This is a genomic window from Streptomyces macrosporus, from assembly GCF_039533145.1.
Lineage (GTDB): Bacteria > Actinomycetota > Actinomycetes > Streptomycetales > Streptomycetaceae > Streptomyces > Streptomyces macrosporus.
The window spans coordinates 1-56,849 of sequence record NZ_BAAASZ010000032.1; the positions used below are offsets into that span (position 1 = coordinate 1).

57 protein-coding genes are annotated in these 56,849 nt (G+C 72.8%); 49 read left to right on the forward strand and 8 right to left on the reverse strand.

Annotated features, from left to right (window positions below; all coding sequences use genetic code 11):
* Positions 1–242: 242 nt before the first annotated feature.
* The 3 genes from ABD335_RS23440 to ABD335_RS23450 all read left to right on the forward strand — a co-directional run bounded on the left by ABD335_RS23440 (position 243) and on the right by ABD335_RS23450 (position 1,507).
* A complete protein-coding gene (locus ABD335_RS23440; RefSeq protein WP_344326883.1) occupies positions 243–497 on the forward strand; it encodes an SCO5555 family protein in 255 nt (84 codons plus the stop codon).
* A gap of 125 nt (positions 498–622) precedes the next feature.
* A complete protein-coding gene (locus ABD335_RS23445) occupies positions 623–1,213 on the forward strand; it encodes an HU family DNA-binding protein (protein WP_344326885.1) in 591 nt (196 codons plus the stop codon).
* A gap of 90 nt (positions 1,214–1,303) precedes the next feature.
* Positions 1,304–1,507 (forward strand): hypothetical protein, encoded by a 204-nt coding sequence (locus tag ABD335_RS23450; RefSeq protein WP_344326887.1) that lies wholly within the window; start codon positions 1,304–1,306, stop codon positions 1,505–1,507.
* Here the strand turns inward: ABD335_RS23450 and cofC are convergent.
* Positions 1,479–2,138 carry a 2-phospho-L-lactate guanylyltransferase gene (cofC, locus tag ABD335_RS23455; protein WP_344326890.1) on the reverse strand — a complete coding sequence of 220 codons (660 nt, stop codon included), beginning with the start codon at positions 2,136–2,138 and terminating at the stop codon, positions 1,479–1,481. The genes ABD335_RS23450 and cofC overlap by 29 nt on opposite strands.
* 143 nt (positions 2,139–2,281) lie before the next feature.
* On the opposite strand from cofC, the gene ABD335_RS23460 reads away from it, so the two are divergent.
* Genes ABD335_RS23460 through ABD335_RS23470 form a run of 3 tightly spaced genes read left to right on the forward strand, consistent with a single transcriptional unit; the run spans position 2,282 to position 5,358 of the window.
* Positions 2,282–3,163 carry a lysophospholipid acyltransferase family protein gene (locus tag ABD335_RS23460; RefSeq protein ID WP_344326892.1) on the forward strand — a complete coding sequence of 294 codons (882 nt, stop codon included), beginning with the start codon at positions 2,282–2,284 and terminating at the stop codon, positions 3,161–3,163.
* Positions 3,160–4,161, forward strand: a complete 1,002-nt coding sequence (locus ABD335_RS23465) for an NAD(P)H-dependent glycerol-3-phosphate dehydrogenase (protein ID WP_344326894.1) — start codon at positions 3,160–3,162, stop codon at positions 4,159–4,161. The genes ABD335_RS23460 and ABD335_RS23465 overlap by 4 nt, the downstream gene beginning before the upstream one ends.
* A gap of 39 nt (positions 4,162–4,200) precedes the next feature.
* Positions 4,201–5,358, forward strand: a complete 1,158-nt coding sequence (locus ABD335_RS23470; protein WP_344326896.1) for a D-alanine--D-alanine ligase family protein — start codon at positions 4,201–4,203, stop codon at positions 5,356–5,358.
* Positions 5,359–5,424: 66 nt separating this feature from the next.
* On the opposite strand, the gene ABD335_RS23475 is transcribed toward ABD335_RS23470, so the two are convergent.
* Together ABD335_RS23475 and ABD335_RS23480 are read right to left on the reverse strand one after the other, a co-directional pair.
* On the reverse strand, positions 5,425–5,964 hold the full coding sequence (locus ABD335_RS23475; RefSeq protein WP_344326898.1) for a DUF3515 domain-containing protein: 540 nt from the start codon (positions 5,962–5,964) through the stop codon (positions 5,425–5,427).
* 20 nt (positions 5,965–5,984) lie between these two features.
* Positions 5,985–6,218 (reverse strand): Lrp/AsnC family transcriptional regulator, encoded by a 234-nt coding sequence (locus tag ABD335_RS23480; RefSeq protein WP_344326900.1) that lies wholly within the window; start codon positions 6,216–6,218, stop codon positions 5,985–5,987.
* A 248-nt stretch (positions 6,219–6,466) separates the two neighbouring features.
* On the opposite strand from ABD335_RS23480, the gene ABD335_RS23485 reads away from it, so the two are divergent.
* Together ABD335_RS23485 and thiD are read left to right on the forward strand one after the other, a co-directional pair.
* On the forward strand, positions 6,467–7,411 hold the full coding sequence (locus ABD335_RS23485; protein WP_344326903.1) for a thiamine-phosphate kinase: 945 nt from the start codon (positions 6,467–6,469) through the stop codon (positions 7,409–7,411).
* Positions 7,412–7,491: 80 nt separating this feature from the next.
* A complete protein-coding gene (thiD, locus tag ABD335_RS23490; RefSeq protein WP_344326905.1) occupies positions 7,492–8,295 on the forward strand; it encodes a bifunctional hydroxymethylpyrimidine kinase/phosphomethylpyrimidine kinase in 804 nt (267 codons plus the stop codon).
* Between the two features lie 90 nt (positions 8,296–8,385).
* On the opposite strand, the gene rpmB is transcribed toward thiD, so the two are convergent.
* Positions 8,386–8,571 (reverse strand): 50S ribosomal protein L28, encoded by a 186-nt coding sequence (gene rpmB / locus ABD335_RS23495; RefSeq protein ID WP_031508248.1) that lies wholly within the window; start codon positions 8,569–8,571, stop codon positions 8,386–8,388.
* Positions 8,572–8,845: 274 nt separating this feature from the next.
* On the opposite strand from rpmB, the gene ABD335_RS23500 reads away from it, so the two are divergent.
* From ABD335_RS23500 to mutM, 9 genes are all read left to right on the forward strand, one after another.
* Positions 8,846–10,489: a DAK2 domain-containing protein gene (locus tag ABD335_RS23500; RefSeq protein WP_344326908.1), complete on the forward strand. Its 1,644-nt coding sequence runs from the start codon at positions 8,846–8,848 to the stop codon at positions 10,487–10,489.
* A gap of 57 nt (positions 10,490–10,546) precedes the next feature.
* Complete coding sequence (gene recG / locus ABD335_RS23505) at positions 10,547–12,799, forward strand: ATP-dependent DNA helicase RecG (protein WP_344326910.1); 2,253 nt, start codon at positions 10,547–10,549, stop codon at positions 12,797–12,799.
* A 121-nt stretch (positions 12,800–12,920) separates the two neighbouring features.
* Positions 12,921–13,502, forward strand: coding sequence for a 16S rRNA (guanine(966)-N(2))-methyltransferase RsmD (rsmD, locus tag ABD335_RS23510; RefSeq protein WP_344326912.1), 582 nt, complete (start codon positions 12,921–12,923; stop codon positions 13,500–13,502).
* 26 nt (positions 13,503–13,528) lie between these two features.
* On the forward strand, positions 13,529–14,008 hold the full coding sequence (coaD, locus tag ABD335_RS23515) for a pantetheine-phosphate adenylyltransferase (RefSeq protein ID WP_344326915.1): 480 nt from the start codon (positions 13,529–13,531) through the stop codon (positions 14,006–14,008).
* Positions 14,009–14,060: 52 nt separating this feature from the next.
* The gene (locus ABD335_RS23520; protein WP_344326917.1) at positions 14,061–15,185 is read left to right on the forward strand and encodes a F0F1 ATP synthase subunit B; all 1,125 of its coding nucleotides are present in this window, start codon (positions 14,061–14,063) and stop codon (positions 15,183–15,185) included.
* Positions 15,186–15,326: 141 nt separating this feature from the next.
* The gene (locus ABD335_RS23525) at positions 15,327–15,986 is read left to right on the forward strand and encodes a YceD family protein (RefSeq protein WP_344326919.1); all 660 of its coding nucleotides are present in this window, start codon (positions 15,327–15,329) and stop codon (positions 15,984–15,986) included.
* A gap of 2 nt (positions 15,987–15,988) precedes the next feature.
* Positions 15,989–16,162, forward strand: coding sequence for a 50S ribosomal protein L32 (rpmF, locus tag ABD335_RS23530; protein WP_031508259.1), 174 nt, complete (start codon positions 15,989–15,991; stop codon positions 16,160–16,162).
* A gap of 19 nt (positions 16,163–16,181) precedes the next feature.
* On the forward strand, positions 16,182–17,012 hold the full coding sequence (gene rnc / locus ABD335_RS23535) for a ribonuclease III (protein ID WP_344326923.1): 831 nt from the start codon (positions 16,182–16,184) through the stop codon (positions 17,010–17,012).
* Positions 17,013–17,114: 102 nt separating this feature from the next.
* Positions 17,115–17,990, forward strand: a complete 876-nt coding sequence (gene mutM / locus ABD335_RS23540; protein WP_344326925.1) for a bifunctional DNA-formamidopyrimidine glycosylase/DNA-(apurinic or apyrimidinic site) lyase — start codon at positions 17,115–17,117, stop codon at positions 17,988–17,990.
* 136 nt (positions 17,991–18,126) lie between these two features.
* Here mutM and ABD335_RS23545 read toward each other — a convergent pair whose 3' ends face one another.
* Complete coding sequence (locus ABD335_RS23545; protein WP_344326927.1) at positions 18,127–19,038, reverse strand: CAP domain-containing protein; 912 nt, start codon at positions 19,036–19,038, stop codon at positions 18,127–18,129.
* Between the two features lie 173 nt (positions 19,039–19,211).
* Here ABD335_RS23545 and ABD335_RS23550 point away from each other — a divergent pair, with 173 nt between their 5' ends.
* The 5 genes from ABD335_RS23550 to ftsY all read left to right on the forward strand — a co-directional run bounded on the left by ABD335_RS23550 (position 19,212) and on the right by ftsY (position 26,851).
* The gene (locus ABD335_RS23550) at positions 19,212–19,538 is read left to right on the forward strand and encodes an acylphosphatase (RefSeq protein ID WP_344326929.1); all 327 of its coding nucleotides are present in this window, start codon (positions 19,212–19,214) and stop codon (positions 19,536–19,538) included.
* Between the two features lie 281 nt (positions 19,539–19,819).
* Complete coding sequence (locus ABD335_RS23555) at positions 19,820–20,029, forward strand: hypothetical protein (protein WP_344326930.1); 210 nt, start codon at positions 19,820–19,822, stop codon at positions 20,027–20,029.
* A gap of 184 nt (positions 20,030–20,213) precedes the next feature.
* Complete coding sequence (gene smc / locus ABD335_RS23560; RefSeq protein ID WP_344326932.1) at positions 20,214–23,789, forward strand: chromosome segregation protein SMC; 3,576 nt, start codon at positions 20,214–20,216, stop codon at positions 23,787–23,789.
* Positions 23,790–24,022: 233 nt separating this feature from the next.
* Positions 24,023–25,456, forward strand: coding sequence for a sugar porter family MFS transporter (locus tag ABD335_RS23565; RefSeq protein ID WP_344326934.1), 1,434 nt, complete (start codon positions 24,023–24,025; stop codon positions 25,454–25,456).
* 165 nt (positions 25,457–25,621) lie between these two features.
* On the forward strand, positions 25,622–26,851 hold the full coding sequence (gene ftsY / locus ABD335_RS23570; RefSeq protein ID WP_344326936.1) for a signal recognition particle-docking protein FtsY: 1,230 nt from the start codon (positions 25,622–25,624) through the stop codon (positions 26,849–26,851).
* A 90-nt stretch (positions 26,852–26,941) separates the two neighbouring features.
* Here ftsY and ABD335_RS23575 read toward each other — a convergent pair whose 3' ends face one another.
* Positions 26,942–27,622, reverse strand: a complete 681-nt coding sequence (locus tag ABD335_RS23575; RefSeq protein WP_344326937.1) for a bifunctional DNA primase/polymerase — start codon at positions 27,620–27,622, stop codon at positions 26,942–26,944.
* 370 nt (positions 27,623–27,992) lie between these two features.
* On the opposite strand from ABD335_RS23575, the gene nsdA reads away from it, so the two are divergent.
* The 5 genes from nsdA (at position 27,993) to ffh (ending at position 35,560) form a co-directional block, all read left to right on the forward strand.
* On the forward strand, positions 27,993–29,498 hold the full coding sequence (nsdA, locus tag ABD335_RS23580) for a transcriptional repressor NsdA (RefSeq protein ID WP_344326939.1): 1,506 nt from the start codon (positions 27,993–27,995) through the stop codon (positions 29,496–29,498).
* A gap of 307 nt (positions 29,499–29,805) precedes the next feature.
* Positions 29,806–31,098, forward strand: a complete 1,293-nt coding sequence (locus ABD335_RS23585; protein ID WP_344326941.1) for an ammonium transporter — start codon at positions 29,806–29,808, stop codon at positions 31,096–31,098.
* Positions 31,095–31,433 carry a P-II family nitrogen regulator gene (locus ABD335_RS23590; protein ID WP_344326943.1) on the forward strand — a complete coding sequence of 113 codons (339 nt, stop codon included), beginning with the start codon at positions 31,095–31,097 and terminating at the stop codon, positions 31,431–31,433. Before ABD335_RS23585 ends, ABD335_RS23590 begins: the two co-directional genes overlap by 4 nt.
* A 22-nt stretch (positions 31,434–31,455) precedes the next feature.
* Entirely contained in the window at positions 31,456–33,936 is a 2,481-nt protein-coding gene (locus ABD335_RS23595) for a [protein-PII] uridylyltransferase (protein ID WP_344326946.1), read from the forward strand.
* A gap of 73 nt (positions 33,937–34,009) precedes the next feature.
* A complete protein-coding gene (gene ffh / locus ABD335_RS23600; protein WP_344326948.1) occupies positions 34,010–35,560 on the forward strand; it encodes a signal recognition particle protein in 1,551 nt (516 codons plus the stop codon).
* A gap of 145 nt (positions 35,561–35,705) precedes the next feature.
* Here ffh and ABD335_RS23605 read toward each other — a convergent pair whose 3' ends face one another.
* The gene (locus tag ABD335_RS23605; RefSeq protein WP_344326950.1) at positions 35,706–36,515 is read right to left on the reverse strand and encodes a methyltransferase domain-containing protein; all 810 of its coding nucleotides are present in this window, start codon (positions 36,513–36,515) and stop codon (positions 35,706–35,708) included.
* A 217-nt stretch (positions 36,516–36,732) separates the two neighbouring features.
* On the opposite strand from ABD335_RS23605, the gene proS reads away from it, so the two are divergent.
* The 17 genes from proS to ABD335_RS23690 all read left to right on the forward strand — a co-directional run bounded on the left by proS (position 36,733) and on the right by ABD335_RS23690 (position 50,537).
* A complete protein-coding gene (proS, locus tag ABD335_RS23610) occupies positions 36,733–38,148 on the forward strand; it encodes a proline--tRNA ligase (RefSeq protein WP_344326952.1) in 1,416 nt (471 codons plus the stop codon).
* Between the two features lie 115 nt (positions 38,149–38,263).
* Positions 38,264–38,902, forward strand: coding sequence for a hypothetical protein (locus ABD335_RS23615; RefSeq protein ID WP_344326954.1), 639 nt, complete (start codon positions 38,264–38,266; stop codon positions 38,900–38,902).
* A 207-nt stretch (positions 38,903–39,109) separates the two neighbouring features.
* On the forward strand, positions 39,110–39,547 hold the full coding sequence (gene rpsP, locus ABD335_RS23620) for a 30S ribosomal protein S16 (RefSeq protein WP_344326956.1): 438 nt from the start codon (positions 39,110–39,112) through the stop codon (positions 39,545–39,547).
* Positions 39,548–39,549: 2 nt separating this feature from the next.
* On the forward strand, positions 39,550–39,789 hold the full coding sequence (locus ABD335_RS23625; protein WP_344326959.1) for an RNA-binding protein: 240 nt from the start codon (positions 39,550–39,552) through the stop codon (positions 39,787–39,789).
* Between the two features lie 103 nt (positions 39,790–39,892).
* Positions 39,893–40,468 (forward strand): ribosome maturation factor RimM, encoded by a 576-nt coding sequence (gene rimM, locus ABD335_RS23630; protein ID WP_344326961.1) that lies wholly within the window; start codon positions 39,893–39,895, stop codon positions 40,466–40,468.
* Positions 40,468–41,277 carry a tRNA (guanosine(37)-N1)-methyltransferase TrmD gene (trmD, locus tag ABD335_RS23635; protein WP_344326963.1) on the forward strand — a complete coding sequence of 270 codons (810 nt, stop codon included), beginning with the start codon at positions 40,468–40,470 and terminating at the stop codon, positions 41,275–41,277. Before rimM ends, trmD begins: the two co-directional genes overlap by 1 nt.
* Positions 41,278–41,410: 133 nt before the next feature.
* Complete coding sequence (gene rplS, locus ABD335_RS23640) at positions 41,411–41,758, forward strand: 50S ribosomal protein L19 (RefSeq protein WP_344326965.1); 348 nt, start codon at positions 41,411–41,413, stop codon at positions 41,756–41,758.
* A 100-nt stretch (positions 41,759–41,858) separates the two neighbouring features.
* Complete coding sequence (gene lepB / locus ABD335_RS23645; RefSeq protein WP_344326967.1) at positions 41,859–42,500, forward strand: signal peptidase I; 642 nt, start codon at positions 41,859–41,861, stop codon at positions 42,498–42,500.
* The gene (lepB, locus tag ABD335_RS23650) at positions 42,493–43,551 is read left to right on the forward strand and encodes a signal peptidase I (RefSeq protein ID WP_344326969.1); all 1,059 of its coding nucleotides are present in this window, start codon (positions 42,493–42,495) and stop codon (positions 43,549–43,551) included. The genes lepB (ABD335_RS23645) and lepB (ABD335_RS23650) overlap by 8 nt, the downstream gene beginning before the upstream one ends.
* Entirely contained in the window at positions 43,478–44,398 is a 921-nt protein-coding gene (gene lepB, locus ABD335_RS23655; RefSeq protein WP_344326971.1) for a signal peptidase I, read from the forward strand. The genes lepB (ABD335_RS23650) and lepB (ABD335_RS23655) overlap by 74 nt, the downstream gene beginning before the upstream one ends.
* A 73-nt stretch (positions 44,399–44,471) precedes the next feature.
* Positions 44,472–45,221: a signal peptidase I gene (gene lepB / locus ABD335_RS23660; protein ID WP_344326973.1), complete on the forward strand. Its 750-nt coding sequence runs from the start codon at positions 44,472–44,474 to the stop codon at positions 45,219–45,221.
* A 13-nt stretch (positions 45,222–45,234) separates the two neighbouring features.
* Complete coding sequence (locus ABD335_RS23665; RefSeq protein ID WP_344326975.1) at positions 45,235–45,558, forward strand: DUF2469 domain-containing protein; 324 nt, start codon at positions 45,235–45,237, stop codon at positions 45,556–45,558.
* 140 nt (positions 45,559–45,698) lie between these two features.
* Entirely contained in the window at positions 45,699–46,073 is a 375-nt protein-coding gene (locus ABD335_RS23670) for a YraN family protein (protein WP_344326977.1), read from the forward strand.
* 1 nt (position 46,074) lies between these two features.
* Positions 46,075–47,682 carry a YifB family Mg chelatase-like AAA ATPase gene (locus ABD335_RS23675; protein WP_344326979.1) on the forward strand — a complete coding sequence of 536 codons (1,608 nt, stop codon included), beginning with the start codon at positions 46,075–46,077 and terminating at the stop codon, positions 47,680–47,682.
* Positions 47,682–48,809 carry a DNA-processing protein DprA gene (gene dprA / locus ABD335_RS23680; protein ID WP_344327147.1) on the forward strand — a complete coding sequence of 376 codons (1,128 nt, stop codon included), beginning with the start codon at positions 47,682–47,684 and terminating at the stop codon, positions 48,807–48,809. The genes ABD335_RS23675 and dprA overlap by 1 nt, the downstream gene beginning before the upstream one ends.
* Before the next feature lie 273 nt (positions 48,810–49,082).
* Complete coding sequence (whiG, locus tag ABD335_RS23685; protein WP_344326981.1) at positions 49,083–49,925, forward strand: RNA polymerase sigma factor WhiG; 843 nt, start codon at positions 49,083–49,085, stop codon at positions 49,923–49,925.
* A 54-nt stretch (positions 49,926–49,979) separates the two neighbouring features.
* The gene (locus ABD335_RS23690; RefSeq protein WP_344327149.1) at positions 49,980–50,537 is read left to right on the forward strand and encodes a TetR/AcrR family transcriptional regulator; all 558 of its coding nucleotides are present in this window, start codon (positions 49,980–49,982) and stop codon (positions 50,535–50,537) included.
* Positions 50,538–50,721: 184 nt separating this feature from the next.
* Here the strand turns inward: ABD335_RS23690 and ABD335_RS23695 are convergent, their stop codons facing one another.
* Positions 50,722–51,291 carry a murein hydrolase activator EnvC family protein gene (locus ABD335_RS23695; RefSeq protein ID WP_425583720.1) on the reverse strand — a complete coding sequence of 190 codons (570 nt, stop codon included), beginning with the start codon at positions 51,289–51,291 and terminating at the stop codon, positions 50,722–50,724.
* Positions 51,292–51,772: 481 nt separating this feature from the next.
* Here ABD335_RS23695 and rpsB point away from each other — a divergent pair, with 481 nt between their 5' ends.
* From rpsB to ABD335_RS23720, 5 genes are all read left to right on the forward strand, one after another.
* On the forward strand, positions 51,773–52,648 hold the full coding sequence (gene rpsB / locus ABD335_RS23700) for a 30S ribosomal protein S2 (RefSeq protein WP_344326983.1): 876 nt from the start codon (positions 51,773–51,775) through the stop codon (positions 52,646–52,648).
* Positions 52,649–52,761: 113 nt separating this feature from the next.
* Positions 52,762–53,598 (forward strand): translation elongation factor Ts, encoded by an 837-nt coding sequence (tsf, locus tag ABD335_RS23705; protein WP_344326985.1) that lies wholly within the window; start codon positions 52,762–52,764, stop codon positions 53,596–53,598.
* 181 nt (positions 53,599–53,779) lie between these two features.
* On the forward strand, positions 53,780–54,550 hold the full coding sequence (pyrH, locus tag ABD335_RS23710; protein WP_344326987.1) for a UMP kinase: 771 nt from the start codon (positions 53,780–53,782) through the stop codon (positions 54,548–54,550).
* Between the two features lie 171 nt (positions 54,551–54,721).
* Complete coding sequence (gene frr / locus ABD335_RS23715) at positions 54,722–55,279, forward strand: ribosome recycling factor (protein WP_324920576.1); 558 nt, start codon at positions 54,722–54,724, stop codon at positions 55,277–55,279.
* A 13-nt stretch (positions 55,280–55,292) separates the two neighbouring features.
* Positions 55,293–56,426 carry a phosphatidate cytidylyltransferase gene (locus ABD335_RS23720; RefSeq protein ID WP_344326990.1) on the forward strand — a complete coding sequence of 378 codons (1,134 nt, stop codon included), beginning with the start codon at positions 55,293–55,295 and terminating at the stop codon, positions 56,424–56,426.
* Positions 56,427–56,849 lie beyond the last annotated feature (423 nt).

Here is a 56,849-nt window from a genome sequence, read left to right on the forward strand (position 1 = left end):
AGCGCCCCCGGCCCGAGCCGGGGGCGCTCGGGCTTTTGCGGACGCCGATACGGGGAAGCCGAGCCGAGAGGCGAGAAGAACGCGGAGCAGGACGCGGAGCAGGACAGCGCGAAGGACGGGGAAGCGGAAGGAGGGCGAAGTCGCCGGTCGCGGCGCGGAGTTGCGTCACCCGCACGCCTCACCTCTCCGGCGTGTTGGGGGCCTTTGAGGAGACAACTCGTCTCCAATGACACAATCTGTGCATGGAACGCGACGGTCAACTCCCGCTCTACGACCTCGTCGCCGCCCGCCTGAAGGACGCGCACACCGCGGTGCGCAGGCTGCAAGTGCCCCAGGACGTACGGGCGACGCTCGCCCGGAGGCTCCTTGCCATCACGGCCGCTTCGAAACACGATCTGGCCGGCGCGGCGCGGCGGCTGGAGCGTCTGATGGAGGACATCGGCAGGGGTGGGTTCCCCGCGGAACAGGAAGACCGGCGCGCGGAGGGAAGCGCGTGACGGTCGATCTTGTTGCGACACAAGGGTGATTCGCCCGTTTCGCGTTTGATTTGCGGTAAATATCCGCCTAACGTGCGAAAAAGCTGGGACAGCTTCGTTCTGGCAATGCCTCCGAAGGGGAAGACGTGAACAAGGCGCAGCTCGTTGAAGCAATTGCCGACAAGCTCGGTGGCCGCCAGCAGGCCGCCGACGCGGTCGACGTGGTGCTGGACGCGATCGTCCGCGCGGTCGTCGCCGGCGACCGGGTCTCGGTCACCGGTTTCGGCTCGTTCGAGAAGGTCGAACGTCCGGCCCGTTACGCTCGCAACCCCCAGACCGGCGAGCGTGTCAGGGTCAAGAAGACCTCCGTTCCGCGCTTCCGCGCCGGCCAGGGCTTCAAGGACCTGGTCAGCGGCGCGAAGAAGCTTCCCAAGAACGACGTGGCCGTGAAGAAGGCGCCCAAGGGCAGCCTCTCCGGCGGCACCGCCACCCGCAAGGCGGCGGCGAAGAAGGCCGCGGCGAAGAAGGCCGCTCCGACGAAGAAGGCGGCGGCGAAGAAGGCCGCCCCGACGAAGAAGGCCGCGGCCAAGAAGACCACCGCCGCGAAGAAGGCCACGGCGAAGAAGACCACCGCCAAGAAGGCCCCGGCCAAGAGGTCCGCGGCCCAGAAGGCCCCCGCCCGCAAGAGCCCGGCCCGCAAGACCACCGCCAAGAAGGCCACCACCCGCCGGAAGTGAGGCCGCCATGCACGACCGCGCCGGGCCGGACTCCCCTGGAGCCCGGCCCGCGGCCCGTTCCGGCCTCCTTGCTCGTCTAGGCTCGTGGCCATGCAGGCCACCGCGTACACCTACGACCCCGCGACCCGCAGCGGCAGCGTGCTCCTCGACGACGGCACGCCCCTCCCCTTCGACGCCGCGGCCTTCGACGCGGGCGGTCTGCGGCTGCTGCGCCCGGGCCAGCGGGTGCGGATCGAGACCGAGGGTCGGGGCGAGCGACGCCGGATCACGCTGGTGACGCTGCAGACGTTCTGAACCCGCGGGTGTGCGGGCCCACCCCCAGGGCCAGCGCTGCGGCCAGGTCCTCGCCGGTGTCCACGTCCCGCCGCACGCTCTCCACGTCGGACAGGGTGATCTCCACCGCCCCGGAACGCAGATGACGCGCGCGCGAGGCGCCGCCGAAGGCCGGGGCCAGAGCGGTGCCGGGGGCCGCGGTCAGCAGCGTGGTCCCGACCCCGGCGGCGTCGGCCAGGAAGGCCCGCGGATGCGCCCGCGCGGCGTCGAGCACCCGCGCCAGTTCGGCCGGACGCAGCGCGGGCAGATCCGCGTTGAGCGCGGCCACCGCGGCGTCGGGACGCCGCCGCCGTACGTCCGCCTCGCCGTGCTCCAACGCGGCGTTCAGCCCGGCGGCCGGAGCGTCCGGGAGGACCCGCGCCCCCGCGGCGGCCAGTTCCGCCCCCGCCCGCGGATCGTCCGTGACGATCACCACATCTCCCACCGCCGGGCAGGCCAGTGCCGCGGCCACGGTGTCCCGGGCGAAGGCCAGCGCCAGCTCGGGCCGCAGCCGCTCCCCGACCGCCGCGGCGAGCCTGCTCTTCGCCCGCTCCAAGGGCTTGAGGGGCACGATGAGCGTCCAGGCGGTCCCGGTTCCGTCGTCACGATGCATCGGCCCCATTCTCGCCACCGCCGGAGTCGTCCACCGCCCCCGGGGTTACCGTGTGCTCGACAGGGTGACGACCCGGGGCGACACTTGTGCGGTTGTTCCCGGTGGTGCGAGTGCCGCAGCAGGCAAGAGGAGATGGTGTCCGGGTGTCCCGCCACAGAATCGGCTTCTGGTACCGCTTTGCCGCGGTTTTGGCGAAACCGCCCCTACTGCTGCTGTTCAAGCGGGACTGGCGGGGAATGGAGCATATTCCGGCCGAAGGCGGATTCATCACCGTGGTGAATCACAACTCCTATCTCGACCCGCTCTCCTACGCCCACTTCCAGTACAACACCGGACGAGTTCCCCGTTTTCTCGCCAAGGACTCCCTGTTCAAGGGCGGATTCGTCGGCGCGGTGATGCGCGGCACCGGGCAGATCCCCGTCTACCGCGAGAGCGTCGACGCGGCCAACGCCTTCCGCGCCGCCGTCGAGGCGATCAACAAGGGCGAGTGCGTGGCCTTCTACCCCGAGGGCACCCTCACCCGCGACCCCGACCTGTGGCCGATGGAGGGCAAGACCGGCGCCGCGCGGGTCGCCCTGCTCACCAAGGCCCCCGTCATCCCCGTCGCCCAGTGGGGAGCCCACGAGGCCGTACCGCCGTACGCGAAGGAGAAGCGGATCCGGCTCTTCCCGCGCAAGACGCTCAAGGTGCTGGTGGGACCGCCGCTGGACCTGTCGCGGTTCTACGACCGGGAACCCACCGCGGAACTGCTCCGCGAGGTCACCGACGTCATCATGGACGCGATCACCGAGCTGCTGGTCGAGTTGCGCGGCGAACCGGCGCCCGCCCGGCGTTACGACCGCCGCAGGGTGCTCGCCGCGGCCCGGCGGAAGGCGGAGAGCGCCGCGGGGCCCGCCGGAGACGACGCCTCCGGGAACGCCCCCGGGACCGCCGCCGGAAACGTTCCCGGCGACGCCGCGGGGAGCAGCACCGCCAGGAACGACACGGTCGCCGGCAGCACGGCGGCCGAAGGGGAGAACGCGTGACGCGAGTCGCCGTGTACGGCACCGGATCATGGGGCACCGCCTTCGCGATGGTGCTCGCCGACGCGGGCTGCGAGGTGACCCTGTGGGGACGCCGCGCGGAGCTGGCCGAGGCGGTCAACACCACCCGCACCAACCCCGACTACCTGCCGGGCGTCACCCTCCCCGAGACCGTCCGCGCCACCACCGACCCCGCCGAGGCCGCCGCCGGCGCGGAGTTCACGGTGCTGGCCGTGCCCTCCCAGACCCTGCGCGGCAACCTCTCCGCGTGGACGCCGCTGCTGCCGCCGGACACCGTGCTCGTCTCCCTGATGAAGGGCGTCGAACTCGGGACCGCCAAGCGGATGAGCGAGGTCATCGAGGAGATCACCGGAGCCGGCCCGGACCGGATAGCCGTGCTCAGCGGCCCCAACCTCGCCCGGGAGATCGCCGAGCGGCAGCCGGCCGCCTCCGTCGTCGCCTGCCGCGACGAGGACGTGGCCCGGCGCCTCCAGGCCGCCTGCCACACCCCGTACTTCCGCCCGTACACCAACACCGACGTCGTCGGCTGCGAGCTCGGCGGGGCCGTGAAGAACGTCATCGCCCTGGCCGTCGGCATCGCCGACGGCATGGGCCTGGGCGACAACGCCAAGGCGTCGCTGATCACCCGGGGACTGGCCGAGACCACCCGGCTCGGGCTGGCGATGGGAGCCGACGCGCACACCTTCGCCGGTCTGGCCGGCATGGGCGACCTGGTCGCCACCTGCTCCTCGCCGCTGTCCCGCAACCACACCTTCGGCACCAACCTCGGCCGGGGGATGACCCTGCAGGAGACCATCGCGGTCACCCGGCAGACCGCCGAGGGCGTCAAGTCCTGTGAGTCCGTGCTGGAACTGGCGCGGCGGCACGGAGTCGAGATGCCCATCACCGAGACCGTCGTCGGCATCGTCCACGAGGGCAAGCCGCCGTTGGTCGCTCTGAAGGAATTGATGTCGCGCAGCGCCAAGGCCGAGCGCCGCTGACTGCCCGAACGTCGCTACGTTAGGTAATCTCGACCGGATATGAGCAGCCAGTCCTCTTCCCAGAATCCCCAGGCGGCCGGCCGCAAGCCGCGCGTCGCCGTCGTCTTCGGCGGTCGCAGTTCCGAGCACGGGATCTCCGTGCTCACCGCGGGCGCCGTGCTGCGCGCCATCGACCGCACGGCCTACGACGTCCTGCCGATCGGCATCACCGCCGACGGCCGCTGGGCGCTGACCGCCGACGACCCCGAGCGGATGGCGATCACCGACCGTGTCCTGCCCAGCGTGGAGGAGCTCGCCGAGTCCGACACGGGCTCCGTCGTGCTGCCCTTCGAACCGGCCGACCGCGAGGTGGTCTACACCGAGCCCGGCTCGGTGCCCAAGGCGCTCGGCGAGGTCGACGTCGTCTTCCCCGTCCTGCACGGCCCCTACGGCGAGGACGGCACGCTCCAGGGCCTGCTGGAACTCGCCGGCGTGCCCTACGTCGGCGCCGGCGTGCTCGCCTCGGCGGTCGGCATGGACAAGGAGTACATGAAGCGGATCTTCACCTCCTTCGGGCTGCCCGTCGGCCCGTACACGGTGGTCCGGCCGCGCGAGTGGGAGCGGGACGAGGCCGCCGCCCGCAAGAAGATCGTGGACTTCGCGGGCGACCACGGCTGGCCCGTCTTCGTCAAGCCCGCCCGCGCCGGATCGTCGTTCGGCATCACCAAGGTCGACGACCTCGCCGGCCTGGACGAGGCGATCGCCGAGGCGCGCCGCCACGACCCGAAGATCATCGTGGAGTCGCTGCTGCGCGGCCGCGAGATCGAGTGCGGCGTCCTGGAGTTCGAGGACGGTCCGCGCGCCAGCGTCCCGGCCGAGATCCCGCCGGTCACCAGCCACGACTTCTACGACTTCGAGGCCAAGTACATCGACTCGGCCGAGGGCGTGGTGCCGGCCCCGCTGACCGAGGAGCAGACCCGCGAGGTCCAGGAGCTGGCGGTGCGCGCCTTCGAGGCGGCCTCCTGCGAGGGCCTGGTCCGCGCGGACTTCTTCCTGCTGGAGACCGGCGAGTTCGTCATCAACGAGATCAACACGCTGCCCGGCTTCACGCCCATCTCCATGTATCCGCGCATGTGGGAGGCGAGCGGCGTCTCCTACCCCGAACTGGTCGACCGCCTCATCCGGGCCGCGCTGCGCCGCCCGACCGGGCTGCGCTGACCGGGACGGCGGGAAGGGGACGGACGGGCCGCCGCCGGAACCGGGAGGGTCGGAGGCGGCCGGGCGTCACCGCGGCTGCTCGGGGATCGTCTCGCGCACCGCGTCCGCGAGGTCGACCAGGGCGTTGATCTCCGGCGTGTACGTGTCGGGGACCGTCACGCGCACGAAGACCGTGCGCTCGACGGTGGTGAACCGGTAGCCGTCCTTCCGTTCCTCCAGCAGCCAGGAGACCCCGTTGACCTCCGCCAGGTCGGGGGTGGGGTTGTAGTGTTCACTGCCGGGCGTGAGCACCTCGGGCCGCGGCACCCCGCAGCCCAGTTCGATCGCGGGATCCCCCCACACGGCGGCGTACCGCGTCTCGGACTCCAACTCGACCCGAGGCTGCCCGTCGACCCGCTCCGGCAACGCGTCGTACAGCGCGCGGCAGGCCGCGGCGGCCGAGCCCGTGGGGCTCGGAACGTGCGGGCGGGGGCCGTCGTCGCCGGACGTACAACCGGCGGCCGTGACGAACACGGCGACGGCGGCGCTCAGTGATACGACGGGCGAGACGGCCGGAGACGTCGAGGACACGGTCGGCGGGAGGCACCGGCGGGGCGAGAAGCTCACCGGGCGAGCATACGGGGGAGCTACAGATGCACGACCGGGCAGGTCAGGGTCCGGGTGATGCCCTCCACGCGCTGGATCCTGGCCACCACCAGGCGGCCCAGGTCGTCCACCGTGTCGGCCTGCGCGCGCACGATCACGTCGTAGGGACCGGTCACGTCCTCGGCCTGGATCACCCCCGGGAGCTCGCCGATCACCTCGGCGACGGTCGACGCCTTGCCGACTTCGGTCTGAATCAGGATGTACGCCTGTACCACGGAACCTCCAGGGCGGCTACGAGGATCATGTGGAAAGAAGGGACGCCACGGTACCGCGTGGCCGACATCACAGGGGAGACCCGCACCACGGACGGGCACGGCAGGTCGACGGGGCGGCGGAGGGACCGGTCGGCCGCGGCGATACCGTTCGAGCGCACTGACGAAGGGGCACAACGATGCTGAGTTCTCCCGGGGGGCAGTCTCCCCCTCGTTTCCCTGGGGACACCCCCAGGACCCCCGGCCGGACCGTGGGGGAGCTCGGGGAGTTCGGACTGATCCGCGAGCTGACCTCACGGATCACCCCCACCCCGGCCGTACGGATCGGCCCCGGCGACGACGCCGCCGTGGTCGCCGCGCCCGACCGGCGCGTGGTGGCCAGCACGGACCTGCTGCTGGAGGGACGGCACTTCCGGCGCGACTGGTCCACCGCGTACGACGTCGGACGCAAGGCCGCCGCGCAGAACCTGGCCGACATCGCCGCCATGGGCGCCGAACCCACCGCGCTCCTGCTCGGCCTCGTCGTCCCGGCCGAGCTGCCGGCCACCTGGCCCACCGAGCTGATGGACGGCCTCCACGACGAGTGCCAGGTCGCGGGCGCGGCCGTGGTCGGCGGGGACGTGGTGCGCGGCGACACCATCACCGTGGCGATCACCGCCCTGGGCGACCTGCGCAACCGCGAACCGGTCACCCGGTCCGGCGCGCGGCCCGGCGACGTCGTCGCGGTGACCGGATGGCTGGGCTGGTCGGCCGCCGGGCACGCCGTGCTCGCCCGCGGCTTCCGCTCCCCGCGCGCCTTCGTCGAGGCCCACCGCCGCCCCGAGCCGCCGTACCACGCGGGCCCCGCGGCCGCCGAGCTGGGCGCGACCGCGATGACCGACGTCAGCGACGGGCTCGTCGCCGACCTCGGACACATCGCCGAGGCCAGCAAGGTCCGCATCGACGTGCGCTCGGCCGCGCTGGACATCCCCGCCCAGATGTCCGACATCGGCCAGGCGGTGGGCGTCGACCCGCTGCAGTGGGTGCTCACCGGGGGAGAGGACCACGCGATCGTCGCCACCTTCCCCCCGGGGACCAAGCTCCCGGCCCGCTGGCGCCGCATCGGCGAGGTGCTCCACCCCTCCGCGGCGTCCCGGGTGACAGTGGACGGCGCGCCCTGGACCAGGACCGGCGGCTGGGACCACTTCGGCGGCTGAGGGACCGGCGGGACCGGCCGCCCGGGCCCGCCCCGCGACCGGGCGGCGGACGCCGCGCGCCCCGGCCGTAGGCTGCGGCCATGCGTACACCACCGAGAGTGCTCACCGTCGCCGGATCCGACTCGGGCGGCGGGGCGGGCATCCAGGCCGATCTGAAGACCATGCTGGCGCTGGGCACCCACGGGATGAGCGTGCTCACCGCCGTCACCGCGCAGAACTCCCTGGGCGTGCAGGGCGCCTGGGAGCTGCCCGCCGAGGCGGTGCGGCGGCAGTTCCGCAGCGTCGTGGACGACATCGGGGTGCAGGCGGTCAAGACCGGCATGTTGGCGACGGCCGAGCTGGTGGAGACGGTCGCCGACCTGCTCGACGGCCTCACGGTGCCGGTGGTCGTCGATCCGGTCGGGGTCTCCAAGCACGGCGACCCGCTGCTGGCCCCCGAGGCGCTGGAGGTGGTGCGCACCGCGCTGCTGCCGAAGGCCACCGTCGCCACCCCCAACCTGGACGAGGTGGCCCAGCTCACCGGCGTACGGGTCGAGACGGAGGCCGACCTGCCGCGCGCCGCGGAGGCGGTGCTGGCCCACGGGCCGCGGTGGGTGCTCGTCAAGGGCGGCCACCTGAAGGACGGGGACACCGCGGTGGACCTGCTCACCGACGGCACCGCCCGGCACCTGCTGCGCGCGCCGCGCCACGACAACCGCCACACCCACGGCACGGGCTGCACCCTGGCCAGCGCGATCGCCGCCGGACTGGCGAAGGGCCGCTCGGTCCCGGAGGCGGTCGCGGAGGCCAAGGACTACGTGACGGGCGCCATCGCCGCGGGCTTCGCCCTGGGCGGCGGCATCGGGCCGGTGGACCACGGCTGGCGCCTGTCCGGGGACGCCTGAGCCGGCGCCCCCGGACACGCCGAAAAGCCGGTCCACACGGTGTGGACCGGCTTGGCGGTGACCGGCGAGGCGGCCGCGCTGGGCGTTACGTCAGCGCGAGACCTTGCCGGCCTTGATGCACGAGGTGCACACGTTGAGCCGCTTCGGCGTCCGACCGACCATCGCACGCACCCGCTGGATGTTGGGGTTCCAACGGCGGGGGGTACGGCGGTGCGAGTGCGAGATGTTGTTGCCGAAGCCCGGCCCCTTGCCGCAGACGTCGCAGTTGGCAGCCACGGGTCACTCCAAAGACTTCAGATGCACGTACAGTGAAAACCCGGCGTTGGCAGGATCAGGGATGACCGGCACTGCCAGGGAATTGGTAGAGCCCGACTCGGGTCAGGCAACCGGAGCAGCATACCTCGGCCGTCTCCGGACCACGAAATTACCATGCCTCCTCGTCGTCCCTCCGGCCCCGGACCAGGCGGGCGTCCCCCGCGGCACTAGCCTTCGGCCGTCGCCGCTGTCCGCCCGGCCGCCGCCCGGCCGCCGCACGCAAGGAGGCCCTCCCGTGCCGCACCCGCTCGACGCCGCCGCGGTACGGAACTGGTGCGTCCAGGCGCTCGACGACCTCGGCCGGGCCCGCGAGACGATCGACGCGATCAACGTCTACCCGGTGGCGGACGCGGACACCGGCACCAACCTGTACCTGACCGTGGAGTCGGCCGCCCGGGCGGTGGAGGCGGCCTGCGCGGGGGAGCCCACACCGGCCCAGGCCGTGCGCGCCATGGCGCACGGCGCGCTGATCGGCGCGCGCGGCAACTCCGGGACGATCCTGGCGCAGCTCCTGCGCGGCATGGCCGAGGAGATCGGCGCGGACGAGGACGCCGAGGGCACCGGGGACGCCGAGGGGGACGCCGAGCTGCTGCGCCGCGCGCTGCGCCGGGCGGCCGTCGCGGCCCGGGCGGCGGTGGCGCACCCGGTGGAGGGCACCGTGCTCACCGTGGCCGAGGCCGCCGCCGAGGCCGCCCGGAGCGCCCCCGGCGACTGCGCCGCGGTGGCCCGCGCCGCCTGGACGGCGGCCCGCACGGCCCTGGAGGCCACCCCGGACCAGCTCCCGGCGCTCTCCCGCGCGGGCGTGGTGGACGCGGGCGGCTACGGCCTGGTCACGGTCCTGGGCGCGCTGGTCGGGGCGCTCTCCGGGGAGCGGCCCGGGGGACCGGTCGCCGAACGGGCCGCCCGCGGCCGGGCGCGGACGCCGCGGGCGGTGGCGGACCCCGGGCACGACTGCGCCGCGGACGGCCCGGCCTACGAGGTCGTCTACCTGCTGGAGGCCGACGACGACGCCGTCGCCGCCCTGCGCGCCCGGCTCGACGCCCTGGGCGACTCCCTGGTGGTCGTCGGCGGCGACGGACTGTGGAACGTCCACGTCCACGTGGACGACGCGGGCGCCGCCGTGGAGGCCGGCATCGAGGCGGGCCGCCCCTTCCGCGTCCGGATCACCCACTTCGGCGACCGGGCGGACCGGCACGCCGACCGCGCCGCGGACCACACCGCGCCCCGCGCCGTGGTCGCGGTGGTGCCCGGCGACGGACTGGCCGAGCTGTACGCCGCCGCGGGCGCCACGGTCGTCACCGTACGCCCCGGGGAGCCGCCCGCCGGCGGCGAACTGGCGCAGGCCCTGCGGCGGGCGAACGCCCCCGAGATCGTGCTGCTGCCCAACGACCCCGAGCTGCGGCACACCGCCGCCGCGGCCGCCGAACAGGCCCGCTCCGAGGGCCTGCGGGTCGCCATCATCCCCACCCGCTCCCCGGTGCAGGGCATCGCGGCGCTCGCCGTCCACGAGCCCGACCGCCGCTTCGACGAGGACGTCGTCGCGATGACCTCGGCCGCCGGGGCCACCCGGTACGGCGAGCTGTCCGTCGCCGAGCGGCAGGCGTGGACCACCGCCGGGATCTGCCAGGCCGGGGACGTGCTCGGGCTGATCGAGGGGGACGTGGCGCTGATCGGGACGGCACCGGACGAGGTCGCCGTCGCCGTGCTGGACCGAATGCTCGCGGCCGGGGGCGAACTGGTGACGCTGGTGGTCGGCGCGGACGCCCCCGAGGGCCTGGCCGAACACCTGGAGGACCACGTGCGGCGGACCCATCTGGCCGTGGACACGCTCGTCTACCAGGGGCGGCAGAGCGGACCTTTGCTGATCGGCGTGGAGTGAGGGTCCCGGCGCCCGCGGCCGGGTCGCGCACCGGCGCTGTCGGTGGCGTGGTGTGCAATGGGGGACGTGCCCGCGCTGGAAGAGACAGAGACGGAAACGCCGAAGGACCCCCTGACGGAACCGCTGAGGAAGGTGCTCGGCGGCACCACCGCGAAGGTGATGGCCGAACACCTCGACCTGCACACCGTCGGCGACCTGCTGCACCACTACCCGCGGCGGTACGCCGAACGCGGTGAGCTGACCCGGCTCGCCGACCTGCCCCTGGACGAGCACGTCACCGTCGTCGCCCAGGTCGCCGACGCCCGGGTGCACACGTTCAACCAGGGGCGCGGCAAGCGGCTGGAGGTCACGCTCACCGACGGCAGCGGGCGCCTCCAGATCGTCTTCTTCGGCCGTTCGGTCCACCACCACCACAGGGAACTGCTGCCCGGCCGCCGCGGGATGTTCGCGGGCAAGGTCGGGGTCTTCAACCGGAAGCTCCAGCTCTCCCACCCCGCCTACGAACTGCTGGGGGCGGACAGCGGCAGGGAGGCGGTGGACGCGTTCGCGGGGAAGCTGATCCCGCTCTACCCGGCCTGCAAGCAGCTGGAGTCCTGGAAGATCGCCAAGGCCGTCGCCACCGTCCTGGAGTCCCTGAAGGCCACCGGATGGGCGGGGATCGCCGACCCGCTGCCCGCCGCCCTGCGCGAGGAGTACGGGCTGCCGACGCTGCCGGAGGCGCTGGAGAAGGTCCACCGGCCGCGCTCGAAGGCCGACGTCGAGCGGGCGCGCTCCCGGCTCAAGTGGGACGAGGCGTTCGTCCTCCAGGTCGCCCTGGCCCGCCGCCGCCTCGCCGAGAGCCAGTTGCCGGCCGTGCCGCGCAGGCCGCGCGAGGGCGGCCTGCTGGACGCCTTCGACGCCCGGCTGCCGTTCACGCTCACCGAGGGACAGCGGACGGTCAGCCGGGAGATCTTCGACGACCTGGCCTCCGAACACCCCATGCACCGGCTGCTGCAGGGCGAGGTCGGCTCCGGCAAGACGCTGGTGGCGCTGCGTGCCATGCTCGCCGTGGTGGACGCGGGCGGACAGGCCGCGATGTTGGCCCCGACCGAGGTCCTGGCCCAGCAGCACCACCGCTCGATCACCGAGATGATGGGCGAACTGGCCGAGGGCGGAATGCTCGGCGGCGCCGAACACGCCACCCGCGTGGTGCTGCTCACCGGCTCGATGGGCGCCGCCGCCCGCCGCCGCGCCCTGCTGGACCTGGCCACCGGCGAGGCCGGGATCGTCATCGGCACCCACGCCCTGATCGAGGACAAGGTGCAGTTCCACGACCTGGGCCTGGTCGTGGTGGACGAGCAGCACCGCTTCGGCGTCGAACAGCGCGACGCCCTGCGCTCCAAGGGCAGGCGGCCCCCGCACCTGCTGGTGATGACCGCGACGCCGATCCCGCGCACGGTCGCGATGACGGTCTTCGGGGACCTGGAGACCTCCGTGCTCGACCAGCTCCCGGCCGGCCGCTCGCCCATCGCCAGCCACGTGGTGCCCGCCCGGGAGAAGCCCCACTTCCTGACCCGCGCCTGGGAGAGGGTCCGCGAGGAGGTGGCGGCCGGACACCAGGCGTACGTGGTCTGCCCGCGCATCGGGGACGAGGAGGAGCCGGCCGGGGCCTCCGGCAAGGGCGGCGGGGACGGCGAGGGCGCGGACGGCGAGCGCCGTCCGCCGCTGGCCGTCCTGGACGTGGCCGACCAGCTCGCCGACGGGCCGCTGAAGGGCCTGCGCGTGGCGGTGCTCCACGGCCGCATGCAGCCGGACGCCAAGGACGACGTGATGCGCCGCTTCGCCGCGGGCGAGGTGGACGTCCTGGTCGCCACGACCGTCGTCGAGGTCGGGGTGAACGTGCCCAACGCCACCGTGATGGTGATCATGGACGCCGACCGCTTCGGCGTCTCCCAGCTCCACCAGCTGCGCGGCCGGGTCGGACGCGGCAGCGCGCCCGGGCTCTGCCTGCTGGTCAGCGAGGCCCCGGAGGGCAGCCCCGCCCGTGCCCGGCTCGCGGCGGTCGCCGGGACGCTGGACGGCTTCGAGCTGTCCCGGATCGACCTGGAACAGCGCCGCGAGGGCGACGTGCTGGGCCAGGCGCAGTCCGGGACCAGGTCCTCCCTGCGGATGCTCGCCGTCATCGACGACGAGGAGGTCATCGTGGCCGCGCGGACGCGGGCGACCGAGATCGTCGCCGCCGACCCCGAACTGGAGCGGCTGCCCGAACTGCGCGCCGCCCTGGACGCCCTGCTCGACGAGGAGCGCGAGGAGTACCTGGAGAAGGGCTGACCGCCGGCCGCCCCGCCCGGCCGGAGCCGGGGAGGACCGGACGGCGGTCCGGCGCCTATCGTGGGGGCGGCGGCCGTGTGCCGCCCCCACCGCCCGATGACCTGTGAGGACGACCGAGACGATGACCCGCGTGATCGCCGGAGCGGCCGGCGGACGACGGCTGGCGGTGCCACCCGGCCAGGGCACCCGCCCGACCTCCGACCGGGCGCGCGAGGGTCTGTTCTCCACCTGGGAGTCGCTGCTCGGCTCGCTGGAGGGGCTGCGCGTGCTCGACCTGTACGGAGGCTCGGGCGCGGTCGGCCTGGAGGCGCTCTCGCGCGGCGCGGACCACGTCCTGCTGGTCGAGTCCGACGCCCGGGCCGTCCGCACCATCCGCCGGAACGTCCGCGACCTCGGCCTCCCCGGAGCCGAGGTCAGGGCGGGCCGGGCGGAACAGGTGGTGCACGGCCCGGCTCCCGAGGAGCCGTACGACCTGGTGTTCCTCGACCCGCCGTACGCCGTCGCCGACGACGATCTTCGGGAGATCCTTCTCACACTCCGCGCCCAGGGGTGGCTCGCGGACGACGCGCTCGCCACCGTGGAACGCAGCACCAGAGGCGGCGCGTTCCGCTGGCCCGCCGGCTTCGAGGGGCTGCGGTCCCGCCGCTATGGCGAGGGCACGCTTTGGTACGGTCGCGCCGCCGACAAGAGCGACGTGTCATGACCCGTCCGGAGAGCGAGGAAACACCAGTGCGCCGCGCCGTCTGTCCGGGGTCCTTCGACCCCATCACCAACGGACACCTCGACATCATCGCCCGCGCCTCCAAGCTCTACGACGAGGTCTACGTCGCGGTGATGATCAACAAGTCGAAGAAGGGCCTGTTCACGGTCGAGGAGCGCATCGACCTGATCCGCCGGGTCACCGGCGAGTACGGCAACGTGAAGGTCGAGTCCTTCCACGGGCTCCTGGTGGACTTCTGCAAGCAGCGCGACATCCCCGCCATCGTCAAGGGCCTGCGGGCGGTCAGCGACTTCGACTACGAACTGCAGATGGCCCAGATGAACAACGGGCTCTCCGGCGTGGAGACGCTGTTCGTGCCCACCAACCCGACCTACAGCTTCCTCTCCTCCAGCCTGGTCAAGGAGGTCGCCGCCTGGGGCGGCGACGTCTCCCACCTGGTGCCGCCCTGCGTCCTGGACGCCCTGCGCGCCCGCCTGGCCCGGCCCTGAGCTTTCCGGCATCCGGTGTCGCGCCGGCGATCGCCGGCCTACAGTCACCCTCGTGGACGTACAGCAGAAACTCGACGACATCGTCGCGGCGGTCCAGGGCGCCCGCTCCATGCCCATGTCGGCCTCCTGCGTGGTCAACCGCGCGGAGTTGCTGGCGAAGCTGGAGGAGGTGCGGCAGGCACTGCCCGGCTCGCTCGCCCAGGCACAGGAGCTGCTCGGCGACCGGGAGCAGATGATCGCCGAGGCCCGGCAGGAGGCCCAGCGGATCATCGAGTCCGCCCAGGCCGAGCGCAGCGCGCTGATCTCCGGCACCGAGATCGCCCGCCACGCGCAGGAGGAGGCCGACCGCATCCTGACCCAGGCCCGTCGGGAGGCCGAGGAGATCCGCGCCGAGGCCGACGACTACGTCGACAGCAAGCTCGCCAACTTCGAGGTCGTGCTGAGCAAGACCATCGGCTCGGTCGACCGGGGCCGCGAGAAGCTCCTCGGCCGCGGCCCGGGCGCCGACCCCTACGGCGAGGGGGACGGCGAGGACATCCCGGAGCGCTCCACCGACCCCGTCGAGCTGCGGCAGCGCGCCGACGCCTACGTGGAGGCCCAGTTCCGGGCGTTCGAGGCGGTGCTCACCAAGACGCTGGAGGCGGTCGGCCGCGGACGGCAGAAGCTCACCGGCCACCGGCCCATCGACGAACTGGGCGCCCACCTCGCCGCCCAGGACGAGCAGGGGCGGCGGCAGACCGACGACTCCGACTACCTCGCGGACCTCGCCGCCGCCGCGCAGGCCCCCGCCGCCCAGGCCCCCGCCCAGGCGCCCGCCGCGGACCGGCAGCCCGCCTACGAGCCGCAGCAGGCCGTCGACCCGTACGGGTACCAGCAGCAGCCGCAGCAGGACGCCTACGGCTACCCCCAGGAGACCTACCCCCAGCAGCCGGACCCCTACTACGCCCAGCAGCCGCAGCAGCCCGCCTACGAGCCGCAGCAGGCCGTCGACCCGTACGGGTACCAGCAGCAGCCGCAGCAGGACGCCTACGGCTACCCCCAGGGCTACCAGCAGGGCCAGGTCCCCCCGCCGCCGCCGTACCAGCCGCAGCAGCCCGCCGCGCTCGACGAGACCAGCTTCTTCGACACCAGCATGATCGACATGGAGCAGCTGAGGCAGTACGAGCAGGGCCGCTGAACGCGCGGGCCGCCCCGGACCGGCCCTCCCGGGTCGCGCCCGTCCGGTCGGATTGGGACCGCGGCGGCCCGTCCAGTATCCTGGCTCCTCGGTCGTGGTACGCCCGCGGCCTTCGGCTGCCCGGAACGAGCGGCGCAGCCGGTGTCAGACCGTAGAAAGCAGGAAGCCCTGAACGCCCCCCTCGACCCCCGATCCCCCCTCGTGCTGGACACGCGCGAACTGGGGCGTCGTCCCGGTGCGCTCAAACGGCTCTCCCGTACGGTCCCGGCCCCCAAGGACATGGGAACCGAGGTCATCGGGGTGCCGGAGCACGCGCCCATGCAGCTCGACCTCCGTCTGGAGTCGGTCATGGAAGGGGTGCTCGTCACGGGCACCGTCCGTGTACCGCTGACGGGGGAGTGCGTAAGGTGTCTGGAGCCGCTCGAGCAGGAGAGCGAAGCGGACTTCCAGGAGATGTTCTCCTACCCCGACGCCGACGACCGGAGCCGCTTCGCGGAGGCCGGCGACGACGCCGAGGACGAGGAGACGTTCCGGCTCGAGGGCGACCTGCTCGACCTCGAGCCCGTGCTGCGCGACGCGGTGGTGCTCTCGCTGCCGCTGCAGCCGGTGTGCCGGGAGGACTGCCCCGGGTTGTGCCCCCGCTGCGGGGCGCGGCTCGCGGACGACCCCGAGCACGACCACAACGAGGCCGTCGACATCCGGTGGGCGGCCCTCGAAGGACTCGCCGACTCCATGAAGGACGGCGAGAAGGCCGAAGACAACGACCCCCGCAGCGACGGGGACGATCCACAGGAGAAATAGCCGTGGCTGTTCCGAAGCGGAAGATGTCGCGCAGCAACACGCGCCACCGCCGGTCGCAGTGGAAGGCTGCGGTCCCCACCCTGGTGAAGTGCGAGCGCTGCCAGGAGCCCCGTCAGCAGCACATCGCCTGCCCGAACTGCGGCACCTACAACCGCCGCCAGGTCCTCGAGGTCTGATCGGCGGGTGACGGGCTCCATGTCAGACGCCACCACGCCTGAGAACCCGTCCCGCCGCGGAGCGGACGGACCGGAGGCGCAGGAGGCGGGTCTGGTGGACGCGGCCTCGTCCCACACGCTGCTGGAAGGGCGGCTCGGGTACCGGCTCGAGTCCGCCCTTCTGACGCGTGCGCTGACGCACCGCAGCTACGCGTACGAGAACGGCGGTCTGCCCACCAACGAGCGTCTGGAGTTCCTGGGGGACTCCGTCCTCGGCCTGGTGGTCACCGACACGCTCTACCGCACCCACCCCGACCTGCCCGAAGGCCAACTCGCCAAGCTGCGTGCCGCGGTGGTCAACTCGCGCGCGCTCGCCGGGGTCGCCCGCAGCCTCGACCTGGGTTCCTTCGTCCGGCTCGGCCGGGGCGAGGAGGGCACGGGCGGACGGGACAAGGCGTCGATCCTCGCCGACACCCTGGAGGCCGTGATCGGCGCGGTCTACCTCGACCAGGGACTGGAGGCGGCCGGCGAACTGGTCCACCGACTCTTCGACCCGCTGATCGAGGAGTCCTCCAACCTCGGCGCCGGGCTGGACTGGAAGACCAGCCTCCAGGAACTGACCGCGGCCGAAGGGCTCGGTGTTCCGGAGTACCTGGTCACCGAGACCGGCCCCGACCACGAGAAGACCTTCACGGCTGCCGCCCGCGTCGGTGGTGTCGCGTACGGCACCGGCACCGGCCGCAGCAAGAAGGAAGCAGAACAGCAGGCGGCGGAGGCCGCCTGGCGCGCGATCCGGGCCGCCGCCGACACGGACACCGACACCGACGAGGGGGCCGGCCAGAGCGGCCAGGCCACCCAGAAGGTGTCCTGACCGGCAGACGGCCCCGCGCCCACACGACCGTCGCCCACTCGCCCGGCTGCCGGGCGGGTGGGCGCGTCGATCGCACGATCCCCCGCGACCAAGGAGCCGTCGTTGCCCGAACTGCCCGAGGTGGAGGTCGTCCGGCGCGGACTGGAACGCTGGGTCGGCGGCCGTACGGTCGCCGAGGTGGAGGTTCTGCACCCGCGTGCGGTCCGCCGTCACCTCGCCGGGGCGGCCGACTTCGCCGACCGGCTGCGCGGCGCGCGCGTCGGCACCCCCCTGCGCCGCGGCAAGTACCTGTGGCTGCCGCTCACCGGCACCGCCGGCGGCCTCTGCGTCCTGGCCCATCTGGGCATGAGCGGACAGCTGCTCGTCCAGCCGCACGACGCCCCCGACGAGAAGCACCTGCGCGTCCGCATCCGCTTCGCCGACACGGCCGGCACCGAGCTGCGCTTCGTCGACCAGCGCACCTTCGGCGGGCTGTCGCTCCACGAGCTCACCCCCGACGGCCTGCCCGACGTCATAGCCCACATCGCCCGCGACCCGCTGGACCCGGCCTTCGACGACGCGGCCTTCCACGCCGCCCTGCGCCGCCGCCGCAGCACCCTCAAGCGCGCCCTGCTCGACCAGTCGCTCATCAGCGGGGTCGGCAACATCTACGCCGACGAGGCGCTGTGGCGCTCCCGCCTCCACTACGACCGTCCCACCGCCACCCTGACCCGTCCGCGCACCGACGAACTGCTCGGCCACGTGCGGGACGTGATGAACGCCGCCCTCGCCGTCGGCGGGACCAGCTTCGACAGCCTCTACGTCAACGTCAACGGCGAGTCGGGCTACTTCGACCGCTCGCTGGACGCCTACGGCCGTGAGGGCCTGCCCTGCCGTCGCTGCGCCACCCCGCTGCGCCGGCGCCCCTGGATGAACCGCTCCAGTTACTTCTGCCCCCGCTGCCAGCGTCCGCCCCGCCCGGTCCGTCCCGGGGCCTGACCCGCCGGCTCCTCGAGGACCGGGAGCGACGGGGCTCCTTCCGGCACCTTCCGGCACCGCGATCGGGGAGTGCGGCGGCCCGGTGGGCTCCGGTGACGGCCCAGGGGCCGGATCAGGGCTTTGACCTGCGGGTTCCTCAGAAGCCGAAGTTCTGCGTCCACCACGGGCCGCCCTCGGCGAAGTGCACTCCCACGCCCAGGGTCCGGTAGTCGCAGTTGAGGATGTTGGCGCGGTGGCCGGGGCTGTCCATCCAGGCCTCCATCGCCGACTCGGCGTCGGCCTGGCCGCGGGCTATGTTCTCGCCGCCGAGGTTGTCGATGCCGGCCGCCTCGGCGCGGTCCCAGGGGGTGTCGCCGTTGGGGCTGGTGTGGGAGAAGAAGCCCTGGTCGGCCATGGCCTCGCTGAACTCGCCGGCCAGCTCGGCCAGGTCGGGATCGGCGGTGAGCGGGCGGCAGCCGGCCTCGGCCCGTTCCAGGTTGACCAGTCTCAGCACCTCGGCCTCGGCGGCCGTCTCCGCGTCCGGCGAGGGGGAGTTCGGGGCGGTGGGCTTCCGGGAGGGGGTCTCCCGCGGCGACTCGGAGGGCTTCTCGGAGGTGTCGGTCCCGCCGGCCGGAGGCGTGCTGCTGCGCGACGGGCTCGGCTCCTCCGGCTTCTTCGACGGGGTCTTCTCCGGCTTGGCGGAGCCGCGGGAGGGCTCGACGTCGGGAGGGGAGGTGCGGTCCTCGCCGCGGTCGGCGGCGGAGTCCTCACGGCCGACGGGCGGTGTCGCGGCACCCTGGGTCTGCAGGTCGGGGATCCCGGTCGCCTGCACGTCGGAGGAGTTGGCGGGTCCGCCGATGGTGTAGGTGCCGTTCGGGCCGGGGATCAGGCCCGAGGCCACCGCCACGGCCCCCATCGCCATCGCCGCCGAGGCGCCCAGGAGCCCGGTGCGGACGGGGACCGCGCTCCGCTTGCGGTGTGGGCTGCGATGGCGTCCACCCGTCGTGCCACGTGCCGGGGTGACGCGGGCCGGTGCGGGGGCTGGTTTGGCGCGGCTGTGGCGTCCCATCTGCTGCAGTCCTCACGTGATCGGCGTCACTTGTGTCACCCGAAAGGGTGAGACCGTTGCCGCGTGACTGTACGGCATCCGGACGGTACGGAGGTGCCAACGGAGGAAAAGTGAGCAACGAGGGGCGCGCGGGACGGGGCCGGGAGGATCCGTGTCCGGATAGCGTGCGACGCATGGGTACGAGGGCAGAGGACACGGACGAGACGGGGAGCGGATCGGCCGGGGAGACCGTGCGGTTGACGGCCTGGGTGCGCGGACGGGTGCAGGGGGTCGGGTTCCGCTGGTACACGCGGGCCAACGCGCTGCGGATCGGCGGTCTGGACGGCTTCGCGGTCAACCTCGACGACGGTCGCGTCCAGGTGGTCGCCGAGGGGACGCGGGAGCGGTGCGAGCAGTTGCTGGAGTGGCTCCGTACGGGTGACACGCCGGGGCGAGTGGACGGGGTGACGGAGGTGTGGGGCACACCACGCGGCGGGTACGAGGGTTTCGCCATTCGATGATCCGAACTGGTTGCCTTTCGCGCCGTGACGTGCAAGGCTGCCGCCAGATGACCTCCGGGACCCCTGCGAGCCCTCCGGCAGTTCGAGTGCCGTCGAGCCATGGCCGCCGGGGCGCGCGGCGTGATCGTGTTGACCGTCAAACCTTTTGGTGAGACGCTGGAAGCCCCGCGCACCGCAACTGTTTTGCCTTGAGAATGAAGGCACAACAGGGATCGCGGGTGCGAATCCCTCACGACCCACCACCGTATCGGTCGGTCACTCAGTGTGGAGGACCATCCATCATGGCAAAGGCGCTTCTCGGTTACGTCGGCGGTTCCGACCCCCGAGTCCTCGCCGAGATGCGACGGCTGCAGCAGCGTGTCCAGGACCTGGAATCCGAACTTCTGCGGATCCAGGCCGAGAACGACGCGCTGTCGGCCGCCGCGGCACGGCACGGCGACTCGCTGCTGGACAGCATGGACGTATCCAAGGCGGAGCCTGCGCTCACCTGACCGACCCGCCGGTACAGGAGGATCGCAGCGCCAAACCGCTGAAGGAAACTGCAAGGGACGCTTCGGCGTCCCTTCGTCGTTTCGGCCCGCAAGTGTGGCGCTTACCGTGTGATGTGCCCCACCCGTTCAGCGGCGAAACTCGCTTTGGTCGTGAAACCGACACCGGGGGGTAGAGTCCGGCAACGTGCACCTCAAGAGCCTGACCCTGCGCGGGTTCAAGTCCTTCGCCTCGGCCACGACACTGCGGTTCGAACCCGGCATCACCTGCGTGGTGGGCCCCAACGGCTCCGGCAAGTCCAACGTGGTGGACGCGCTGTCGTGGGTGATGGGCGAGCAGGGTGCCAAGTCGTTGCGCGGCGGCAAGATGGAGGACGTCATCTTCGCCGGGACGGCGGGCCCCTCCGGCCGCCCCCCGCTGGGCCGGGCCGAGGTCTCCCTCACCATCGACAACTCCGACGGCGCGCTGCCCATCGAGTACTCCGAGGTCACCATCACGCGGATCATGTTCCGCAACGGCGGCAGCGAGTACCAGATCAACGGCGACACCTGCCGTCTGCTGGACATCCAGGAGCTGCTCTCCGACTCCGGCATCGGCCGCGAGATGCACGTCATCGTCGGGCAGGGCCGGCTCGACTCCGTCCTGCACGCCGACCCCGCGGGCCGTCGCGCCTTCATCGAGGAGGCGGCCGGCGTCCTCAAGCACCGCAAGCGCAAGGAGAAGGCGCTGCGGAAGCTGGACGCGATGCAGGCCAACCTCGCCCGGGTCCAGGACCTGACCGACGAACTGCGCCGACAGCTCAAGCCGCTGGGTCGGCAGGCGGCCGTCGCCCGCAGGGCCGCGGTGATCCAGGCCGACCTGCGCGACGCCAGACTGCGGCTGCTCGCCGACGACCTGGTCACCCTGCGCGCGGCGCTGGAGGCCGAACTCGCCGACGAGGCCGCGCTCAAGGAGCGCAAGGAGGCGGTGGAGGGCGAGCTGAGGGAGACGCTGCGCCGCGAGGCCGAGCTCGAACAGCGCCTGAAGGACCTCGCTCCGCGGGTGGAGCGGGCACAGCAGACCTGGTACGAGCTGTCGCAACTGGCCGAGCGGGTCCGCGGCACCGTGAGCCTGGCCGAGGCCCGGGTCCGGAGCGCCGCCGCCGAGCCCGTCGAGGAACGCCGGGGACGCGATCCGGAGGACATGGAGCGCGAGGCCGCCCGGATCCGGGAGCAGGAGGCGGAGCTGACCGCCGCGCTGGAGGCGGCGAGCCGGGCGCTGGAGGACACCGTCGCGCACCGCGCCGAACTGGAACGGCGGCTGGCCGAGGAGGAGCGCAGGCTCAAGGACGTCGCCCGCGCCATCGCCGACCGCCGTGAGGGGCTCGCCCGACTGCACGGACAGGTGACCGCCGCCCGCGGCCGGGCCGCCTCCGCCCAGGCCGAGATCGACCGTCTGGCCGCCGCGCGGGACGAGGCGCGCGAGCGCGCCGCGGCGGCCCAGGAGGAGTACGAGGCGCTGCGGGCCGAGGTGGACGGCCTCGACGCAGACGACGCCGAGCTGGCCGAGGAGCACGAGGCGGCCAAACGGGAGCTGGCCGAGGCCGAGGCGGCGCTGAGCGCGGCCCGCGAGGCGCTGACCGCCGCCGAGCGCGAGCGCGCCGCGGTCTCCGCCCGCCGGGACGCCCTGGCCCTGGGGCTGCGCCGCAAGGACGGCACCGGCGTCCTGCTCGACGCCGGGGACCGGCTCACCGGCCTGCTCGGGCCGGCCGCCGAACTCCTCACCGTCGCCCCCGGCTTCGAGGTCCCCGTGGCCGCCGCCCTGGGCGCCGCCGCGGATGCCGTCGCCGTGGACGGCCCCGCTACGGCGGCCGACGCCCTGCGCCTGCTGCGCAAGCACGACGCGGGCCGTGCGGCCCTGGTCCTGGGCGGCGCCCCGCACCCGGAGGAGGACGGTCCCCGGGAGACGCCGGAGGTGCCCGGGGCGAGACGGGCCGCGGATCTGGTCTCGGGCCCGGACGCCCTGCTGCCCGCGCTGCGGCGGCTGCTGCGCGACACGGTGGTGGTCGACGCGCTCCAGGACGCGGTGGACGTGGTGACGGCGCATCCGGACCTGATCGCCGTCACCGCCGACGGCGATCTGCTCGGCGCCCACTTCGCCCAGGGCGGCTCCGCGGGAGCGCCCTCGCTGCTGGAGGTGCAGGCCTCGGTGGACGAGGCCGACGCCGAGCTGGCGGAGCTGGAGGGCCGGTGCGAGGAACTGGCCGCGGAGCGGGAGCGGGCCCGCGAACGGCGCAGGGAGTGCGCCGCCCGGGTCGAGGAGCTGGGCGCGCGGCGCAGCGCCGCCGAGCGGGAGAAGTCGCAGATCGCCGGGCGGCTCGGACGGCTGGGCGGCCAGGCACGGGCCGCGGCCGGCGAGGCCGAGCGCGCCGAGGCGGCCGTCGCCCGTGCCGAGGAGGCGCTGGCGCGGGCGACGGAGGAGGCCGAGGTGCTGGCCGAGCGGCTGGCGGCGGCCGAGGAGCAGCCGGGCGAGGAGGAGCCGGACACCTCCGTACGGGACCGGCTCGCGGCCGACGGCGCCAACGCGCGGCAGACGGAGATGGAGGCCCGTCTCCAGGTCCGCACCCACGAGGAGCGCGTCAAGGGGCTGGCCGGTCGGGCGGACGCCCTGGACCGGGCGGCGCGCGCCGAGAGGGAGGCGCGGGCGCGGGCGGAGCGCCGACGGGCCCGGCTGCGGCACGAGGCGCGGGTCGCCTCGGCCGTCGCCTCCGGCGCCCGGCAACTGCTGGCGCACGTGGAGGTGTCCCTGGCACGGGCCCAGGAGGAGCGGGAGGCCGCCGAGCGCGCCCGGGCCGAGCGCGAGCGGGAGCTGGCCGCGGAGCGCAAGCGGGGTCGGGAGCTGAAGGAGGAGCTGGACAAGCTCACCGACTCCGTGCACCGCGGCGAGGTGCTGGGGGCCGAGAAGCGGCTGCGGATCGAGCAGCTGGAGACCAGGTCCCTGGAGGAGCTGGGCGTGGAGCCGGAGGTGCTGGTCCGCGAGTACGGCCCCGACCAGCTCGTGCCGCCCTCCCCGCCCGCCGAGGGCGAGGTGCTGCCGGACGACCCCGACCATCCGCGCAACCGGCCGGTCCCGTTCGTCCGCGCCGAGCAGGAGAAGCGGCTGCGGGCGGCCGAGCGCGCCTACCAGCAGTTGGGCAAGGTCAACCCGCTGGCCCTGGAGGAGTTCGCGGCGCTGGAGGAGCGGCACCGGTTCCTCAGCGAGCAGCTGGAGGACCTGAAGAAGACCCGTGCCGACCTCCTCCAGGTCGTCAAGGAGGTGGACCGGCGGGTCGAGCAGGTCTTCACGGAGGCGTACCACGACACGGCCCGCGAGTTCGAGGGCGTCTTCTCGCGGCTCTTCCCTGGGGGCGAGGGGCGGCTGATCCTCACCGATCCGGACGACATGCTCACCACGGGCGTGGAGGTCGAGGCCCGGCCGCCGGGCAAGAAGGTCAAGCGGCTGTCGCTGCTGTCGGGCGGGGAGCGCTCGCTGACGGCCGTGGCGCTGCTGGTGTCGATCTTCAAGGCGCGGCCCAGCCCGTTCTACGTCATGGACGAGGTCGAGGCGGCCCTGGACGACACCAACCTCCAGAGGCTGATCGGGATCATGAAGGAGTTGCAGGAGACCTCCCAGCTCATCGTGATCACGCACCAGAAGCGGACCATGGAGGTCGCCGACGCGCTGTACGGCGTCTCGATGCAGGGCGACGGGGTCTCGAAGGTCGTCAGCCAGCGGCTGCGCTGACCCGCGCGGTGGGGCCGCGATTCACACTCACTTCACATCCCGAACGATAACGGTCACGTATTGGGTTCATTCTCACCCCGCTCTCCCTATTGACTAAAAGAATTGAAGGCATAGTCTCTGCGAAGTTGCTTTTGTCTTCACAGGGTGGCGTTCGGTTCGCTCCGCCCCACGGAGACGGCACCACTCGGCATCCCCACCCGGCACCGTCGCCGGGCACCGCAGGAGTACTAACCGTGACCAGCACCGCGCAGGTGAGACCGGATGCGCCGGACGCCCCGGCCGTACGGCACCACCACCTCAGGCACGTCGTCTTCATCGCCGCCGCCGCGGCGATGGGGGGCTTCCTCTTCGGCTACGACAGCTCCGTGATCAACGGCGCCGTCGAGGGCATCCGCGGCAGATTCGCCGTGGGCTCGGGAACCCTCGCCCAGGTCATCGCCGCCGCCCTGATCGGCGCCGCGATCGGCGCCGCCACCGCGGGCCGGCTCGCCGACCGGCTTGGCCGCATCCGGGTGATGCAGATCGCCGCGGTGCTCTTCGTCGCCAGCAGCATCGGCTCGATGCTGCCCTTCGCCCTGTGGGACCTGGCCTGCTGGCGCGTCCTGGGCGGCGTCGCCATCGGCATGGCCTCGGTGATCGCCCCCGCCTACATCGCCGAGGTCGCCCCGGCCGAGTACCGCGGCCGGCTCGCCTCCTTCCAGCAGGCCGCGATCGTGCTGGGCATCGCCGTCTCCCAGCTCGTCAACTGGGGCCTGCTGAACCTCGCCGACGGCGAGCAGCGCGGAAAGCTGCTGGGCGTCGAGGCGTGGCAGCTCATGCTGGGCGTCGCGGCCGTCCCGGCCGTCCTCTACGGCCTGCTGACCCTGTGCATCCCCGAGTCCCCGCGCCACCTCATCGCCCAGGGGCGGACGGACGAGGCCAGGAAGGTGCTCGCCGCCGTCGAGCCCGCGGGCGTCGACCTGGACGCCAGGATCGACGAGATCCAGGCGAGGATGCGCGGCGAGCACAAGCCGAACCTGCGCGACCTGCTGGGCGGCCGCTTCGGCCTGCTGCCGATCGTCTGGGTGGGCATCGGCCTGTCGCTGTTCCAGCAGCTGGTCGGCATCAACGTGATCTTCTACTACAGCGCCTCGCTGTGGCAGTCGGTCGGCATCGACCCCAGCAGCTCGTTCCTCTACTCCTTCACCACCTCGATCATCAACATCGTCGGCACCGTGATCGCGATGCTCCTGGTGGACCGGATCGGCCGCAAGCCGCTCGCCCTGATCGGCTCCACCGGCATGGCGCTCTCGCTCGGCGCCGCCGCCTGGGCCTTCTCCTACAAGAGCGGTACCGGCGAGAACATCACGCTGCCCGACACCCAGGGCACCGTCGCCCTGATCGCCGCGCACTGCTTCGTCCTGTTCTTCGCCCTCTCCTGGGGCGTGGTGGTCTGGGTGATGCTCGGCGAGATGTTCCCCAACCGCGTCCGCGCCGCCGCCCTCGGTGTCGCCGCGGCCGCGCAGTGGGTGGCGAACTGGCTGATCACCGTCACCTTCCCGAGCCTGTCGGAGTGGAACCTGTCGGGCGCGTACGTCATCTACACGGTCTTCGCCGCGCTCTCGATCCCGTTCGTCCTCAAGTGGGTGCCGGAGACCCGCGGCAGGACGCTGGAGGACATGGGGTAATCCCGCCGCGCGCCTCCGTCGCACGCACCGCCCCGGACGCCGGCCACGGCGCCGGGGCGGTGTCCGTCCGCGCGCGGCGCGGGCCCGCCCGGCGCGGTGCGCGACGCCACCGGGGACGGGACGGACCCCTGCCGCGGCCGGGTCGTGGCCGATACTGGGGGCGTTATGGACATCGTCATCCTTGCCGTAGTCATCGCCGTGGTCGCCGTGGCCGCCATCGGCGGGCTCGTGGTCACCACCACCCGCCGGAAGAAGACACCGCCGCTCGACCGCTCCGCCCCACCGACCATCACCGCGCCGCCCCCGACCGAGCCGCAGGTCGGCGAGGAGGCCGAGACCCCCAGCGACGAGCAGCGGCGCACCATCGAAGAGGTCGACCTGCCGCCGTCGGGGGCCACGGACGCCACCGTGGCCGAGGCGCCCGAGGCGCCCGAGGCCCCCGAGATCGAGACCCCGGCCCCCGTCGCCGGACGGCTGGTGCGGCTGCGCGAGCGTCTGGCGCGCTCCCAGAACACCCTGGGCCGCGGCCTGCTCACCCTGCTCTCCCGCGACCGCCTCGACGAGGACACCTGGGAGGAGATCGAGGACACCCTGCTCACCGCCGACGTCGGCGTCGCCCCCACCCAGGAACTGGTCGAGCGGCTGCGCGAGCGGGTGCGGGTGCTGGGCACCCGTACGCCCGAGGAGCTGCGCACGCTGCTGCGCGAGGAGCTGCTGGCCCTGGTGGGCACCGACATGGACCGCACGGTCCACACCGAGGGCGGCGTCTCGTCCGAGGGCGTGGTCCGGCCGGGCGTGGTGCTGGTCGTCGGCGTCAACGGCACCGGGAAGACCACCACCACCGGCAAGCTCGCCCGCGTCCTGGTCGCCGACGGCAGGTCGGTCGTGCTCGGCGCCGCCGACACCTTCCGCGCCGCCGCCGCCGACCAGCTCCAGACCTGGGGCGAGCGCGTGGGCGCCCGCACCGTCCGGGGCCCCGAGGGCGGCGACCCGGCGTCGGTCGCCTTCGACGCGGTCAAGGAGGGGATCGCCGAGAGCGCGGACGTCGTCCTGATCGACACCGCGGGGCGCCTGCACACCAAGACCGGCCTGATGGACGAGCTGGGCAAGGTCAAGCGGGTGGTGGAGAAGCACGGCCCGGTGGACGAGGTCCTGCTCGTCCTGGACGCCACCACCGGTCAGAACGGCCTGATCCAGGCCCGTGTCTTCGCCGAGGTGGTGGACATCACCGGCATCGTGCTCACCAAGCTCGACGGCACGGCCAAGGGCGGCATCGTCATCGCGGTCCAGCGCGAGCTGAACGTCCCGGTCAAGCTGGTGGGCCTGGGCGAGGGCGCGGACGACCTGGCGCCGTTCGAGCCGGAGGCGTTCGTCGACGCGCTGATCGGCGACTGACCGCCCCGGACGGAACGGACGACGGACGGCAGGCACCCCGCCGCGTGCGGCACGGGCGCGGCGGGGCCGGGGCGGGACGCGGCGGGGGCCTCAGGCGTGGGGCGGCTCGCGGTGGCAGACGTACGCCAGGGTGCCCAGCAGGAGCCGAGCCTGCGGGGGGCGGCCCGCCGCCTCCAGGGTGGGAGGCCGCAGCCACCGGACCGGGCCGAGACCGCCCAGGTCGGAGGGGGGCGCGGTGATGTGGTCGCCGGGACCGAGACCGCGCAGGTCCGGCACGGCGTCGTCCCACCCCATCCGGTACAGCAGACGGGGCAGCTCGGCGGCGGCGCCGGGGGCCACGAGGAACCAGGCGCGGCCGTGCGGGGCGACGGCGACCGGCCCGAGCGGCACCCCCATCCGCTCCAGCCGGGCCAGCGCGCGGCGCCCGGCCGCCGCGGACACCTCGATGACGTCGAAGGCGCGGCCCACCGGCAGCAGCAGCGCCGCCCCGGGCACCCGCTCCCACGCCCGGGTCGCCTCGTCCAGGGTCGCGCCGGCGGGCACCGTGAGCGACGCGTCGAGGGGATGGGCGCCGGGGGAGGGGCAGTCGAGGGCCCCGCAGGAGCACTCCGTACGGCCGCCGCCGCGCGTGGCCCGGGCGCCGGGGACGACGTCCCAGCCCCACAGGCCCGTGTACTCGGCCACGGCCGTGCACACCGAGGCGCGGTTGCGGCGCCGGGCGCCGGACCGCAGCTCCCGGATCTCGCGGATGCTGCCGATTGTGAAGCCCATGCCCCCTCCAACGGGTTCCGTGCGCTCTTGGTTACGTAGCGGTCCGGCGTCGCCACGCTCGGCGACGCGTTCCGTCGCGGGAGTGCGGAGAGCGGCGCGCGCCCCCGGTGCGCATCGCTCCAACCGTTCGCGGCCACTTGTGTCAAGTGAACCGTGTGGAGCGCCACTTGAGTTCATTCGAAGGGGTGGCGAATGGTGGCGGTTTTGCAATTTCACTCGCCACACCAGTGATCGTAGGATTACTTTCGGTTCACACAGTGACGGAGAACACGCGGAAGACGTCCGGCGTGTGCCCATATCCCCGGTATGTCGCCGAAGGCGCGCGGCCGGAGGGCGGACGACACGCACGGACCGGGATGGGGGCGTTCCAGTGGGCGGCAACGAGAACAGCGGCGGCACCGGTACCGCTGGAAAGCGCCCGAACGAACGGCTCGCCTCCTGGTTCGTGCGCAGCGGCTGGTCCAAGGGCGAGCTGGCCCGACAGGTGAACCGCCGCGCGCGGCAGATGGGCGCGCACCACGTCAGCACCGACACCTCCCGGGTGCGCCGCTGGCTGGACGGCGAACAGCCCCGCGAGCCGATCCCGCGCATCCTCTCCGAGCTGTTCTCCGAGCGCTTCGGCTGCGTGGTCGCCGTGGAGGACCTGGGGCTGCGCACCGGCCGCCCGACGACCTCCGCCGGCGGCGTCGACCTGCCCTGGACGGGGCCGCAGACCGCGGCGATGATCGGCGAGTTCTCGCGCAGCGACCTGATGCTGGCCCGCCGCGGCTTCCTCGGCACCTCCCTGGCGATGGCCGCCGGACCCGCCCTGATCGAGCCGATGCAGCGCTGGCTGGTGCCCACCCCCACGGGCCCGTCCGTCCCCGCGGCGTCCGACGGGGAGCGCGGCGCGCGGCGCGGGACCGGGCTGTCCGGCCCGGAGCTGGACCTGCTGGAGCAGACGGTGGTGATGTTCCGCAAGTGGGACGCCCAGTGCGGCGGCGGACTGCGGCGCAAGGCCGTCGTGGGACAGCTCCACGAGATCACCGACCTGCTCCAGGACTCCCACCCCGAGCCGGTGCGGCGGCGACTGTTCAAGGTCACCGCCGAGCTGGCGGAACTGGCCGGGTGGATGAGCTACGACATCGGACTCCAGCCCACCGCCCAGAAGTACTTCGTCCTCGCCCTGCACGCGGCCAAGGAGGCCGGCGACCGCCCGCTGGGCGCGTACGTGCTGTCCGACATGGGCCGCCAGATGATCCACCTGGGCCGCCCCGAGGACGCGCTGGAGCTGATCCACCTCGCGCAGTACGGCAGCAGGGAAGGGGCCACCCCCCGCACCCAGGCCATGCTGTATGCGATGGAGGCGCGCGCGTACGCCAACATGGGCCGGCCCGACAAGTGCCACCGGGCGGTGCGGATGGCCGAGGAGACCTTCGCCGAGATCACCCCCGGCGACGCCGACCCGGACTGGATCGCGTTCTTCTCCGAGGCCGAGCTCAACGCCGAGAACGCCCACTCCTACCGCGACCTCGCCTATGTGGCGGGCCGCAGCCCCACCTACGCCTCGCTCGCCCAGCCGGCGATGGAGAAGGCGGTGGAGCTGTTCGCCCGCGAGTGCGGCGAGGACGGCAGCGGCCACCAGCGCTCGTACGCGCTCAACCTCGCCGGGATGGCCACCGTCCACCTGCTGCAGCGGGAGCCCGAGCAGTGCGCCGACCTGGCCGGCCGGGCCCTGGACGTGGCCAAACGTCTCCGCTCCGAGCGCGTCAACACCCGCATCCGCAAGACCGTGGCCACCGCGGCACGCGAGTTCGGGGGCGTCGCCGAGGTCGTCGCCCTGGGCGAGCGGCTCGCCGGCGAACTGCCGGAGGGCGGGGTCGCCCTCGCGGGCTGATCCCGACCCGTCCCGGCCCCACTCGGGCCGCCGTCCGGCCGTGACGGCCGTCCCGTCGCCCTCCGAGGGACCGGGACGGCCGTCACGGCCGGTCCGCGTGGCGCGACGCACGGTGGAGGACGACGGGGCGGCGGGACCGGTCGGTTCCCGCGGGGGCGCGGGTTCATCCCGACGTAACACGGCGCGAGCCTTCGTCACGGTCGCGAAACACCGCGTGGCGCCGGGTGAAACGGGGCTTGGGAAATCTGTGGCCCATCCTGACCCCCAGATCCGCCCCCACGGGTCGCGACGCGAGGAGACGCCCACATTGAACGGCGCGGATACCGCTTTCGTACTGATCAGCGCGGCGCTGGTCATGTTGATGACGCCCGGCCTGGCCCTGTTCTACGGCGGCATGGTCCGGGTCAAGAGCGCCCTCAACATGCTCATGATGTCCTTCGTCTCCCTGGGGATCGTGAGCGTTCTCTGGGTGCTCTACGGCTACTCGCTCGCCTTCGGCACCGACACCGCAGGTCTGATCGGCGGCTTCGAGTTCGTCGGCCTGAGCGGCATCGACCCGCAGGCGCTCACCGGAGGCGACGAGGGCATCCCGGTCTTCGCCTTCGTCCTCTTCCAGATGATGTTCGCCATCCTCACGCCCGCCCTGATGAGCGGTGCGCTGGCGGACCGGGTGAAGTTCAGCGCCTGGGCGGTGTTCATCGCCCTGTGGGCCACCGTCGTGTACTTCCCCGTCGCCCACTGGGTCTGGTCCGCGGGCGGCTGGCTGTTCGAGATGGAGGTCATCGACTTCGCCGGCGGCACCGCCGTCCACATCAACGCCGGTGTCGGCGCGCTGGCCGCGGTCCTGGTGGTCGGCAAGCGGATCGGCTTCAAGAAGGAGCCGATGCGTCCGCACAGCCTCCCCCTGGTCGTCCTGGGCGCCGCCCTGCTGTGGTTCGGCTGGTTCGGCTTCAACGCCGGCTCCGCGCTGGCCGCCAACGGCACCGCCGCCACCATGGCCCTGAACACGCAGGTCGCCACCGCCGCGGCCGTCCTGGGCTGGCTGGTCTACGAGCGCATCCGCCACGGCGCCTTCACCACCCTGGGCGCGGCCTCAGGAGCCGTCGCCGGCCTGGTCGCCATCACCCCGTCCGGCGCGCACGTGAACGCCGTCGGCGCGCTCGTCATCGGCCTGGTCGCCGGTGTGGTCTGCTCCTGGGCCGTCAGCCTGAAGTACAAGCTCGGCTACGACGACTCCCTGGACGTCGTCGGCGTCCACCTCGTCGGCGGTGTCGTCGGCACCCTGCTGGTCGGCTTCCTGGCCGTCGACGGCGTGGGCGGCGTCGAGCAGTTCACCAAGCAGGCGATCGGCGCCTTCTCCGTGATGGCCTTCTCCTTCGCGGTCTCCTGGGTCCTGGCCAAGCTGATCGACGTCACCATCGGCTTCCGCGCCGACGAGGACGACGAGACCGCCGGTCTGGACCAGGCGTACCACGCCGAGACCGCGTACGACTTCAGCGCGGTGGGCGGCTCGCCCGCGTCCCGCGGCACGGCCGGGACGACCGGCACCCACGACACCGGCGCGACGGCCCCGTCGCTCGACAAGAAGGTGGACGCGTGAAGCTCATCACCGCAGTCATCAAGCCGCACCGGGTCGACGAGGTGAAGGAGGCGCTCCGGGCGTTCGGCGTCCAGGGCCTCACCGTCACCGAGGCCAGCGGCTACGGACGGCAGCGCGGGCACACCGAGGTGTACCGCGGCGCGGAGTACACCGTCGACCTGGTGCCCAAGGTCCGCGTCGAGGTCCTGGTCGAGGACGAGGACGCCGAGCAGCTCGTCGACGTGATCGTCAAGGCCGCCCGCACGGGGAAGATCGGCGACGGCAAGGTCTGGAGCGTCCCCGTCGAGACCGTCGTACGGGTCCGGACCGGCGAGCGCGGCCCGGACGCCCTGTGAGCCTGCGGGAACGGACGACCGCGTGACCACGGCATCCCTCCCGGGACCCGCGGACCCCACCGGGGAGTCCGGGGCGGAACCCGGCGGCTACGCGGCGGCCCGGCTGCGTCTCCTCGCCGAGGAGGCGCGGTCCGGGCCGCCGCGCCGTGCCGCCCTGGCCGAACTGACCGACGCCTGGCTCGCCGGCCTGCTCGGCGAGGCCGGCGAGGGCATCGCGCTGGTCGCCGTCGGCGGCTACGGCCGCGGGGAGCTCTCCCCGCGCAGCGACCTCGACCTGCTGCTCCTGCACACCGGGCGCGCCCCCGAGGAGGTCGCCGCCGTCGCCGACCGGATCTGGTACCCCGTGTGGGACCTCGGGATCGCCCTGGACCACTCGGTGCGCACCCCCGACGAGGCCCGACGGGCCGCGGCCGAGGACCTCAGGGTCCAGCTCGGCCTGCTGGACGCCCGGCACGTCGCCGGCGACGCGGCGCTCACCGCCTCCCTGCGCACCGACCTGCTCGCCCGGTGGCGCGCCGACGCCCCCCGGCGGCTGGCCGAACTGCGCGAGACGTGCGAGGAACGCGCCCGCCGCCACGGCGAACTGCGCTTCCTCCTCGAACCCGACCTCAAGGAGGCCCGCGGCGGACTGCGCGACGCCGGCGTCCTGCGCGCCATCGCCGCCTCCTGGCTGGCCGACGCGCCCCGCGAGGGGCTGGACGAGGCCCGCCGCACCCTGCTCGACGTCCGCGACGCCCTCCACCTGACCACCGGACGCGCCGGCGACCGGCTCGCCCTGCAGGACCAGGACCGGGTCGCCGAGGCCCTCGCGCTGCCGGACGCGGACGCCCTGCTGCGCCGGGTGTACGAGGCGGCGCGGGTGATCTCCTACGCCGGCGACGTCACCTGGCGCGAGGTCGCCCGGGTGTCGGGCTCGCGCACCCGGCGTCCCGGACCGCGCACGCCGCTGGCGGAGAACGTCGTCGTGCAGGAGGGCGAGGTGGTGCTCGCCCGCACCGCCCGCCCCGAACGCGACCCCGTCCTGCCGCTGCGCGCCGCCGCCGCGGCCGCCCAGGCCGGCCTGCCGCTCGCGCGGGCGGCGGTACGGCGGCTGGCCGCCACCGCGCCGCCGCTGCCGGTGCCCTGGCCCGCCGAGGCCCGGGAGCAGTTCGTCACCCTGCTCGGCGCGGGCGAGGCCACCGTCGGGGTGTGGGAGGCGCTGGAGGCCGAGGGGCTGATCACCGCCCTGCTGCCGGACTGGGAGCGGGTGCGCTGCCGCCCGCAGCGCAACGCCGTGCACCGGTGGACCGTGGACCGCCACCTGATCGAGACCGCCGTACGGGCCCGGGCCCGCGTCCGCCGCGTCGGCCGCCCCGACCTGCTGCTGGTCGCCGCGCTGCTGCACGACATCGGCAAGGGCCTGCCGGGCGACCACAGCGTCACGGGCGAGGCCGTCGTCCGCGGCCTGGCCGCCCGGATGGGCTTCGACGCCGCCGACACCGCGACGCTGGCCGGCCTGGTCCGCCACCACCTGCTGCTGGTGGAGACCGCCACCCGGCGCGACCTGGACGATCCGGCCACGGTCCGGACGGTGGCCGACGCGGTCGGCGACGTCGGGACCCTGGAGCTGCTGCACGCGCTGACCGAGGCGGACGCCCTGGCCACCGGCCCCGCCGCCTGGTCGGCGTGGCGTGCCGGGCTCGTGGCCGACCTGGTGAGGCGGGTCGGCGCGGTCCTGGCGGGCGGGAGCGCCGACTCCGGGCGCCCCGCCGCCTTCCGGCCCACCGCCGAGGCCCGACGGCTCGCCGTCGAGGCGTGGCGCACCGGCGGGCCGGTGCTGACCCTGCGCACCCGGACCGAGGCCCCCGCCGACCCCGATACCGGCACCGGCACCGACCGCGACCCCACCCCCGACACCGCCCCCGACCCCGTCCCGACCGCCCCGGAGCCGGTGGGCGCCGAACTGCTCATCGCGCTGCGGGACCGGCCCGGCGTCCTGCCCGCCGTGGCCGGCGTCCTGGCCCTCCACCGGCTGACCGTCCGCGCGGCCGACCTGCGCGCCGTCGACCCCCTCGGCGAGGGCCCCGTCCTGCTGCTGAGCTGGCGGGTCGCCGCCGAGTACGGCTCGCTGCCGCAGGCCGCCCGGCTCCGCGCCGACCTGGCGCGCGCCCTGGAGGGCTCCCTGGACGTCCCCGCCCGGCTCGCCGAGCGCGAGGCCGCCCGGCGCGGCGTCCGCGCCCGCCGTCGCGGCGCCGGGGCCCCGCCGCCGCGGGTGACGGTCGCACCGGCCGGATCGCGGGTGGCGACGGTGATCGAGGTGCGCGCCCAGGACGCCCCCGGCCTGCTGTACCGCATCGGACGGGCGCTGGAGGACGCCGGCGTCACCGTGCGCAGCGCGCACGCCGGCACGCTCGGCGCCGACGCGGTGGACGCCTTCTACGTCACCGGCCCCACCGGCGCCCCGCTGCCGCCGGACGAGGCCGCCGCGCTCGCCGGCGAGCTGGAACGGGCCCTGGGCGGCTGACCCCATCGGCGGCGGCCCGATACCCTTGGAGGTCGACCGCCGTCACCGCCAACGCGAAGGATCCGCGACCGACGTGTTCGACACTCTCTCCGATCGCCTCACGGCGACCTTCAAGAACCTCAGGGGCAAGGGCCGTCTGAGCGAGGCGGACATCGACGCCACGGCGCGCGAGATCCGCATCGCCCTGCTGGAGGCGGACGTCGCCCTGCCCGTGGTGCGGGCCTTCATCAAGCAGGTCAAGGAGCGCGCCCTGGGCGCGGAGGTCTCCAAGGCGCTGAATCCCGCACAGCAGGTCATCAAGATCGTCAACGAGGAGCTGATCGGCATCCTCGGCGGCGAGACCCGTCGTCTGCGGTTCGCCAAGAACCCGCCGACGGTGATCATGCTCGCCGGTCTCCAGGGTGCGGGCAAGACCACCCTGGCGGGCAAGCTGGGCCGCTGGCTGAAGGAGCAGGGGCACACCCCGCTGCTGGTCGCCTGCGACCTCCAGCGCCCCAACGCCGTCAACCAGCTCACCGTCGTCGCCGAACGCGCGGGCGTGGGCATCTACGCGCCCGAGCCCGGCAACGGCGTCGGCGACCCGGTCAAGGTCGCCCAGGACTCGATCGAGTACGCCCGGACCAAGCAGTACGACGTGGTCGTCGTCGACACCGCCGGACGCCTGGGCATCGACCAGGAGATGATGCGGCAGGCCGCCGACATCCGCGACGCGATCTCCCCCGACGAGGTCCTCTTCGTCGTGGACGCCATGATCGGCCAGGACGCGGTCAACACCGCCGAGGCGTTCCGCGACGGCGTCGGCTTCGACGGCGTGGTGCTCTCCAAGCTCGACGGCGACGCCCGCGGTGGCGCGGCCCTGTCGATCGCGCACGTCACCGGCCGCCAGATCATGTTCGCCTCCAACGGCGAGAAGCTGGACGACTTCGACGCGTTCCACCCGGACCGCATGGCGTCCCGCATCCTGGGCATGGGCGACATCCTCAGCCTCATCGAGAAGGCCGAGCAGACCTTCAGCCGGCAAGAGGCCGAGAAGATGGCCGCCAAGCTGGCCAAGGGGCCCAAGGAGTTCACCCTCGACGACTTCCTGTCCCAGATGGAGCAGGTCCGCAAGATGGGCTCCCTCTCCAAGCTGCTGGGGATGATGCCCGGCATGGGGCAGATCCGCGACCAGATCAACAACATCGACGAGCGCGACGTGGACCGCACCGCCGCGATCATCAAGTCGATGACCCCGGCCGAGCGCACCGACCCCACGATCATCAACGGCTCGCGGCGGGCCCGCATCGCCCGCGGTTCCGGTGTGGACGTCAGCGCGGTGAAGAACCTCGTGGAGCGCTTCTTCGAGGCCCGCAAGATGATGTCGAAGATGGCCCAGGGCGGTATGCCGGGGATGCCCGGGATGCCGGGCGTCCCGGGGATGGGCGGCCAGCGGCGGAAGGGCAAGCAGCAGAAGAAGGCCAAGGGCAAGCAGCGCTCGGGCAACCCGATGAAGCGCAAGGCCGAGGAGCAGGCCGTGGCCGAGCGCCGCGCCGCTCAGGGAGGCGCCTTCGGACTGCCCGGCGGTCAGGGCCCGGAGGACTTCGAACTGCCCCAGGAGTTCAAGGACCTGCTCCCGCCGAAGTGACGGCCCGCCCGCCGGCGCGTTCCGGCGCGGGACGTCCCTCCCGCGGACGTCCCTCCCGCGGTGGAGGCGACGTGCCCTCGTGGCGAGGGGCGGACACCGGGGCCGTCGGACCCGTACCCGCCCCTCTCGCCGCGCCGCCGCGCCGTCACGTCATGGCGACCACGTAGCGGAAGAGGTTCTGCATCCACACCGTGCCGTCGGGCCGCACGTGGGGGCGCAGGGCCTCCGCCAGCTCCTTGGTGACCTGGCCCTCGTCCGTCGCCCGGACGGCCGCGTCGTACAGCCCGGTCGACAGCAGGCCCCGCACCGCGCTCTCCAGGTCGGCGTAGCCGAAGGGGCACGCCACCCGCCCCGAGCCGTCCGGACGGAGCCCGGCCCGCCGCGCCAGGTCCTCCAGGTCGTCCCGCCCGCCCGGCCGCCAGCACCGCCCCGCCGCGCGGCGGGGCTCGGCCAGCCGCTCGGCCACCCGCAGCGCGGGGGCCGCGGCGCAGCGCTCCGCCGGCCCCCAGCCCGCCAGCACCACCGGCGTGTCCCGCCCGGCCACCTCGGCCACCCGGGCGAGCACGGCGGGCTCGGGCAGGGCGTCGAAGGCGGTCACCAGGGTCGGCGGTGGACCCTCGCGCAGTGCCGCGCCGTCCGGCCCGCCGTCCGGCTCGCACGGCAGCACCCGCGCGGACCAGTGCCGCGCGCCCCACTGCGGCTCCGGCAGCAGCCGCTGCCGGGCCAGTTCCAGACGTGCCTCGTCGGTGTCCGTCCCCGTGACGGTGGCGCCGCGGGCGGCGGCCATCACCAGCGCCAGCCCGGAACCGCAGCCCAGACCCAGGACGTGTGTGTGCCGTCCGACCTCGAACCGCTCGTAGACCGCCTCGTAGAGCGGAACCAGCATCCGTTCCTGAATCTCCGCCCAGTCCCGGGCGGGCCGCGGGAGGTGCCGCTGTGCGAGCGTGGGTGCCATCGCAACATCCCCATTCCGATGGAAGGATCGCCGGATAACCGGCCGCCGTCTCGTCCCCCGAGAGGTCCCTGTGCCCGAATGCCAGGGAACTGCGCATCTGTCCCCGAGTCCAGAGGGTGCGTCGGGGTGTTTCGCCCGCGCTGCCCGCGCGCACTCCTTACGTTGCCCCGACAACCTGATTCACGCATCCGCAGCAGACCGCCGTAACATGCCCGTCATGGCAAAGGCTCCCGTGCTCACCCCCCGGGCGGACGACTTCCCCCGCTGGTACCAGGACGTGATCAACAAGGCCGAACTGGCCGACAACGGGCCGGTGCGCGGCACCATGGTCATCCGACCGTACGGGTACGGGCTCTGGGAGCGGATGCAGCGGGACATGGACGCCCGGATCAAGGCCCAGGGCGTCGAGAACGCCTACTTTCCCCTGTTCATCCCGCAGTCCTACCTGACCAGGGAGGCCGAGCACGTCGAGGGCTTCGCCCCCGAGCTGGCGGTGGTCACGCACGGCGGCGGCAAGGAACTGGAGGAGCCGGTCGTCGTCCGGCCGACCTCCGAGACGATCATCAACGACTACTTCTCCAAGTGGGTGCAGAGCTACCGCGACCTGCCCCTGCTGATCAACCAGTGGGCCAACGTGGTGCGCTGGGAAATGCGTCCGCGCCTCTTCCTGCGGACGAGTGAGTTCCTGTGGCAGGAGGGGCACACCGCCCACGCCACCTACGAGGACGCGCGGGACTTCGCGGCCCGCATCCACCGGCACGTCTACGCCGACTTCATGGAGAACGTCCTGGCCATGGACGTCGTGCTGGGCCGCAAGACCCCCAAGGAGCGCTTCGCGGGCGCCATCAACACCCTCACCCTGGAGGGCATGATGGGCGACGGCAAGGCGCTCCAGATGGGCACCAGCCACGAGCTGGGCCAGAACTTCGCCAAGGCGTTCGACACCCGGTACCTCTCCAAGGACGGCGAGCGGGAGTACGTCTGGCAGACCTCCTGGGGCTCGACCACCCGGATGATCGGCGCCCTGGTGATGATGCACGGCGACGACAACGGACTGCGCGTCCCGCCGCGCCTGGCCCCGACCCAGGTCGTCGTCCTGGCGATCAAGGACGACGAGGCGGTGCTGGCGAAGGTCCGCGAGGTCGGCGACCGGCTCGCCGCGGCCGGTGTCCGGGTGAAGGTGGACGACCGCACCGACACCCCCTTCGGCCGCCGCGCGGTGGACTGGGAGCTCAAGGGCGTCCCGCTGCGCGTCGAGATCGGTCCCCGCGACCTGGAGAACGGCACCGCGATGCTGGTCCGCCGCATCGCCGGGGGCAAGGAGCCGGTGGCGATCGACGCCCTCGCCGAACTGTGCCCCAGGTTCCTGGAGGAGGACCAGGCGCTGCTGCTGACCCAGTCGCGCGAGCGCCGCGAGTCCCGCACCACGGACGTGCGGACCGTGGAGGAGGCCGCCGAGGCCGCCGCCGCGGGCGGCTGGGCCCGCATCCCGTGGGCCGACCTCGGCCCCGAGGGCGAGGACAGGCTCGCCGAGCAGGCCGTCACGGTCCGGTGCCTGGTGGGCGAGGACGGGTCGGTGCCGGAGTCCGACGACGCACCGGGTACGTTGGCCGTGGTCGCCCGCGCCTACTGACGGGTCGGTCCATCCCGGCTTGGGGCGGGTGGGGACGAGTCCTCCCCGGATCGACGCACCCGCCCCCTCGGGACGCATCGCCCCCGAACTGACTGGTACGTGCAAATTATTTGGGATGCCCCGTAATCGGAACACCGGGACACTCCGGCTCGTTGTTCACGACGTGAGCACGACACCACCTGTACTCGCCGCCGAGCTGGCACTCGCATGGGCCGACATTCAACGGCACCACCCCGAGCTGCCCGATCTGGCCGCGCCCGAATCGCTGATCGGAGAGTCGTCGTCCGCCTGTGGCGCCGAGCTCTCCTTCGAAAGGCTGCTGCACGAGGCCGTCCACGGGATCGCCGCCGCGCGCGGAGTCCGGGACACCTCGCGTGCCGGCCGCTACCACAACCGCCGCTTCCTGGCGATCGCCGAGGAGTTGGGGCTGGAGCACTCCGACGAGCCGCATCCGAGCAGCGGCTTCTCGCTGGTCGTCATGAAGCCCGAGACCAAGAAGCGCTACCGACCCACCATCGAGCGACTGCAGCGCGCCCTGCGCGCCCACAGCGCCGCCACGGCCACCGACACCTCCCGCACCTTCCGCGGGCCCGCCGCGCGGCACGGCTCGTCGGGCGGCGGCGTACGGGTCAAGGCGGTCTGCGACTGCGGGCGCAACGTCCGGGTCGTCCCGTCCGTGCTGGCCCAGGCGCCGATCATGTGCGGGGCCTGCGGACAGCCGTTCCGCATTCCGGAGACCGTCGGGGTGGGCTGAGGCGCGCCGACGGCCGAGGAGCGGGGAGGCCGGGGGGAGAGACCGGCCGCCTCGGCGAGGTGTGGCACAATGGGCGGCTGTACTCGACAGCCGCACAGGACCCCTCTCTCCTCCGGCTGACGCGTCCACTCGGACACTCGGGTACCACCACCCCACGTGGCATCCCGCCGTGTCCAACCACGCCAAAGACCAGGAGACACCACAGCCGTGGCAGTCAAGATCAAGCTGAAGCGACTGGGCAAGATCCGTTCGCCTCACTACCGCATCATCGTCGCCGACTCCCGTACGCGTCGCGACGGCCGGGCCATCGAGGAGATCGGTCTGTACCACCCGGTGCAGAACCCCTCGCGCATCGAGGTCGACTCGGAGCGCGTCCAGTACTGGCTGGGTGTCGGCGCGCAGCCGACCGAGCCGGTCCTGGCCATCCTGAAGGTCACCGGCGACTGGCAGAAGTTCAAGGGTCTGCCCGCCCCGGAGCCGATGAAGCTTCCCGAGCCCAAGGCCGACAAGCGCGCCATCTTCGAGGCCGCCGCCAAGGAGTCGGCGGACGAGCCGCAGGGTGAGGCCATCACCCCGAAGGGCAAGAAGGCCGACAAGAAGGCGGACGAGGCCGAGGCCGGGGCCGCCGAGTCGACCGAGGCGTGACCATGCTGGAAGAGGCCCTCGACCATCTGGTGAGGGGCATCGTCGACCACCCCGACGAGGTGCAGGTCGCCACCCGCAACCTGCGTCGCGGGCGCGTGCTGGAGGTCCGGGTGCACCCCGACGACCTCGGCAAGGTGATCGGCCGCAACGGCCGGACCGCACGCGCGCTGCGCACCGTCGTGGCAGCCCTCGGTGGCCGTGGCGTCCGCGTCGACCTCGTCGACGTCGACCAGGTCCGCTGAGGGTCACGGCAGACACACACAGCACAAGGCACCGGCACGGGCCGGGAGCGGCACCGCCGCTCCCGGCCCGTGCCGATGCACGGACACACGGAGTTGACGAGCAGTGCAGCTGGTAGTCGCACGCATCGGCCGCGCCCACGGCATCAAGGGCGAGGTCACGGTGGAGGTGCGCACGGACGACCCCGAGATGCGGCTGGCCCCCGGCGCGGTCCTGGCCACCGACCCCGCCTCCGTCGGCCCGCTGACCATCGAGAGCGGACGCGTCCACAGCGGACGGCTGCTGCTGCGCTTCGAAGGGGTGAGGGACCGCACCGCCGCCGAGGCGCTGCGGAACACCCTGCTGATCGCCGAGGTGGACCCCGAGGAGCGGCCCGAGGACCCCGACGAGTACTACGACCACCAACTGATCGACCTCGACGTCGTCACCCGCGACGGAACACCCGTCGGACGGATCGAGGAGATCGCCCACCTGCCCTACCAGGACCTCCTCGTGGTGCGGAAGACGGACGGCGGCGAGGTGCTCGTCCCCTTCGTCGCCGAGATCGTGCCCGAGATCGACCTCGACGAGCAGCGCGCGGTGATCGACCCGCCGCCGGGGCTCCTCGACGACCGGGCCGAGATCGCCGGCTCCCGCTCCGAGGGCGACCGCGGCGCCGGCCGGGACGGAGACGGGTCCTGATGCGGCTCGACATCGTCACGATCTTCCCCGAGTACCTGGAACCGCTGAACGTCTCCCTCGTCGGCAAGGCGCGCGCCCGCGGCCTGCTCGACGTGCGCGTCCACGACCTGCGGCGGTGGACCCACGACCGGCACAACACCGTCGACGACACCCCCTACGGCGGCGGGCCCGGCATGGTGATGAAGCCCGAGCCGTGGGGCGAGGCGCTGGACGAGATCATCGCCTCGGGCGAGGGCGACCCGGTCCTCGTCGTCCCCACGCCCAGCGGACGGCCGTTCGACCAGGCCACGGCCGTCGAGCTGGCGGAGAAACCCTGGCTGGTCTTCACCCCCGCCCGCTACGAGGGCATCGACCGCCGCGTCATCGACGAGTACGGCGAGCGCCTCCAGGTGCGCGAGCTGTCCATCGGCGACTACGTCCTGGCCGGCGGCGAGGCCCCCGTCCTGGTCATGGTCGAGGCCGTCGCCCGGCTGCTCCCCGGCGTCCTGGGCAACGCCGAGTCCCACCGCGACGACTCCTTCGCCCCCGGGGCCATGGCCGACCTCCTCGAAGGGCCCGTCTACACCAAGCCCCCGCTGTGGCGCGGCCGGGACGTCCCCGAGGTGTTGCTCAGCGGCCACCACGGGCGGATCGCCCGATGGCGCCGCGACGAGGCGTTCCGCCGCACCGCGCGGTACCGTCCCGACCTCATCGAACGCTGCGACCCCGCGGCGCTGGACGCGGACGACCGCAAACTCCTGGCGGAGCTCGGCTGGACCGAGCGCCCGGACGGCCGATTTGGGCGTACCGCCGAGGACGTGGAAGAATAGGCCGCTGCCTCACGCCCGGCGCGCGACCCTGCCACAGGGGGACCGACGCCCGCCCGGCGCGGTGGCTCCCCGAACATTCCCAACGAACCGTTCCGCCGATGACCTGTGGCATCGGCGAGGAAAGCAGACCGTCATGCACCTGCTCGACAGCGTCGACGCCGCCTCCCTGCGCAGCGACATCCCGAAGTTCCGCCCCGGCGACACCGTCAACGTCCACGTGCGCGTCATCGAGGGCAACCGCTCCCGCGTGCAGCAGTTCAAGGGTGTCGTCATCCGCCGCCAGGGCTCGGGCGTCCGCGAGACCTTCACCGTCCGCAAGGTCAGCTTCGGCGTCGGCGTGGAGCGCACCTTCCCGGTGCACACCCCGGTCGTCGAGAAGATCGAGGTCGTCACCCGCGGTGACGTCCGCCGCGCCAAGCTGTACTACCTGCGCGAGCTGCGCGGCAAGGCCGCCAAGATCAAGGAGAAGCGCGAGCGCTGATCCGCGGTCGGGCTCGCGCGGCGGCCCACGGCCACACGGCGGGGCGGCATCGTGCCGCCCCGCCGCGGTCCATCGCCCGCCGGGTTAGGCTCTCGGGTCGATGGACACCGACGCACAGCACACACGCCCCACGGAGCGCGACAGCTCCCCGACCCCCTCGACGGGACGGGGACGCCGGTCGCGCTCCGCGCGTGTGGGAGCGGTGGTCGTCGCGCTGGCCCTGGCCCTGACGTTCGTCCACGCGTTCGTGGCGGAGCCCTTCCGCATTCGGAGCGACTCGATGGCGAACACCCTCCACATCGGCGACCGTGTTCTGGTGAACAAGTCGGCGTACCGTTTCGGCAACCTTCCACGGCGTGGAGACGTTGTGGTGTTCGACGGCGCCGGTTCGTTCGACCGGGAGCCGTCGGAGGGGTCCGACTACGTCAAGCGCGTCGTCGGAGTCGGCGGGGACAGGGTCACGTGCTGCGACGAGCGGGGGAGGATCGAGGTGAACGGCGAACCGGTGGACGAGAGGTACCTGCATCCCGACGACCGGCCCTCGGCCGTCCCGTTCGACATCGAGGTCCCCGAGGGGCGCCTGTGGGTGATGGGCGACCACCGCTCCCGCTCCCGGGACTCCCGCGACCTCCTCGGCGCCCCCGGCGGCGGCACCGTGCCGGTGGACCGGGTGATCGGCCGGGTCGACTGGATCGTCTGGCCCGCCGACCGCTGGACCTCCCTGCGGGGCCGCCATGGGTAGACGCGGACGGCCCCGAGGGCGCCGCCGGACGGACGCCGCCGCGCCCGGCGCACCCCAGGAGCCCTGGACGACGCTGCGCGGCCCCGGTGAGGGACGGGCGGACCGCCGACGCGCGGCCAAGCGGATCAGACGGCGGCGACGGCTGTCGGTGACCAAGGAGATACCCATCCTGGTCGGCGTGGCGCTGCTGATCGCGCTGGTGCTCAAGACCTTCCTGGTCCAGGCGTTCGTCATCCCCTCCGGTTCGATGGAGCAGACGATCAGGATCGACGACCGGGTCCTGGTGGACAAGCTCACCCCCTGGTTCGGCGCGCGCCCCGAGCGCGGCGACGTGGTCGTCTTCAAGGACCCCGGCGGCTGGCTGCCGCCCGAGGAGAAGCCCGAGCGGAACGACCCGGTGGGGATCAAGCAGGGCAGGCAGTTCCTGACCTTCATCGGCCTGCTGCCCTCGGACGACGAACAGGACCTGATCAAGCGGGTCATCGGCATCGGCGGCGACACCGTCACGTGCTGCGACGAGAACGGTCGGGTGACCGTCAACGGCACGCCGTTGAACGAGCCGTACCTCCACCCCGGCAACGCCCCCTCGCAGATGCGCTTCGAGGTGAAGGTGCCCGAGAACCGGATCTTCGTCATGGGCGACCACCGCGCCAACTCGGCCGACTCCCGTTACCACCTGGACGATCCGGGGAACGGGACCATTCCGGAGGAACTCGTGGTGGGCAAGGCCGTGGTGATCGCCTGGCCGTACTCCCACTGGCGACGCCTGGAGGAGCCCGAGACCTATGCGTCGGTGCCCGACCCGCGCGGCGAGCCCGCCTCCGCGGCCGCCGGCGGGGAGAATGACACGGTCGACGACATGGTGCGGGTCCCGAGCCCTGCGGAACTTCCGCTCGTTATGGGAGTGGTGGGCCTGCACCGGCTGAGGCGCGGGCGACGGCGCGGTACGAGCAGTGTGAGGAGTGGATGTGGGGGACGTGGCGGTTGGAGCGCGCTCCGACGCGGACGGACCGGAGAGGCGGGCGGAGGACGAGCCCGTGGAGCGCGGTGAGGAACCGACCGCGGAACCGGACGGCGGAGAAGACACGGAAGACGTGGCGAAGAGGAAACAACAGCGCTCCTTCCTGAAGGAGCTCCCCCTGCTGATCGGCATCGCGCTGATCCTGGCACTGCTGATCAAGACGTTCCTGGTCCAGGCGTTCTCCATCCCCTCCGACTCGATGCAGAACACCCTCCAGCGGGGCGACCGGGTGCTGGTGGACAAGCTGACCCCCTGGTTCGGCGCCGAACCCGAACGCGGCGAGGTCGTCGTCTTCCACGACCCGGGCGGCTGGCTGGACGAGAGCGCGCAGAGCGACCCCGGGGGCATCGCGGGCGCCTTCCAAGGGTTCATGAGCTTCATCGGGCTGATGCCCTCGGCCGAGGAGCAGGACCTGATCAAGCGGGTCATCGCGGTCGGCGGCGACACCGTGGCGTGCGAGAAGAACGGCCCCGTCACGGTCAACGGCAAGGCACTGGAGGAGGAGTCCTACATCTACCCCGGCGGCACCCCGTGCGGCAGCGAGGGCTTCGGCCCGGTCGAGGTGCCCGAGGGGCGGATCTGGGTGATGGGCGACAACCGCCAGAACTCCCTGGACTCCCGCTTCCACCAGCAGCTTCCCGGACACGGCACGGTCCCCGTGGACGAGGTCGTGGGACGGGCCATCGTCAAGGCGTGGCCGATCGACCGCTGGGGCACCCTCCCCGTGCCGGACACCTTCGCCGAGAAGGGCCTGGCCGCGGCGCCCGCGGCCATGGGACTGGCGGGCGCGGTGCCGCTGGTGCTGTGGCGGAGGCGGCTGAGGGCGAGCGACGCCGGCAGGACCGCGCGAGCGACGGGCTCCCGGATCGAGGACTGACCCGCACGCGCCCCCGGAGGTAGGGTGCGGCCAGGCCGTTGGTGGTGGACCCAGACCTTCCGGGAGCGCGCGAGTGAGCAGAGCAGGACGTACCGGAGGAGCCCGCGGCCGACTGGGCCGCACCCTGTCCTCGCTGGCCGTGGCGGTCGGCTGCGTGCTCTTCCTGGGCGGTTTCGGATGGGCCGCCCTCCTGTACCAGCCCTACACCGTGCCCAGCGACTCCATGGCCCCCACCGTGGACGCCGGAGACCGGATACTGGCCCAGCGCATCGGCGGGGACGAGGTCAGGCGCGGCGACGTCGTCGTCTTCCGGGACCCGGTGTGGGGCGACCTGCCGATGATCAAACGAGTCGTGGGCGTCGGCGGCGACACGGTGAGGTGCTGCGACAAGCGGGGGAGGCTGGTCCTCAACGGCGAGGCGCTCGACGAGCCGTACCTGGGGCAGCAGGAACGCGCCTCCTTCACGGCCTTCGAGGCGGTCGTCCCCGAAGGGCGCCTCTTCCTCCTCGGCGACCACCGCAACGACTCGATCGACTCCCGCATGCACCTGCAGGACGCCGCCAACGGCTCCGTGGAGCGCGGGGCGGTGGTCGGCCGGGTCGACGCCGTGGTGTGGCCACTGGGCGAGGCCGGGATGACGGAGCCGCCCGAGAGCTTCGCGGACCTGCCCGGCGGCATCTCCCGTCCCGGACCGCTGCGGCCGGCCGCGCTGTCGATCGCCGCCGGCGCCGCGCTGATCCTCGTCGGCGCCGCGGCCGGAAGGACGACCACGCTCCGCGGGAGGCGAGCACGTCTGACGCACAATGGGGGGACGCACGGCTGAAGGGGAACATGCCATGAGCGCCGAGGATCTCGAGAAGTACGAGACCGAGATGGAGCTGAAGCTCTACCGGGAGTACCGCGACGTCGTCGGACTGTTCAGGTATGTGATCGAAACCGAGCGGCGCTTCTACCTCACCAACGACTACGAGATGCAGGTGCACTCGGTCCAGGGCGAGGTCTTCTTCGAAGTGACGATGGCCGACGCCTGGGTGTGGGACATGTACCGCCCGGCCCGCTTCGTCAGGCAGGTGAGAGTCCTCACGTTCAAGGACGTGAACATCGAGGAGCTGAACAAGAGCGACCTCGACCTCCCCGAGGACTCCGGCTTCAAGAGGTGACCGAGCCTCCTCGCCCACGCCTGCCCCGCCACCCCCACGGGTGAGCGAGATATCCACAACCGGCCGGTTCTCCACCGAATCGGCCCATGATCATCCGGACGCCTCCGCAGCCGTCACAGTCGGACCCGGAGGTGGTACCGATGAACGGCAGGGAAGCACTCGGACGCTACGGCGAGGACCTGGCCGCCCGGCGACTGCGCGAACTGGGCATGGCCGTCCTGGACCGCAACTGGCGCTGCCGGAGCGGCGAGATCGACATCGTCGCCCGGGACGCCGACGCACTCGTCATCTGCGAGGTCAAGACCCGCAGAGCCGGCTCGTACGAACACCCGATGGCGGCCGTCACCCCGCGCAAGGCGGCACGGCTGCGCAGGCTCGCCGCCCGCTGGCTCACCGAACGCTGGCTCACCCGGTACGGCCGCCCGCCGACCGGGGGAGTGCGCATCGACCTCGTCGGCATCGTCCTGCCCGAACGCGGCGCGCCCGTGGTGCGGCACGTCAAGGGGGTGGCCTGAGATGGGATTCGCCCGCACCTGCTCGGTCGCCCTCGTCGGCGTCGAGGGCGTGGTCGTCGAGGTCCAGGCCGACCTCGAACCGGGCCTCGCCACGTTCACCCTGGTGGGACTGCCCGACAAGAGCCTGGTCGAAAGCCGTGACCGGGTCAGGGCCGCCGTCGTCAACTCCGGCATCGACTGGCCGCAGAAGAAACTCACGGTCGGCCTCAGCCCCGCCTCGGTGCCCAAGAGCGGCAGCGGCTTCGACCTGGCCGTGGCCTGCGCGGTCCTCGGCGCCGCGGAACGGATCGACCCCCGCGAACTCACCGACCTGGTGATGATCGGCGAACTGGGGCTCGACGGCCGCGTCCGACCCGTCCGCGGCGTCCTCCCCACCGTCCTGGCAGCCGCCGAGGCCGGGTACCGCCACGTCGTGGTCGCCGAGCAGACCGCCTCCGAGGCGGCCCTGGTGCCCGGCGTCTCCGTACTCGGCGTCCGGTCCCTGCGTCAACTCGTCGCCATCCTGACCGACGCACCCGTACCCGACGAGGACCCGGCCGAGGACGGCACCGCGGCCCCGATGCTCGCCGGGCTCACCGTGCCCGGCACGGCGGGCAGCCTCCCGGGTCTCGGCGGTGAACGTCCCGTGGACCTCGCCGAGGTCGCCGGACAGACCGCAGCCCGCAAAGCCCTGGAAGTGGCCGCCGCCGGCCGCCACCACCTCTTCCTCAAAGGACCACCGGGCGCGGGCAAGACCATGCTCGCCGAACGACTGCCCGGCCTGATGCCGCCCCTCGCCTCGAAGGAAGCCCTGGAGGTCACCGCCATCCACTCCGTGGCCGGAGCGCTGCCGGCCGACAGGCCGCTGATCGACCGGCCGCCGTACTGCGCCCCCCACCACTCGGCCACCATGGCCTCCCTCGTCGGGGGTGGCAGCGGACTGCCCCGCCCCGGAGCGGTCTCCCTCGCCCACCACGGAGTGCTCTTCCTGGACGAGGCGGCCGAATGCAGCGCACGGGTGCTCGACGCCCTCCGCCAACCACTGGAGTCCGGCCAGGTCGTCGTGGCCCGGGCCCAGGGCATGATGCGCATGCCCGCCCGCTTCCTCCTCGTCCTCGCCGCCAACCCCTGCCCCTGCGGCCGACACGGCTCCCGAGGCGGCGGCTGCGAGTGCCGGCCCTCCTCGGTCCGGCGCTACCGCGCACGCCTCTCCGGTCCCCTGCTCGACCGCGTCGACCTCCGCGTCACCGTCGAACCCGTCACCCGCGCCGAACTGGCCGACCCCGGCGCCCACGGCGAATCCACCGAGACGGTGGCGGCCCGCGTCCGCACCGCACGGGAGCGAGCAGCCGCCCGCTACGCCGAAACCCCCTGGCGCACCAACAGCGAGGTCCCCGGACACGAACTGCGCACCCGATGGCCGGGAGCGCCCGGAGCACTGGGCCGCGCCGAGGAGGACATGGAACGCGGCCTGCTCACCGCACGCGGCCTGGACAGGGTCCTCAGGGTCGCCTGGACCCTCGCCGACCTCGCCGGACACGACCGGCCCACCGCCGACGACGTGGACGGCGCGCTGGAACTGCGCACGGGCGTGCGGCGCGGCACGGCACTTGCCAAGGGGCGGACGTGATCGGCGACGACGAGCGCCTGGCGAGGGCGGCGCTCACCAGGGTCGGGGAACCCGGGGACGAGACGGTGAACAGATGGCTCGACCGCCACGGCGCCGTGGACACCCTCAAGGCCCTCGCCTCCGAAACACCCCTGCCCGGCGTTTCCCGGGCCCGCTGGGCCGGACTGCGGCAACGGGCCCGCGGACTCGACCCCGAAGCCGACCTGAGGGCCGTCGACGCACTGGGCGGACGCTTCGTCTGCCCCGGAGACCCCGAATGGCCCAGTCAACTGGACGATCTGGGCGACGGGCGCCCCGTCGGACTGTGGGTGCGCGGCAGGGCCTCGCTGCGCCTGTGGGCGCTGCGCTCGGTCGCCGTCGTCGGCGCCCGGGCGTGCACGGACTACGGCGCCCACGTCGCGGCGGTGCTCGGCTCCAGCCTGGCCGCCCGCGGCTGGACGGTGATCTCCGGCGCGGCCTACGGCGTGGACGGGGCCGCCCACGGCGGCGCCCTGGCGGTGGACGGTGCCACCGTCGGGGTCCTGGCCTGCGGGGTCGACGTGGCCTACCCGCCGGGCAACGGCTCGCTGATCCGACGCATCGGGGAACAGGGCCTGCTGGTCGCCGAACTCCCACCCGGAGACCATCCGACCCGCAGCCGGTTCGTGCTGCGCAACCGCGTGATCGCGGCCCTCGCCCGCGGCACCGTCGTGGTGGAGGCCGAACTGCGCAGCGGATCACTGGTCACCGCCCGGCGCGCGCTCGCCCTCGGCAGGGTCACGATGGGCGTGCCCGGCCCGGTGACCAGCGGCCTGTCGGCAGGGGTCCACCAACTCCTGCGCGGCGAGGGCGTCGTCGTCACCGACGCGGCCGAGATCATCGAACTGGTCGGCAACATCGGCGAGCTGGCCCCCGAGAAACGCGGACCGATGCTGCCGCGCGACCTGCTGACACCGGAGGCCGCACGCGTACTGGAGGCACTGCCCGCCCGAGGCGCGCTCGGCACGGCCGCGGTGGCGCGTGCCGCCGCCCTCACGGAGGACCGCGCACTCGTTCGCCTCCAGGAACTGGCCTCACTCGGCTTCCTCGAACGCAACGGCGACCACTGGCAGTTGGTGCGACGGACGAACCAACACCCCAACAGGTGACGAGGCGGTCCTTGACCTGGGGCGATCGAGTGAAAGGGTGAGGTACATGATCGCTGAATGGTTCGTTCCGCGCGGCCTCGCAGGACCGCCCCGACCGCCGGGTTAATCCCGGGGTGCGGGCAGCGGAACGTATCTGCGGTATGCCCGATCGACCACTCCTCGCACTGAGCGACACTTCAGTCACGCTACGCTCCGAAGGTTCCCACCCCCCATCGGTCCCATCGGCGTCAGCGCACAGATCACAGCTCACGGCAGAACGGCTCAAGACCACGCATGCCCCACCACACCCCCGGGTCCGACCGCACGGCCACGGCAGAACCGACTGCAGCCGACGACGCTGCACGCCCTGCCCCGCCCAGATCGCTCGACGAACTGTGGCGGTCGTACAAGTGCACGGGTGACGAGCGGCTGCGGGAACAGCTGATCCTCCACTACTCGCCCCTGGTCAAGTACGTGGCCGGGCGCGTCAGCGTCGGCCTGCCCGCCAACGTGGAGCAGGCCGACTTCGTCTCCTCCGGAGTGTTCGGACTGATCGACGCCATCGAGAAGTTCGACCCGAGCCGCTCGATCAAGTTCGAGACCTACGCCATCACCCGCATCCGCGGGGCCATGATCGACGAACTGCGGGCACTGGACTGGATCCCCCGCTCCGTACGGCAGAAGGCCCGCGCCTTCGAACGCGCCCACGCCGCGCTGGAGGCCACCCTGCGACGCACGCCGTCGGAGGCCGAGGTCGCGGACGAGATGGGAATCCCCCTGGAGGAACTCCACGGCATCTTCAGCCAGCTGCCGCTGACCAACGTGGTCGCCCTGGAGGAAGTGCTCCACGCCGGCGGCGAGGGCGGCGACCGCCTCAGCCTCATGGACACCCTGGAGGACACGGCCGCCGACAACCCCGTCGAGATCGCCGAGGACCGCGAGTTGCGGCGGCTGCTGGCCCGCGCGGTCAACACCCTGCCCGAACGCGAGAAGACCGTGGTCACCCTCTACTACTACGAAGGGCTCACCCTGGCCGAGATCGGACAGGTGCTCGGGGTCACCGAAAGCCGCGTCAGCCAGATCCACACCAAGTCCGTGCTGCAACTCCGGGCCAAGTTGGCCGACGTCAGTCGCTGAATCGGTACTCCCCTCCCTACAGTGGGACGCGTGCCAAGGATTCGAGCGGCCTCCGTGGCCGAGCACCGGAGGATGCAGCGTGACGCCCTGTTGGAGGCGGCGCGGTCCCTGCTGTCCGAGGGCGGTACGGAAGCACTGACCTTCCCCGCCCTGGCCGAACGCACGGGACTGGCACGTTCCTCCGTCTACGAGTACTTCCGCTCCCGTGCGGCCGTCGTCGAGGAACTGTGCGCCGTCGACTTCCCCGTCTGGGCGGCCGAGGTGGAGGCCGCCATGGAGCGGGCCGACACCCCCGAAGCGAAGATCGAGGCCTATGTGCGGCAGCAGTTGACCCTGGTCGGCGACCGCCGCCACCGGGCCGTCGTCGCCATCTCGGCCGGCGAACTGGACGCGGCCGCCCGGGAGAAGATCCGCGCCGCCCACGGCGGACTGATCACCATGGTCGTGGACGCCCTCGAAGCCCTGGGCCACGACGAGCCCCGACTGGCCGCCACCCTGCTGCAGGGCGTCGTGGACGCCGCGGTCCGCCGCATCGAACTGGGCGCCGCCGAGGACCCGGAGCGGATCACACGGGCAGCGGTGTCGATGGTGCTCCACGGCGTGGGGGGCTGACCCCTCCCCCCTTCCGCCCCCCACCCCCACCCCCACCCCCACCCCGTGGACATGCCGGTCCAGGGACATGCCGGCTCCGGGGCGTACGGGGCGCCGGCGAGCGAGACCCCCGGGGCGTCCCCCCGTGCCCGTACGTCCTGCGCCCCGATCCGGTCCGCCCCGATCCGGTCCGCCCCGATCCGGTTCACGCGGACGGGCGCTCGCCGCGCGGGCGGGCGTGACGGCGGTGGGCCCAGACCGCCGCCGCGGCCAGTGCCACCGCCCCCACGGCGGCGCCCGCGGACGAGGCCCCGCCGACCGCCGCCGTCGGGCGGACCCCGTCGCCCGACCCGGCCGTCGGCTCCCGCGGAAGCGGCACCCCCAACACCGGGAGCAGCCGGGAGGGGCCGTGGCGCAGCAGGGAGAGCGGATCCAGATACGCCTCACCACGGCGCAGCCCCCAGTGGAGACACCCCGCCGGGCAGTGCCGGCCCTCCGACTCCAGCACCCCCACCACGTCCCCCGCCGCGACCCGATCGCCCTCGCGGACGCTCGCCCCGACCGGCTCGTACGTGACGCGCAGCGGCGGGTCGCCCGTGGCCGCCAACTCGATCGAGACCACCCCACGCCCGGCGACCCTCCCGGCGAACGAGACCCGGCCCGCCGCCACCGCGCGCACCGGATCCCCCGGACGGGCCACCAGGTCCACACCGCGGTGGCCCGCCGCCCAACGGACGGGCGGCGGCTCCCAGCCGCGCTCCACCGCCCCCGGCACCGGCCGGACCCGTCCGGCACCGGCGGCCGGGCCGTCCCCGGGAGCCGCACGGGCCGGAGCCGCCCCCGCGGACAGGAGCGGTAGACAGCACAGTAACGCCGCACAGAGTCGAAGTCCCATGCGCACAGCGTGACGCCGGGAGAGGCCGCGTGGGGATCCCGGCCGGAGACGGTGGAGTACCGGCCGGTTGTGGAAAAGTCCGTCACCCGACACGCCGACCCGCCCCGACCCGCCGGTGTCCGGCACGGGGCGCGCGTGGCCCGTGTGCGTGTCGCCTGCCGGTTCCCCGGTCCCGTACACTTCTGGTGCGATCCGGGTCACCGGGTCGACTTCGCACGCCCCGCCACCCCGCATTCGGTGGCCGCGCACCTCGGTCCTCGGAGACGGTCCCCGGGCCCATCCGCAGGCAAGCGCGCCGGGGCGTCAGGAGCGGCGGTCACCCGGCCGCCGCGGACAACCGAGCATCCAAGGAGATACGGCCATGGCCGTCGTCACGATGCGGGAGCTGCTGGAGAGCGGCGTCCACTTCGGGCACCAGACCCGCCGTTGGAACCCGAAGATGAAGCGCTTCATCTTCACCGAGCGCAACGGCATCTACATCATCGACCTGCTCCAGTCGCTGTCGTACATCGACCGCGCCTACGAGTTCGTCAAGGAGACCGTCGCCCACGGCGGCTCCATCATGTTCGTCGGCACCAAGAAGCAGGCCCAGGAGGCCATCGCCGAGCAGGCCACGCGCGTGGGCATGCCCTACGTCAACCAGCGCTGGCTCGGCGGCATGCTGACCAACTTCTCGACCGTCCACAAGCGCCTGCAGCGCCTGAAGGAGCTCGAGCAGATCGACTTCGAGGACGTGGCCTCCTCCGGCCTCACCAAGAAGGAGCTGCTGGTCCTCTCCCGCGAGAAGGCCAAGCTGGAGAAGACGCTCGGCGGTATCCGCGACATGCAGAAGGTGCCCAGCGCCGTCTGGATCGTGGACACCAAGAAGGAGCACATCGCCGTCGGTGAGGCGCGCAAGCTCAACATCCCGGTCGTCGCCATCCTCGACACCAACTGCGACCCGGACGAGGTCGACTACAAGATCCCGGGCAACGACGACGCGATCCGCTCCGTCACCCTGCTCACCCGCGTGATCGCCGACGCCGTGGCCGAGGGCCTCCTCGCCCGCTCCGGCGCCGCCGGCGAGGGCAAGGGCGAGAAGGCCGCCGGCGAGCCGCTCGCCGAGTGGGAGCGCGAGCTGCTGGAGGGCGACGCCAAGAAGGCCGACGAGGCCCAGGCGTCCCAGGCCCCGGCCGAGGAGAAGGCCGCCGAGGACGAGCAGCCGGCCGAGGCCGACAAGCCCGCCGAGCAGGCCTGAGCACGCAGCACAGTGGTACGGCCGGGGGCGGTGCCATGAGCGCCGCCCCCGCCGTACACCTGTAGGTAGATCGACCCATCCTCATCGACTTTTCGAGAAGAGATTCACCGACCATGGCGAACTACACCGCCGCCGACGTCAAGAAGCTCCGCGAGCTCACCGGCGCCGGCATGATGGACTGCAAGAAGGCCCTGGACGAGGCCGAGGGCAGCGTCGACAAGGCCGTCGAGATCCTCCGCGTCAAGGGTCAGAAGGGCGTCGCCAAGCGCGAGTCCCGCACCGCCGAGAACGGCGCCGTCGTTTCCCTGATCGCCGACGACAACAAGTCCGGTGTGCTGGTCGAGCTGAAGTGCGAGACCGACTTCGTCGCCAAGGGCGAGAAGTTCCTCGCGGTCGCCGACGCCATCGCCGCCCACGTCGCCGCCACCTCCCCGGCCGACGTCCAGGCGCTCCTCGACTCCGAGATCGAGGCCGGCAAGACCGTCCAGGCCTACGTGGACGAGGCGAACGCCGCGCTCGGCGAGAAGATCGTCCTGGACCGCTTCGCGCAGTTCTCCGGCGGTTACGTGGCCGCCTACATGCACCGCACCAGCCCGGACCTGCCGCCGCAGGTCGGCGTCCTGGTCGAGCTGGAGCAGGAGAACGCCGAGGTCGCCAAGGACGTGGCGCAGCACATCGCCGCGTTCGCCCCGAAGTACCTCTCCCGCGAGGACGTCCCGGAGGAGACCGTCGCCAACGAGCGCCGCGTCGCCGAGGCCGCCGCGCGCGAGGAGGGCAAGCCCGAGCAGGCCCTGCCGAAGATCGTCGAGGGTCGCGTGAACGGCTTCTTCAAGGAGAACTGCCTCCTGGACCAGCCCTTCGCGAAGGACAACAAGAAGACCGTCCAGAAGGTGCTGGACGAGGCCGGTGTCACGCTGAAGCGCTTCGCCCGCTTCCGCGTCGGCGCCTGACCCGTACGCCGTACTTCCACGGCGGACCGGCCGCACCCGGCAGGGTCGGCCACGGGGCCCGTCCCGGTGCGTCGCCTACGGACGGACGACCGCAGTTGTGACGAGGAGGCCATTGCCGCTTTCAGGGACCGAGAGGAACCACCGGCGATGGCCTCCTTCGTATGTGCACGAGGAGATCAGCATGAAACAGGGCATCGACCCCGGGGGCAAAGCCTCCGACAAACACCGCAACCGCCGTCGCTTCCTGCTGAAACTCTCCGGTGAGGCGTTCGCGGGAGGCGGAGGGCTCGGAGTCGACCCCGACGTCGTGCACAAGGTCGCCCGTGAGATCGCCGCCGTGGTGCGGGACGGCGCCGAGATCGCCGTCGTCATCGGAGGCGGCAACTTCTTCCGCGGCGCCGAACTCCAGCAGCGCGGCATGGACCGGGCCCGCTCCGACTACATGGGCATGCTCGGCACGGTGATGAACTGCCTCGCCCTCCAGGACTTCCTGGAGAAGGAGGGCATCGACTCCCGCGTCCAGACCGCCATCACCATGGGGCAGGTCGCCGAGCCGTACATCCCGCTGCGGGCCGTGCGGCACCTGGAGAAGGGACGGGTGGTCATCTTCGGAGCCGGTATGGGCATGCCGTACTTCTCCACCGACACCACCGCCGCCCAGCGCGCCCTGGAGATCGACGCCGAGGCACTGCTGATGGGCAAGAACGGCGTGGACGGCGTCTACGACTCCGACCCCGCCACGAACCCCGACGCGGTGAAGTTCGACGCCCTGGAGTACGGCGAGGTCATCGCCCGAGACCTGAAGGTCGCCGACGCCACCGCCATCACCCTCTGCCGCGACAACAAGCTGCCGATCCTCGTCTTCGAGTTGCTGGCCGAGGGGAATATCGCACGGGCGGTGAAGGGTGAGAAGATCGGCACGCTCGTGAGCGACCAGGGCTCCCGGACCTGACGCCCTCACCGGCACGACACGACGTCCGTACGGCGGCGCGGTTCACACGACGCCGTACGGCAACTCCGTGCCGCACGATGGGCACGGTACGGGGATGGACAACAGCCTGCCGGTCGGACACCGTGCAGGAATCAGGGCTTTCCGGCTCAATCAGCGAACCAGGAGCACGTGGTGATCGAAGAGACCCTCCTCGAAGCCGAGGAGAAGATGGAGAAGGCGGTCGTCGTCGCCAAGGAGGACTTCGCCGCGATCCGCACCGGCCGTGCGCACCCTGCGATGTTCAACAAGATCGTGGCGGACTACTACGGCGCGATGACCCCGATCAACCAGCTCGCGTCGTTCTCGGTGCCCGAGCCGCGGATGGCCGTGGTCACCCCGTTCGACAAGAGCGCGCTGCGGAACATCGAGCAGGCCATCCGCGACTCCGACCTCGGGGTCAACCCCTCCAACGACGGCAACATCATCCGGGTCGTCTTCCCGGAGCTGACCGAGGAGCGCCGCAGGGAGTACATCAAGGTCGCCAAGGGCAAGGCCGAGGACGCCAAGATCTCCATCCGCAGCGTCCGCCGCAAGGCCAAGGAGGCCATCGACAAGGCCATCAAGGACGGTGACATCGGCGAGGACGAGGGGCGCCGCGCCGAGAAGGAGCTCGACGACACCACCGCCAAGTACGTCGCGCAGGTGGACGAGCTGCTCAAGCACAAGGAAGCCGAGCTGCTCGAGGTCTGAGGCTGCGATATTCGTGAATGACTCATCCTGGGGAGCACCACCGCCGAGTGCCGGACAGCCCGGTCACTCCGGATACTGGAACCCTCCCGAACAGGGCTACTCCTCCCCGCTTCGCGCGGAGGTGGCGCCGGCACCGGCGGGTTCCGTGCACGAGGGCGGCGATGCGTCGCAGACTCGGCGTATGCCCATTGTGCCCGACGCCCCCGGCGGTGACCAGGACGATCGCGACGATCGAGCGGCCGGGCGGCCGTCCGGAAGCCCGGCTTCCGGCAACGGCCCGTCCGAACAGCAGGTCGGTCCCGTGACCCCGGGCCGCTCGTCCGGCCGCAAGAAGAGAGCCGGTCGCGACCTGCGCGCCGCGATAGGGGTCGGCCTGGGCCTGGGCGCCGCCGTCCTCGCCTCGCTCTTCGTCTACAAGCCCGTCTTCGTCGGCGTGATCGTGGTCGCGGTCGTGGTCGGGCTGTGGGAGCTGACCTCCCGGCTCGCCGAGCACAAGCAGATCCGGGCGCCCCTGGTGCCGCTGGCGGTCGGCGGCGCGGCCATGGTCGTCGCCGGATACGTCCGCGGCGCCGAGGGCGCCTGGGTGGCCGCGGCGCTCACCGCCCTCGCCGTGCTGGTGTGGCGGATGACGGAGGACCCCCGGGAGTACCTGCGGGACGTCACGGCGGGTGTCTTCGCCGCCTTCTACGTCCCCTTCCTGGCCACCTTCGTCGCCATGATGCTCGCGGCCGACGACGGCCCGTGGCGGGTGCTCACCTTCCTGCTGCTCACCGTCGTCAGCGACACCGGGGCGTACGCCGTCGGCTGGCGCTTCGGCCGCCACAAGCTCGCCCCGCGCATCAGCCCCGGCAAGACCCGCGAGGGACTGCTGGGAGCGGTGGCCCTCGCGATGGCCGTGGGCGCGCTGTGCATGCACTTCCTCATCGACGGCGGAATCTGGTGGCAGGGCCTGCTGCTGGGACTGGCCGTGGCCGTCAGCGCGACCCTGGGCGACCTCGGCGAATCCATGATCAAGCGGGACCTGGGCATCAAGGACATGGGCACCCTGCTGCCCGGCCACGGCGGCATCATGGACCGGCTCGACTCGCTCCTGCCGACCGCTCCCGTGGTCTGGCTGTCGATGGTGCTCTTCGTCGGCGCGGGCTGACCGTCCGGCCCGAACGATATGACGGCGAGGGGGGTCGCCGGCACCGCGGTGCCGGCGACCCCCCTCGCCGTATCGGGCATCACGGAAACCGGCCGACGGGCCGACCGGGGCCGGACGTCCCGCACACCCTGCCGCTCCCGCTCGGCCCGCCGACCTGATCGTGGCGTCGGCCGCGATCGCCATGGCCGGGCCGGTCGTCGAACGCATGCGGCCGCGGGCCTTCTTCGATGAGTCGGCGAGCCGGTGGCTCCGCGCAAACGGGACGGTCGAGAGCGGCCATCGACGGGTTTCCCGGCCCGGGCCGTCCTCGCAGGGCCCAGGCCCGGGCCCTGCCACCTGCCGAAAATCCCGACCGGACGGCGTACTCGGCCGGGCCGACGATCCTGCCGTGCCGCAGCCGTCGGACGAGATGTGTGGCCACCG

What these genes read in the sequence shown, in the direction of transcription:
- ABD335_RS23440 (WP_344326883.1), top strand. Translation starts at nt 243, where the DNA reads ATGGAACGCGACGGTCAACTCCCGCTCTACGACCTCGTCGCCGCCCGC.
- ABD335_RS23450 (WP_344326887.1), top strand. Translation starts at nt 1,304, where the DNA reads ATGCAGGCCACCGCGTACACCTACGACCCCGCGACCCGCAGCGGCAGC.
- cofC (WP_344326890.1), bottom strand. Translation starts at nt 2,138, where the DNA reads ATGCATCGTGACGACGGAACCGGGACCGCCTGGACGCTCATCGTGCCC.
- ABD335_RS23470 (WP_344326896.1), top strand. Translation starts at nt 4,201, where the DNA reads ATGAGCAGCCAGTCCTCTTCCCAGAATCCCCAGGCGGCCGGCCGCAAG.
- thiD (WP_344326905.1), top strand. Translation starts at nt 7,492, where the DNA reads ATGCGTACACCACCGAGAGTGCTCACCGTCGCCGGATCCGACTCGGGC.
- recG (WP_344326910.1), top strand. Translation starts at nt 10,547, where the DNA reads ATGGGGGACGTGCCCGCGCTGGAAGAGACAGAGACGGAAACGCCGAAG.
- rsmD (WP_344326912.1), top strand. Translation starts at nt 12,921, where the DNA reads ATGACCCGCGTGATCGCCGGAGCGGCCGGCGGACGACGGCTGGCGGTG.
- rnc (WP_344326923.1), top strand. Translation starts at nt 16,182, where the DNA reads ATGTCAGACGCCACCACGCCTGAGAACCCGTCCCGCCGCGGAGCGGAC.
- ABD335_RS23545 (WP_344326927.1), bottom strand. Translation starts at nt 19,038, where the DNA reads ATGGGACGCCACAGCCGCGCCAAACCAGCCCCCGCACCGGCCCGCGTC.
- ABD335_RS23550 (WP_344326929.1), top strand. Translation starts at nt 19,212, where the DNA reads ATGGGTACGAGGGCAGAGGACACGGACGAGACGGGGAGCGGATCGGCC.
- ABD335_RS23555 (WP_344326930.1), top strand. Translation starts at nt 19,820, where the DNA reads ATGGCAAAGGCGCTTCTCGGTTACGTCGGCGGTTCCGACCCCCGAGTC.
- ftsY (WP_344326936.1), top strand. Translation starts at nt 25,622, where the DNA reads ATGGACATCGTCATCCTTGCCGTAGTCATCGCCGTGGTCGCCGTGGCC.
- ABD335_RS23575 (WP_344326937.1), bottom strand. Translation starts at nt 27,622, where the DNA reads ATGGGCTTCACAATCGGCAGCATCCGCGAGATCCGGGAGCTGCGGTCC.
- ABD335_RS23605 (WP_344326950.1), bottom strand. Translation starts at nt 36,515, where the DNA reads ATGGCACCCACGCTCGCACAGCGGCACCTCCCGCGGCCCGCCCGGGAC.
- proS (WP_344326952.1), top strand. Translation starts at nt 36,733, where the DNA reads ATGGCAAAGGCTCCCGTGCTCACCCCCCGGGCGGACGACTTCCCCCGC.
- ABD335_RS23615 (WP_344326954.1), top strand. Translation starts at nt 38,264, where the DNA reads ATGCCCCGTAATCGGAACACCGGGACACTCCGGCTCGTTGTTCACGAC.
- ABD335_RS23625 (WP_344326959.1), top strand. Translation starts at nt 39,550, where the DNA reads ATGCTGGAAGAGGCCCTCGACCATCTGGTGAGGGGCATCGTCGACCAC.
- trmD (WP_344326963.1), top strand. Translation starts at nt 40,468, where the DNA reads ATGCGGCTCGACATCGTCACGATCTTCCCCGAGTACCTGGAACCGCTG.
- rplS (WP_344326965.1), top strand. Translation starts at nt 41,411, where the DNA reads ATGCACCTGCTCGACAGCGTCGACGCCGCCTCCCTGCGCAGCGACATC.
- lepB (WP_344326967.1), top strand. Translation starts at nt 41,859, where the DNA reads ATGGACACCGACGCACAGCACACACGCCCCACGGAGCGCGACAGCTCC.
- lepB (WP_344326969.1), top strand. Translation starts at nt 42,493, where the DNA reads ATGGGTAGACGCGGACGGCCCCGAGGGCGCCGCCGGACGGACGCCGCC.
- ABD335_RS23665 (WP_344326975.1), top strand. Translation starts at nt 45,235, where the DNA reads ATGAGCGCCGAGGATCTCGAGAAGTACGAGACCGAGATGGAGCTGAAG.
- ABD335_RS23670 (WP_344326977.1), top strand. Translation starts at nt 45,699, where the DNA reads ATGAACGGCAGGGAAGCACTCGGACGCTACGGCGAGGACCTGGCCGCC.
- ABD335_RS23675 (WP_344326979.1), top strand. Translation starts at nt 46,075, where the DNA reads ATGGGATTCGCCCGCACCTGCTCGGTCGCCCTCGTCGGCGTCGAGGGC.
- whiG (WP_344326981.1), top strand. Translation starts at nt 49,083, where the DNA reads ATGCCCCACCACACCCCCGGGTCCGACCGCACGGCCACGGCAGAACCG.
- rpsB (WP_344326983.1), top strand. Translation starts at nt 51,773, where the DNA reads ATGGCCGTCGTCACGATGCGGGAGCTGCTGGAGAGCGGCGTCCACTTC.
- tsf (WP_344326985.1), top strand. Translation starts at nt 52,762, where the DNA reads ATGGCGAACTACACCGCCGCCGACGTCAAGAAGCTCCGCGAGCTCACC.
- pyrH (WP_344326987.1), top strand. Translation starts at nt 53,780, where the DNA reads ATGAAACAGGGCATCGACCCCGGGGGCAAAGCCTCCGACAAACACCGC.